Raw genomic sequence first — 50,101 nt, 5'->3', positions numbered from 1 at the left:
CCGGACAACGTCGTCCGGGGGTTCCGGCGCCATGATCGTTACCGGGGTCGCTAGGTTCGGCCCATGCGTGCGGTGACCGTGAGCGAGCCCGGTGGCCCGGAGGTGCTCACCTGGGCGGAGGTTCCCGATCCGGTGTGCGGCCCGGGCGAGGTCGTCGTCGACATCGCGGCGACCGCCGTCAACCGGGCCGACCTGCTGCAGCGCCAGGGCCTCTACCCGCCGCCGAAGGGGGCCAGCGAGATCCTCGGCCTCGAGTGCAGCGGCGTGATCAGCGAGGTGGGTTCGGGCGTTCCCGGCTGGTCGGTCGGCGACGAGGTGTGCGCGCTGCTGGCCGGCGGCGGTTACGCCGAGCGGGTCGCCGTCCCCGCCGGGCAGCTGCTCCCGCGGCCGGCCGGCGTCGAGCTGGCCACCGCGGCCGCGCTGCCCGAGGTCACGTGCACCGTCTGGTCCAACGTCTTCCAGCTCGCCGGGCTGAAGCGCGGCGAGAGCTTCCTCGTGCACGGCGGGTCCAGCGGCATCGGCACGATGGCCATCCAGCTCGCCGCCCGCGCGGGCGCCCGGGTGTTCACCACCGCCGGGACGGCGGCCAAGCTCGACGTCTGCCGGGAGCTCGGCGCCGAGGTGGGCATCAACTACCGCGACGAGGACTTCGTCGCGCGGGTGAAGGAGGCCACCGGGGGTCGCGGGGTCGACGTGGTCCTCGACAACATGGGCGCCGCGTACCTGGGCCGCAACGTCGACGCGCTGGCCGTCGGCGGTCGGCTGGTGATCATCGGCATGCAGGGCGGCACGAGGGGCGAGCTCGACATCGCCAAGCTGCTGGGCAAGCGAGCGTCGGTGCACGCCACCGCGCTGCGCTCCCGGCCGGCGACCGGCCCGGGCGGCAAGGCCGACATCGTGGCCGCCGTGCGGCACGACGTCTGGCCCGACGTGGAGCGGGGCGTCGTCCGGCCGATCGTGGACCGTCGGCTGCCGATGTCGCGGGCCGCCGAGGCGCACGCCGTGGTGGAGGCCAGCGAGCACATCGGCAAGGTCCTGCTGCTGCCCCAGGACTGACCGGCGGCGGGGTCAGACGTCGACGCGCACCAGCGGCCGGCCGTCGTCCCCGAGCAGCAGGATCTCCGACAGGGACGACGGCGCCACCTCGGTCCACCCCCGCCACGACGCCTCCCCCGGCCGCGACGCGGTCCACTCCCCCGCCGGGTGCCGGTCGCCCTCGCGGTCCACCACCACGAGGGCGCAGACCTGGCCGACCGCCAGCCCGGCGACCGTGATGTCGAGCGCGCTGCCCTTCCCCGCCGCGCTCGCGGTCACCGTGAGCTGGAACCGCCCGGACGACGCCGTCCACGTCCGGTCCTCGTCGCGCAGCGCCCACACCGCGCCGCCGGCGCCCGCCCCGAGGACGACGGCCACCGCGGCCGCGGCCAGCCACACGCGCGTCCTGGTCGTACGGCGCTCGGGGCGACGCCGCACGGCCGCGGCCACCCGGTCGAAGAGCTCGGGCGAGGGCGTGACCCGGACCGACGCCAGGTCCTCCGGGTGCACGCGGTCGAGCAGCGGGGGCAGCGGCCGCAGCTCGGCCAGCTCGGTGGCGCACGTCCGGCACCCGGCGACGTGCTGCTCGACCCGCCGCCGCTCGTCAGGGGACAGGGCGCCGAGGACGTAGCCGCCGAGTTCCGGCGTCCGGGAGCACGTCACGTCGTCACCCCCCGCTCGGCGAGGGCGAGCTTGAGGGCACGCAGGGCGTAGTAGCAGCGCGACTTCACCGTGCCGGGCGGGACGCCGAGGACCTGCGCGGCCTCGGCGACGCTGCGCCCGCGGTAGTAGGTCTCGACGATCACGGCACGGTGCTCCCGCGAGAGCGCGTCGAGGGCATCGGTGACGACGATCCGGTCCAGCGTCGCGTCCAGCTCGTCGAGTGCCGGGACGGTGGCCAGCGCCGCGTCGCCGGCCTCCGGCGGCCGCGCGCGCCGGGCCCGGTGGGCGTCGATGGCCAGCCGCTGCGCCACCGTGAACAGCCACGGCCGGACCGGGCCGGCGTTCTCGTCCAGCCGGTCCAGGTGCTGCCAGGCGCGCACGAGGGTCTCCTGCACGATGTCCTCGGCCCGGGCCCGGTCGCCACCGGTGAGACGCAGGGCGTAGGCCAGCAGCACCGCGGCGTGCCCGTCGAAGAGCGCGCGCAGGCCGTCCTCGGGGGAGCTGTCCGCGCGCCCGCCCACCCGGCGCGTCCTCGCCGGACGGGCGTCGGGCGGACCCATGCTGCGACCTCCCTGGCGGCGGGTCAGTAGCCCGGCGCCGGCGCGCTGCCGCTCTCCGCGCCCGGGGTACCGGTGATCCTGGCGCCGTCCGGGCCGACGACCCACCACACACCCTGCACCCCCTGGCCGGTGGTGTCACCGGGCTCCGCGTCGCCGGCGAACAGGTACAGCGGCCACCCGTCGAGGGTCACCTGCAGCGTGCCGTCGTCCCGCTCGATCGTGCCGACGTCGCCGGTGACGCCGTCGACGGCCGGCGCCGCCTCCTCCGACGTGACCGGGGGCCAGTTGTCCAGGCAGGCGCCGGTGCAGGCGCTGGACCCGGCGCCGGCGGTGTCGCGGTCGAAGACGTAGACGGTGCGGCCCTGACCGTCGACCACGATCTCGCCCAGGTCGCTGTCAGCGGTGGCGAGCACGGCGTCCGGGGCGCTCGCCGATGTCTCGTCGCGCGGTTCCCCCGTGGAACCGCCCGAGCCGCCGTCGTCCGAACCACAGCCGGTCGCCAGCAGGACACCGAGGACCACCGCGGTGGTCCGGAGCGAGATGGTGCGCACGGCGGAGCCCCTTCCTGCGCGGGGGACCGGCGGGCCGGCCGGCCCCGTCCCTCCCGTTCACGTGCCGGGACGCCCCCCGGTTCAACCCACGCCGCAGCCGACGTCGGCCGGGAGGCAGGATGGGGGCATGACTGCACCGGAACACGGCAGCGAACGCCCCCAGCAGGTCGTCGTGGTCGGCCCCGACGGGCGGCCGGTCGGCACGATGCCCATGCCGCACGGCGCGGCGCAGGACGACGACGGGAGCGACGGCCCGCTCAGCGTCGGCGAGATGGTCGAGCAGCCCGCGAAGGTCATGCGGATCGGCACGATGATCAAGCAGCTGCTGGAGGAGGTCCGGGCCGCGCCGCTGGACGACGCCAGCCGCAACCGGCTCCGCGACGTCCACGCCGCGTCGATCCGGGAGCTGGAGGAGGGGCTGGCGCCGGAGCTGCGCGAGGAGCTCCAGCGCATCACCCTGCCCTTCAGCGAGGGGGAGACACCGTCGGACGCCGAGCTGCGCATCGCGCAGGCCCAGCTGGTGGGCTGGCTGGAGGGCGTCTTCCACGGCATCCAGACGGCGCTGTTCGCGCAGCAGATGGCCGCCCGTGCGCAGCTCGAGGAGATCCGCCGCAGGGCGCTGCCCGGCGGCCACACGGCGGCTCAGCAGCCGGACTTCCGTCCCGGCGGCGGCCAGTACCTCTGACTCCCGCCGGGCTCGGGCGGGGCAGGGTCACAGGGCGGCGAGGAAGGCGGCGACGCCGTCGTCGTCGTTCGTGCCGGTGACGTCGGTGGCGACGGCCATGAGGTCGGGATGGGCGTGCGCCATCGCCACGGCCCGGCCGCCGGCCGCCCGCACCCACTCGAAGGCGGCGATGTCGTTGGGCATGTCCCCGAAGACGACGACGTCCTCCGGGCCGACGCCGTACCGGGCGGCCACCGTCGCCAGGCCGGAGGCCTTGGTGACCCCGGGCGCCGAGATCTCGGCGAGGGCGTCGGTCGAGGAGTGGGTGACTGTGGCGCGGTCGCCGACGACGTCCTCCACGAGCGCGACGAACTCGTCCCGCGGCAGCGTCTCGTGGCGGGCCAGCAGCTTGGCGACCGGCTGGGCCACCAGCTCGTCGAGCGACGCCTCCGCCACCCCGGGGGCGTCGACGTCCCACCGCGGTCGGTAGATGGGCTCGTGCCGGAACTCCAGCCCGTACTCGACCGCGAACCAGGTGTCGGGGCGGCGCCGGCGCAGCTCGGTCGTGACCGACTCGAGGACGTCGGGCTGCAGCGGCTCCTCCGCGATGATCTCGAACCGCTCCAGGTCGAGGAGGACCGCGCCGTTGCAGCAGACCGCCGTCCCGTGACCCAGCACCTCACGGATCCGTCGCATCCAGCGCGGTGGCCGGCCGGTGGCCAGGACGACGGGGACGCCGTCCGCGCGCCAGCGTTCCAGCTCGGCCACCGTGGCGTCGCTGACCGTGTCGTCCCAGCGCAGGAGGGTGCCGTCCATGTCGCTGGCGATCAGCCGGGGCCTCCAGTCAGACATCGCGCTGCCGGTCACACATCGGCGAGGACCGCCTCGAGATAGCGGGCGACGCCGTCGGCGTCGTGGCCGCTGGTGACCCCGGTCGTCGCCGCACGGACGGCGGGGTGGGCGTTGGCGACGGCGATCGCGCGCCCGCCGGCCTGGGTGACCGCGGCGATCATCGGCAGGTCGTTCGGCATGTCGCCGAAGGTGAGGACGTCGCCGAAGCCGACCCCGTAGCGCTCCAGCGCGACGGCCAGCCCGGTGGCCTTCGTGATGCCCGGTGGGAGCACCTCGATGAAGCCGAGCCCGGCGTGGGTGACCTCGGCGTCGGCCGGGTCGACGACGCTCTTCGCCCGGGCCAGCAGCTCGTCCTGCCCCAGCGTGGCCGAGCGCAGGAAGACCTTCAGGACGGCCCCGGTGGGCAGGACCTCGTGCCTCGGGAGCAGGTGGGCCGGCTCGGGGTAGGGCCAGTCGAACCCGTGCTGCACCCGGAGCGGCCCGAAGACCTCGCTCTGCTCGGCCGCGTCCTCCACGGCGACGATCAGTTCCCCGGCCACGGCCTCGATCCGCTCGATGACCGCCTGTGCCCGCTCCCGCGGCAGCCCCACCGTGCGGAGCACCTCGTTCCGCTCCAGGTCGACGACGAACCCGCCCTGGGCGAGGACGGCGATGCCGCGGTCGTCGAGCGCTACGCGGACGCTGTCGAGCAGGCGGGGGCCGCGGCCGGTCACGCCGACGACGGGGATGCCGGCGTCCCAGCAGGCCTCCAGCGCGGCGCGGGTGCGCGGACTCACCTCGCCGGCGGAGTCGAGCAGGGTGCCGTCGAGGTCGGTGGCGATCAGCTTGGGCCGCCACGAGCCCAGCACGGAGTCGCCCAGGTCGATCACACGGTCGGCATCGGGCAGGGCGCCGTAGGACTTGAGGACCTTCGGCCGGCCTCCGCTCATGCGGCGGGCGGCGGGACGGGCGCGGTCAGCGTCATCCCGGGGGTGAGGGCCTCGACTCCGCCGAGCCAGGGACGCAGCGCCACGGGCACGTGGACGGAGCCGTCGGCGCGCTGGTGCACCTCGAGCAGGCAGGCGATCGTCCGGGCGATGGCGCAGAGCGTGCCGTTGAGCGTCGCCGCCGTCTGTGGCTTCCCGTCGGCGTCGCGGTACCGGATGCCGAGGCGCCGGGCCTGGAACGTGGTGCAGTCCGACGTCGAGGTGAGCTCGCGGTAGGTGCCCTGGCTGGGGAACCACGCCTCGATGTCGTACTTGCGGGTCGCGCTGGTGCCCAGGTCGCCGGCGGCGATGTCGACCACCCGGTAGGGCAGCTCGAGCGCCTGGAGGAACTCCTCCTCCCACGCCAGCAGCCGCAGGTGCTCGGCCTGGGTCTCCTCCGGCCGGCAGAAGCTGAACATCTCCACCTTGTCGAACCAGTGCACCCGGATGATCCCGCGGGTGTCCTTGCCGTAGGAGCCGGCCTCCCGGCGGAAGCAGGACGACCAGCCGGCGTAGCGGCGGGGGCCCGCCGACAGGTCGAGCACCTCCCTGGCGTGCATGCCGGCCAGCGCCACCTCGGAGGTGCCCACGAGGTACAGGTCGTCGCGCTCGACGCGGTAGACCTCCTCGTCGTGCTCGCCGAGGAAGCCGGTGCCCTCCATCGCCTCCGGCTTGACCAGCGCGGGAGCGATGACGGGGGTGAAGCCGGCGGCGACGGCCAGGCTGATGGCTGCCTGGGCCAGCGCGAACTCCAGGAGGGCCCCCGGGCCGGTGAGGAAGTAGAACCGGGCGCCGGAGACCTTCGCGCCCCGCTCCATGTCGATGGCGCCGAGCGTCTCGCCGATCTCGATGTGGTCGCGGACGGGGAAGTCGTAGGCGGGCACCTCGCCGACGGTGCGCATCGTCACCGCGTCGTCCTCACCCCCGGGCGGGACCTCGTCGGCGACCACGTTCGGGATCTTGAGGTGGACCTCGCGCAGGGCGGCGTCGGCGGCGCGCTGCGCGTCCTCGGCCTCCTTGACCTCGGCGGCCAGGGCCTTGGCCCGGTCGAGCACGGCGGGCCGCTCCTCCGGCGTCGCCTTCTTCACCGCCTGGGAGGCGCTCTTCTGCTCCGCGCGCAGGTCATCGGCCCGCTTGACCGCCTCGCGGCGGGCGGCGTCGGCCTTCAGCAGTTCGTCGACGAGGGACTCGTCGGCGCCCCGTGCCCGCTGGCTGGCACGGACGACGTCGGGGTTCTCGCGCACGAGTCGGAGGTCGATCACCCCCTGATCGTAGGTGGGGCGCCGCGGGAGCCGCCTCGCCCGAGCTCCTCGCGGGACGCCGAGCAGTGCCGCGACGGCCGCTACGACCCGGCCGGCCTCCCCGGCAGGGCGGACGGCGGCGCGGCCACCTCGGGGACGCGACCACCCAGGGAACGCGAGCACCTCGCGGACGCGACCTCCGTGCTGGCCGCTGCCGCGGCCTTTCCCGGTGCGACCTGGGGGAGGTGCGCCGCACGCTCTGCCTCTGCCCACCACGGTGGGCAGAGGCAGAGCTCCCACGGAAGACTCTCCGAGCCGTCCGGGGGGCGGGACCGTGCGGATCCACCGGTGCCGGAAGTCTTTGCGGGACAATGCGGTCATGCGTTTCCTCGGGGATGTCCGCCCCGCCCACGACCTCACCTACGCCGACGTCTTCATGGTCCCGAACCGGTCGGCCGTCGGTTCCCGGCTCGAGGTGGACCTGACCACGCCGGACCGGGTGGGGACGACCATCCCGGTCGTCGTGGCCAACATGACCGCGATCTCCGGACGGCGGATGGCCGAGACGGTGGCTCGCCGCGGCGGCCTGGCGGTCCTGCCGCAGGACATCCCGGTGGACGTCGTCAGCGAGGTCGTGTCGTGGATCAAGGCGCGGCACCCCGTCTACGACACCGCCATCACGCTCGCCCCCACGTCCACGGTCGGTGAGGCACTGGCCCTGCTCACCAAGCGGGCGCACGGCATCGTGGTCGTGGTCGAGGACGGTTCCCCCGCCGGCGTCGTCACCGACGGGCAGTGCCAGGGCGTGGACCGCTTCACCCAGCTCTCGCAGGTCATGACGGCCGAGCCCCTCACCATCCCGGCCGGCACGGACCTGCCGAAGATCTTCGACGTGCTCTCCGGCGAGCGGGTGAGCGCCGCCCCGGTCGTCGAGGGCGACCGCCTCGTCGGCGTGATCACCCGCAAGGGCGCCCTCCGGTCGGCGCTCTACACCCCCGCGGTCAACGCCGAGGGCCACCTGCTCACCTCCGCCGCGGTCGGCATCAACGGCGACGTGGTCGGCAAGGCGGCCGCGCTGCTCGCGGCCGGGGTCGACGTCCTCGTCGTGGACACCGCGCACGGGCACCAGGAGAAGGCCGTCGAGGCCGTGCGGGCCGTGCGCTCGGTGGCCGGGGTGACCCCCGTCGTCGCCGGCAACGTGGTGACCGCCGACGGGACCCGCGACCTGGTCGAGGCCGGCGCCGACGTCGTCAAGGTGGGCGTCGGCCCCGGGGCCATGTGCACCACGCGGATGATGACCGGCGTCGGCCGGCCGCAGTTCTCCGCCGTGGAGGAGTGCGCGGCGGCCGCCCGGGAGCTGGGCAAGCACGTGTGGGCCGACGGCGGCGTCCGCCACCCCCGCGACATCGCGCTCGCGCTGGCCGCCGGCGCGGCCAACGTGATGGTCGGTTCCTGGTTCGCCGGCACCTACGAGTCCGCCGGCGACATCCACGACGACGGGTCCGGCCGGCTCTACAAGGAGTCGTTCGGCATGGCCTCGGCCCGGGCCGTGAAGGCCCGGACGTCGTCCCAGTCGGGGTTCGACCGCGCCCGCGCCGGGCTGTTCGAGGAGGGCATCTCGTCGTCCCGGATGTACCTGGACCCGGCCCGGCCCGGCGTCGAGGACCTCGTCGACCAGATCGTCGCCGGGGTGCGCTCCTCGTGCACGTACGCGGGCGCGCGGACGATCGACGAGCTCCACGAGCGCGCCGTGCTGGGGGTGCAGAGCTCGGCCGGCTACGAGGAGGGCCGGCCGCTGCCGACCTCCTGGTGAAGGCCACCCAGTTGCAGGCACTGCCGCGGGAGCGGTTCGAGGAGCTGGTCGCCGACGCCCTGGACGAGGTGCCGCCCGACCTGATGCGGCTGATGAACAACGTCGTCGTCCTCGTCGAGGACCGCAATCCCGACGAGCCCGATCTGCTGGGCCTCTACGAGGGATTCGCGCTGACCGAGCGCGGCTGGCAGTACGGCGGCGAGCTGCCCGACCGGATCATGATCTACCGCGAGGCCATCTGCGACATCTGTGAGACCGAGGACGACGTCGTCGAGGAGGTCACGATCACCGTCGTCCACGAGATCGCGCACCACTTCGGCATCGACGACGACCGCCTCCACGACCTCGGCTGGGCCTGAATCGCAGCTTCCGGTACGGAAAGCGGGCGGTCCCCGCTCAGCTTCCGGTACGGAAAGCCGGAAAGGCCGGGCGGGTAGCGTTGGACGACGTGCCCGACGACATCGCGTCAGCGACCGGCAAGCTGCCGATCAAGATGCTGCACGACCGCATCCTGGTCGCGCTGCGCAAGGAGGACGGCGACCGACGCTCCAGCGGCGGCATCCTGATCCCCGCGACCGCGCAGGTGGCCAAGCGCCTGGTCTGGGGCGAGGCCCGCGGGGTCGGCGCCTCGGTGCGGCAGGTGAAGGTCGGCGACCAGGTCCTCTTCTCCCCCGAGGACCAGCACGAGGTCGAGGTGCACGGCGAGGACCTGATCATCCTGCGCGAGCGCGACGTGCACGCCGTCGCCGCCGAGCGCATCGAGGAGTCCACCGGCCTCTACCTCTGAGGCCGCCACCACCGTGCGCCGACCGTGGTGATGGGCGGCCACGAGCACGATCAGCGCACATCCACCCGGGCAGCCGGAGCCGCGGGTGCCTGCGTCAGGTCTCGCATCCACCAGGCGTCCGCGAGCTGAAGGACCTCCGGACGATCGGTCGGGTTCCACCCCTTGCGACACACTGACGTCTCGACCGACGAGCTGATCGACGACGGAGGACCACCCCATGCCGCGCGCCCGCTCGACAGCCCGGTGGGTCCTGCCGGCGCTCGTCCTGCTCGTCTGGCTCGGGAGCGCGGGACCCCTGTCGGCCCTCGGCGCGCAGCTGACCGACCTGCAGGAGAACGACATCGCCGCGTTCCTGCCCGACAGCGCCGAGTCGACCCGCGTGCAGGAACTGCAGGGCGGGTTCCAGCCCGTCGAGTCCATCCCCGCCGTGCTGCTGTGGGAGGACACCGACGGCCTCGACGAGGCCGGCCTCACCGCCATCGGCGAGCGGCTGCGCGCCGCCACGGAGGTCGCGGAGGCGGCCGGCGCGCTCGCCGCGCCCCCGACCCCCCTGATCCCCGCCGAGGACGGCGAGGCGGTCCAGGCCTTCCTCCCCCTCGAACCGGACCTGAGCAACGACCTGCTCCCGGTCGTGGAGGATCTCCGCGCGGCGATCGAGCTCGACGGCACGGATTCGTTCGTCACGGGGCCGGCCGGCATCTTCGCCGACTTCTCCGCCGTCTTCGAGGGCATCGACGGGTTGCTGCTGCTCGCCGCCTTCGGCGTCGTCCTCATCATTCTGCTGGTCGTCTACCGCAGCCCGCTGCTGCCGCTGCTGGTCATCGGGACCGCCGGTCTCGCCCTGACCGCCGCCAACGCGCTCGCCTACCTGCTGGCCGACGCCGGCGTCATCACCGTGAACGGGCAGAGCCAGGGCATCGCCGCGATCCTCGTCGTCGGCGCCGCCACGGACTACGGGCTCCTGCTGGTGGCGCGCTTCCGCGAGGAGCTGCGGCGCGAGGAGTCGAAGTACGCCGCCATGCGCACGGCACTGCGCCGGTCGTGGGAGCCGATCGTCGCCTCGGGGGCCACCGTCGTCCTCGGCGTGCTCTGCCTGCTGCTGTCCGACCTCGGGTCCAACCGTGGCCTCGGCCCGATCTCGGCGGTCAGCGTCGTCCTCGCCGTCCTCGCCGCCCTGAGCTTCCTGCCGGCGGCCCTGCTCCTGCTCGGCCGCGCCGCCTTCTGGCCGTTCCGCCCGAACTACGGCAGCGAGCCGCGGCGCGGCGGCGGCTGGCAGGCGGTGGCCCGGCTGGTGGGCCGCCGTCCTCGCCGGGTGCTGGGCGCAAGCCTCGCCGCCCTGATCGCCGCCGCGGTCTTCGCCCCCACCTACGAGGCCGAGGGCATCGCGATCTCCGACGTCATCCAGGGCGAGTCCAACGGGGTCGACGGGCAGGAGGCGCTGGCCCGGCACTTCGAGGCGGGCACCGCGAGCCCGACGATCATCGTCACGCCCGAGGAGACGTGGCCCGAGGTGGCCGAGGTGGCCGCGGCGACCGACGGCGTCGCCTCGGTGGTCCCGTACGTCGGCCCGCAGCCGGTGCCCTTCGCGCCGCCGGTCGTCGTCGACGGCCTCGTGCGGCTCGACGCCACGCTGGACGTGCCGCCGGACAGCACCGAGGCCAACGAAGCGGTGCAGGAGCTGCGGACGGCGCTCGACGACGCCGACCCCGAGGCGATCGTCGGCGGGGAGACCGCCGCCAACCTCGACGCCCGCGAGAGCGCGGCCCGCGACCTCGGGGTGATCATCCCAAGCGTCCTGGCGGTCATCCTCGTCGTGCTCGGGCTGCTGCTGCGCTCGCTCGTGGCGCCCGTCCTCCTGGTCGCGACGGTGGTGCTCAGCGTCGGGGCGACGGTCGGCGTGGCCGCGCTGCTGTTCGAGAGCGTGTTCGGCTTCCCGGGCAGCGACCCGACGATCCTGCTGATCGCCTTCGTGTTCCTCGTCGCGCTCGGGATCGACTACAACATCTTCCTGATGACCAGGGCCCGGGAGGAGTCCGCCCGCCACGGCACCCGCGACGGGGTGCTGCGCGCGCTGGCGGTGACCGGTGGTGTCATCACCTCCGCCGGGCTGGTGCTGGCGGCGACCTTCGGCGCGCTCGCCGTCCTGCCGGTGCTGTTCCTCGCGCAGGTGGCGTTCCTGGTCGGCTTCGGCGTGCTGCTGGACACCTTCGTCGTCCGGTCGCTGGTCGTGCCGGCCGCCGTGGCGATCATCGGCGACCGCGTCTGGTGGCCCAGCCGGCTGGCGAAGGGACCGGCGGGCGCCCGGCCGGAGCGGGAGCTCGAGCGGGTCTGAGCCCGGTCGATCATCGGCGCGTGGCCGGCCGCTCCCGCGTGTCGACCAGCTGGAGGCCGATGATCAACCGGGTGAGGCCCCGGCGCGGATCCCGGCCAGCCATGCCTCGGCCTCGGCGAACGCCGCATCGGCGGCCGTCCCGGGCACCGGCTTGTTCTCCCGGCCGTCGGCCCGGGCGTAGGAGCCGAGGAAGCGGACGTCGTCGCAGACCCGGTGCAGCGCGGCCAGCGCCTCCCCCACCCGCCGGTCGGCGACGTGCCCCTCGCAGTCGAGGGAGAAGGAGTAGACGCCCAGGCGCTCCCGGGTGGGCCGCGACTCGATGCGGGTCAGCGAGATCCCCCGCACGGCGAACTCGCTCAGCAGGTCCAGCAGCGCGCCGGTGCGGTCCCCCACCACGGCCACCAGCGAGGTCTTGTCGTTGCCCGTGGGCGCCGGGAGGGCACCGGAGGGCTCGACCAGGACGAACCGGGTGACGGCTCCCGGGCGGTCGGCGACGTCCTCGACCAGCGCCGCCAGCCCGTAGCGCTCGGCGGCGATCGGTGCGCAGACGGCGGCGTCGTACTGCCCGGCCGCGACCGCCTCGGCGGCCCCCGCGGTGGACGACGTGGGCAGCGGGACGACGCCCGGCAGCAGCTCCGCGAGCCGGCCGGCCGTCTGCGCGAGGGCGTGCGGATGGCTGGCCAGCGAGCGCACGTCGGCCAGCTCCGTGCCGGGCCGGACGGCGAGCACGAACGACACGTCGAGGAAGACCTCGCGGGTGATCACCAGCGGCCGGCCGTCGGCCAGCCCGTCCATCGTCGCCGGGACCGAGCCCTCGACGGAGTTCTCCATCGGCACCAGCGCGGCGTCCGCGTCCCCCGAACGGACGGCGGCCAGAGCCGCAGGGACACTCGGCTGGGGGTACCTCGCTCCCTCCGAGGAGGCAACGGCGGTCCGGAGCGCCGCCTCGGCGAAGGTACCCTCGGGCCCGAGATAGGCGAACCGCGTCGGAGACGTACTGGAGAGCTTCCCGGGCATCCGACGAGGGTAGTGCGGGCGGGTCGGAGCAGGTGTCCGGCCCGGGGGAACTGCCTCGTCACCGGCAGCCCCGGCCGCGCGACGGCTGGCCGACCCGTCCATGGAGGGAGCACGTGAGTCCCAGCCCGGCCCGTGTCGCCCCGGACGACCTCTCGACCGTGCTGTGGCGCCTGCTGGACGCCAGCTCCCGGGACGACTCCACCACCTTCGTCACGGTGCTCGACGACGTCGGGGACGCCTTCGCGGGCTCCACCGACGCGCGGTGGACGGCGTGGGGGCGTGCGCTCGCCGCCCGCCGGGCCCTGATCGAGAGCGATCCGGAGGCGGCGGTCGAGGCGGTCTCCGCCGCGCGCGAGGCCCTCGACAAGTGCCCGCCGTCGGCGGAGTCCGCGCTGGCCCTCGCCTACCTGGCCCACGTCGAGGTCACGGCCGACCACTTCGACGCCGCGATGCTGCTCGCCGTCGACGCCAGCCTCCTCACCGAGGGCTCGACCGCGGGCGAGCCCTCCCGCGCCCTGCACCAGGCTCACCGGTGGCTGTCGCTGACCCTGTCGGGCCTGGACCTCGAGGAACTGGCCGTCTCCCACGCCGTCCGGGGCCACCGGATCGCCGCCGTGCTCCCCGACCTGGCCGACCAGTGGCAGCTGCTGCAGCTGTCGGCCCAGCAGCACGCCGAGCTGGCCCAGACCCTGCGCCGCCGGGGCGACACCGACCGCGCCCGCGCCCTGGCGACCGTCGCCATCGCCCAGGCCACCGAGGCGCGGGAGATGGCGTGGGAGCCCGACCCGGCCGACGCCGACCTGCTCGACGTCGTCCAGGCGTGGGCCCTGACCTGCACCGACGACCTCGACAGCGCGCTGGGTCCGCTGCGGCGGGTCCGCCGGCGGGTGCAGGAGCGCGGCGGCCTGTGGCTGCGCGGGTACACCGACCTGGTGCTCGCCCGGCTGCTGGTGCGGATCGCCCAGCGCGACGACGACGAGGAATTCGCCGAGGAGGCCACCGGGCTGCTCGTCGACGCGGCCGGTGCCTTCGTCGCGTCGGGCGACCGGCGCCGCTACCGGCAGTGCCTGCTGGAGCTGGGCCAGAACTCCGCCGACCTGGGCCGGCCGGCCGAGGCGCTGCACTGGCTGGAGGCCTACCGCGCCGACACCAGCCGGGCGCACTCCCGGGGCCGGGAGATGTGGGCGGAGATGTTCGTCCGCCGCAGCCGGCTCCGCGAGGCCGCGCGGCAGGCGGCCGTGCTGCGCCGGCACGCGCTCGAGGACCCGCTCACCGGGCTCGGCAACCGCCGCAGTGCCGAGCGGCGGCTGGGTGCGCTGCGGCTGGGCGAGGAACCGCTGTCGCTGGCGGTCGTCGACGTCGACCGGTTCAAGGAGGTCAACGACGACACCTCCCACACCCACGGCGACGCCGTCCTGCGCCGGGTGGCCGACCTGCTGCGCGAGCACAGCCGCACCGGTGACGAGGTGTACCGGTGGGCCGGTGACGAGTTCCTCGTCGTCCTGCCCGGCGCGACCGAGGCGCAGGCGGTCCTGGTGATGGAGCGGCTGCGGTCGGCGGTCGCCACGGCGGACTGGACCGATCTCCTCCCGGTGCCGGTGACCGTCAGCATTGGCGTGGCGACCGCGCCCACCGTCGAGGAGGGCGAGCCGGCGACCGTCGTGGGGTGGCGGGCGCTGTTCGACACCGCCGACCTGAACCTGTTTTCGGCCAAGCGCAGCGGCCGCAACCGGGTCCGGGCGCCCTCCGGGACACCCGGCGAGGAGCCGTCCACCGACGGCGGGGCGCCGGCGTGACGCGGTCCGCCTGGGGCGGGTGGGACGTGGTGGACGCGGGACGGCGCGTTCCCGAACATGTGCTCGACACCGGGACCGACTCCGTGCACAGTGCGCTCGTGCCGCCCGGAGCCCTGCATCATCGGGTGACCACCGCCCTGGCCAACTGGCAGCTCGACGACGCCGAGGAACTGCTCGCCGGTGTCGAGCGGGAACCGTCGCCCTACGTCGCCGCCGAGCCGGCCGACGGCGCCGCCGAGGCGACCCGCCCCTCGCTGGGCAAGGCTTGGGCCGACACCCTGCGGGCCGAGCTGCTCGTGCGCCGCCTCCGCGTCGCCGGCTTCACCCTCGTCGGCGACCCGGTGACCGCCGACTCGTCGTCGGAGGAGGCCCTCGACCTGCACGCCGGGGTGGCCGACCTCATCGAGGGCACCGGTGGGTCCGCTCCCGGGGAGGGCACCGACCCGCGCTCGGAGTCCGCCGCTCGGGCCGCGCTGGCCATCGCGCTGGTCCGGTCGGCGAAGGCGGCGTTCGACGCCTCCGACGACGACCTGCAGCGCGCCGCGGGCCTCGCCCGGCACGCACGGATCGAGCTGCTCTCCCGGCGCATCGACGCGGCCATGGACGAGGCGGTCGAGGCCGCCAGCCTGCTCGACCCCGTCCTGCCGCCGAGCGCCCTGCTGGTCGACACCCTCGGCACCCTCGCCGGCGTGCTCGCCGACCTCGAGCTGATGCCGCTGGCGCTGGACTACCAGCGGCGCGCGCACGAGGCGGCGAGAACCGCCGCCGCCGACCCCGGCGCGCTGGGCCCGGAGGCCGGTGATCCGGACGTGCTGGTCGCCACCACGGCGACCACGCTCGGCGAGCTGTGCGCGGAACTCGGCGAGGGTCTGCTGGACGACGGCGTGCCGGAGTCGGCCGAGCCGCACTTCGCCGAGGCCCGCACCCTCGCCGAGAAGGCCCTCGAGCTCTTCCCGCCGGACAGCCCCGGGATCGTGACCGCGCAGGTGGTGCACGGCTGGGCGCTCGTCGGGCTGGGCGAGCACGCCGCCGCCGTCGGCCCCCTGCGCGCCGCCGTCCGCATCACGTCGGCGACCGCCGACCGCGCGCAACTGGCCTCGGCGCAGCTCGCGCTGGGCCGCGCGTTGCGCCGGCAGGGCGACGTGGGTGAGGCCGACGAGCACCTGGTCTCGGCCCTCAACCTGGCCACCGAGCACGGCCTGCCCCGGCTGCGCCGGGCCGCCCTCCGCGAGCTGTGCACGCTGCACGCCGAGCTGGACGACGCCGGCCGGGCGCTGCCCTACCTGCAGGCCTACCTCGCCGACGAGCTGGACCGGGTGGACGAGCGGCGGACCCGCTGGGTGGAGCTGTTCGGCCGGCGCAAGAGCCTGCTGGAGACCGAGCGCGCCGCCGGCCAGCTCCGCCGGCAGGCCTACGAGGACCCGCTCACGCACCTGCCCAACCGGCGCTACGCCGAGGCCCGGCTGGACGGGCTGCTGTCCAGTGGCGCGGCTCCGGCGCTCGCCGTGGTCGACGTGGACCGGTTCAAGTCCATCAACGACGCCATCGGCCATCCGGGCGGCGACGCGGTTCTGCGCACCGTGGCGGAGCTGCTGATCGCCGGCGTCCGCGACACCGACGAGGTATGCCGGTGGGCCGGCGACGAGTACGTGATCCTGCTGCCCGACACCACGGCCGAGCAGGCCGAGCGGGCACTGGAGCGCACGCGCCGCAAGGTCGCGACCTACGACTGGGCGGAGCTGGGCCTCGACGTGCCGGTCACGATCAGCGTGGGGATCGCCTCCGCGGCCCGCGGCGACGACCGGCGGACGCTGTTCGCCGCCGCCGACGGCGTGCTCTACGACGCCAAGCGCAGCGGCCGTGACCGCGTCGTCCGGCTGTCCGGGGTGACCCAGACCCGGGCGCCGGGGTCCAGCCCGCTGGACGAGCTGTTCGGGCGCCCCCCGGCCAGCGCGCGCCCCGCGGAGGGGAACGCCACGGGCACCGGCGACGCGCTGGAGGCCGTCCCCGCGGAGGTCGCGGTCCCCGCCGCGGCGCCTGCCCCGCCCTCCGCCCGTCCGGAGCCCGAGGACGCGGCCGGGTTCGCACCGCTCCTCGTGGAGCGGCGCCCGGCCGACCCGCCGCTGGGCACGGGCAGCGCCACGGAGCCGCTGCTCGGTCCGCTACCGGCCCGGCCCGCGCCGGCCCCTGTCGCGGAGCCCGCCCCCGCCCGCCGCTCCGTGCCCGTGGTCGAGCCGGAGGTCGTCTGGGCCACCGGCCGCACCACCGAGCAGGTCCTCGCCCTGGTCCGGGAGGCCCGCCGGGAGCACCCCGACCGCCCGGTCCTCGTGCTGCGCGCCGCGGCCGAGACGCTGGTGGCGGTGGCCGGCGAGCACGACGCCTACACGACGATGGACGCGGCCGCGATGGCCGCGGCGGTCGGCCCCGTGCCCGAGCCGGTGGGCCGCGTGCGCGTGCTCTGCGCCGGGGGTGCCGACACGCCGGTAGCGGCCGAGGCGGCGTTCGTCGCGCGGGTGGCCGGCACCGAGGCCGTGCGGGTCGACGACCTCGCCGGGAGCCGGATCCGCGCCGTGCTGGCGGACGGCGCCCCGTTCGCCGACGCCGACTGCCTCGTCGTCGTCGCCGGCATGGACGCGTCGCTGGCCGCCGTGGTGGGTGCCGTGTCCGACGTCCCGGTGGTGGCGGTGCCGACGTCGGCCGGGGCCCCGAACGCCCTCGCGGGTCTGGGCGCGCTCGTGACGATGCTGAACTCGGCCGCGCCCGGCGTTGCGGTGAGCACCATCGACAACGGGTACCCGGCCGGGGTCTTCGCCGCGCGGGTGGCCCGCAGAGCGCACCGCTGAGGTTCCCTCCGTGGTCGATCGTCCAGTCGTGGCACCGACACGGTGCGACACGCCGGAGCAGGGCGGCACGAGCACGATGGTCGCCCGCGAGGGGCTCGATCGACGTGGGCTCAGGACGGGGCGGCCCTGAACCGCAGCGTCTGCCCGGGCCGGAGCTGTCCGCACCGGTCGACGTCGCTGCGGATCGGCTCGTCGGCCACGTAGCCGATCACGGGATAGCCGCCGGTGACGGGATGGTCGGCCAGGAACAGCACGGGCAGGCCCGACGGCGGCACCTGCAGCGCCCCCCGCACCATGCCCTCGCTCGGCAGCTCACCGCCGCGCACGCGCTCCAGCGGCGTCCCGTCCAGGCGCAGGCCGACGCGGTTGCTCTCGTCGGTCACCGTCCACGTCTGCCCGGTGAGCGCCGCCCAGCCCGCCTCTCCGAACCAGTCCGCCCGCGGGCCGGGCAGGACGGCGACGGTCACCTCCCCGCCGGGGATCTCCGGGACCGGCGCGAGGTCGACGCCAGGCAGCGGCCGGATCGGTGCACCGACCGGCAGCACGTCGCCGTCCGCGACCACCGCCGGGCCCAGCCCCGACAGGACGTCGGTCGCCCGGGAGCCGAGGACCGGGGGCACGTCGATGCCGCCCCGCACCGCCAGGTAGGTGCGCAGTCCGGTGCCGGGCGGTCCCAGCCGCAGCTCGGCGCCGCGCCGCAGCGGAGTCGGGGAGGCATGGGGGAAGGGCCCCGCGCACCGGGCGCCGGTCGTGACCACCAGCAGGTCGGCCTCCACCCGCACCGCCAGCCCGCCGAAGGTCACCTCCAGCGCCGCGGTGTCCTCCGGATTGCCGGCGAGCCGGTTGGCCTGCCGGAACACCGCCCGGTCGCAGGCGCCGGAGCGGCCGATGCCCAGTGCTCCCTGCCCGGGCCGGCCGGCGTCCTGCACCGTCGTCAGGGGCCCGGCTGCCAGGACCCTGAGGGCACGGGTCATCTTCCGGCCTCGACGAAGCGCACCCTGACGGCGGGGCGCAGCAGCGCCGGGGGGTCCCGGTCGAGGTCGAAGACGGCGACGTCGGTGCGGCCGATCAGCTGCCATCCACCGGGTGACTCGCGGGGGTACACGCCGCTGAACTCCCCGGCCAGGGCGACGGAGCCCGGTGGCACGCGGGTGCGCGGTGTCGACCTGCGGGGTACGTCCCACTGCCCGCCCGGCTGCGTGAGATATCCGAAGCCGGGGGCGAAGCCGCAGAAGGCGACGGTCCACTCACGGCCGGTGTGCCGGTGCACCAGCTCCTCGCTGGTGACGGCCAGCAGCCGGGCGACCTCCGCGAGGTCCTCCCCGTCGTAGTGCACCGGGAGCTCGACCACCTCGTCGCCGCTCCGGGCACCCTCGCGCGGCGTCGTTCGGCGGACCGCGTCGGCCACCGCGGCCAGGGAGGTCCGTGCCGGATCGGTGATCAGCAGCACGGTGCGGGCGGCCGGCACGACGTCGACCACGCCCTCGGGCGGCTCCTCGGCGAGGGCGGCGTACAGCCCCAGGACGGCGTCCAGGTCCGCCAGCTCCACCAGCAGCGCGGTGCTGCCGCTGGGCAGGATCCGCATCAGGGTGCGAAGGGGGTCAGGGCCACCCCGGCCGCGGTCAGCGCCTCGCGCACCGTGCGGGCGATGCCCACCGCGCCGGGGGTGTCGCCGTGGACGCAGATGGACTCCGGGCGGAGGGTCAGGCTCCCGCCCTCGACGTCCTGGATCGGTTCGCCCGCGGCCATCGCGACGCAGCGCCGGGCGATCTCGTCCGGGTCGTGGAGCACCGCCCCCGGCAGCCGGCGGGAGACCAGCGTGCCCTCGGGCGTGTACGCCCGGTCGGCGAAGGCCTCGTGCACCACGCGGAGGCCGGCGTCCCCCGCGAGGCGCAGCCACGCCGATCCCGGCAGGCCCAGGACCGGCAGCGTCCGGTCGTAGGCGACGACCGCGGCGACCACGGCCGCCGCCTGCTCCTCGTGGTGGACGATCGCGTTGTAGAGGGCGCCGTGCGGCTTGACGTAGCGGACCCGGGAGCCGGCCACGCGGGCGAAGGCCTCCAGGGCGCCGATCTGGTAGAGCACGTCCGCGGTGAGCGCGTCCGGCTCGATGTCGATGAAGCGCCGACCGAACCCGGGCAGGTCGCGGTAGCCGACCTGGGCACCGATCGCGACGCCGGACCCGACGGCCCGCGCGCACACGCGCCGCATGATCGAGGGGTCGCTCGCGTGGAAACCGCAGGCGACGTTGGCACTGGTCACCACGTCGAGCAGCGCGTCGTCGTCACCGAGGGTCCACTGCCCGAACCCCTCGCCGAGGTCGGAGTTCAGGTCCACCGGCCGCGCTCCTCCCTCACGAGAACAGCTCGATCACCGGGCGGACGGAGTTGACCGCCAGGTAGATGGTCAGCAGCCAGGCGGTCCACCCCACGGCCAGCAGCCACCGCGGGTACCGGTAGCCGTGGAAGAGGTCGGCCCGCCGGGTGGCCACCCACAGCAGCACGGCGATGCCGATGGGCAGCAGCAGCCCGTTGAACGCGCCGGCGAACACCAGCAGGGTCGTGGGTGCGGCGCCGGCCAGAACGAAGGCGAGCGTCGTGACCGCGATGAAGGCGCAGACCAGGATGGTGCGGGTGCGGTCGCTGGTCCGCGTCCGTGAGGTCACGAAGGAGACCGAGGTGTAGGAGGCACCGATCACGCTGGTGATCGAGGCCGCCCACAGGACGACGCCGAAGACGCGCAGGCCGATCTCGCCGGCCGCCTGCTGGAACGCGTTCGCAGCCTGGTTCTCCTGGCCGAGGTCGGCGCCGCCCGTCACCACGCCGAGGATGGCCAGGAAGAGGATCACCCGCATGATCCCGGTGATCACGATGCCGGTGATGGAACCGCGGGTGATCCCGCGGATGTGCGCCGGCCCCGTGACACCCGAGTCGAGCAGCCGGTGGGCGCCCGCGTAGACGATGTATCCGCCGATCGTGCCGCCCACCAGGGTCGTGATCGCCAGGAAGGAGATCTCCTCGGGCAGGACGACGTTCTTCAGGGCCTCCCCGACCGGTGGCCCGGAGGTGATCGCGATGTACGCGGTCAGGCCGATCATCAGCAGCCCGAGGAAGACCACGATCCGGTCGACGGCCACCCCGGCCCGCCTGCTGAGGAAGATGCCGATCGCGATGAGCGCCGACACCGCGCCCCCGATCTTCGGGTCGAGCCCGAACATCGCATCGGTGCCCAGCCCCGCGCCGCTCACGTTGCCGACGTTGAACACCAGGCCGCCGACGAGCAGGAAACCGGCCATCACCCAGCCGAGCCCCGGGAGGACGAGGTTGCCGAGCTCCTGGGCGCGTCGGCCGGTGACGCCGATGACCCGCCACGCGTTCAGCTGCAGCGCGATGTCGATGACGATCGAGACGGCGATCGCGAAGGCGAACGCGGCGCCCAGCTGCACGGTGAAGGCCGTCGTCTGGGTGATGAAACCGGGGCCGATGGCCGAGGTCGCCATGAGGAACATCGCGCCGAGCAGGGTCGAGCGCGTGCTCGACGCGAGCCGCCCCGACGGCGCCGTGGCGACGGGCTGGTCCGGACGGTCCGACATGCGCACTCCTGGAGCCCGCGGGGGCTCGGCCGGTGGATCGGGACGTACCGCGGATCGGTCTCGGGGGCAGGCGGCGGTGGTCTTCCGCCCGGTGGTCGCCGACCGTAGGTTCGAGTCGTTGGCCCGGCAATACGAGCCGTCCCGAGGAGCCTCCCGTGACCGCCTCCGCCGCCGTCTCCGCCGCGGGTTCTCCGGCCCTGGCCGCCGGCCGGACACCGGCCGACGCCCGGGCCCGCTACCGCGCGGGCCTCGCGGTCCCCACCTCCGGGGAGGCACCGGGCTTCACGCAGGCCAACCTCGTCGTGGTGCCCCGGGACTGGGCGTACGACATGCTGCTGTTCGGGCAGCGCAACCCCCGGCCGGTGCCGCTGCTGGACGTGACCGACCCCGGCTCGTTCCGCACCGTGCTCGCCCCGGACGCCGATCTCCGCACCGACCTGCCCAGGTACCGGGTGTGGCGGGACGGCGAGCTGGCCGACGAGCCCACGGACGTGACCTCCCTGTGGACCGACGACCTGGTCGCGTTCCTCATCGGCTGCAGCTTCAGCTTCGAGACCGCCCTGCTGGACGCCGGCGTACCGGTCCGCAACATCGAGCAGGGCCGCAACGTGTCGATGTACCGCACGAACCGCGCCTGCCGGCCGGCCGGACGGCTGTCCGGGCCCCTCGTGGTGTCGATGCGCCCGGTACCGGCCGAGCTCGTCGCCACCGCGGTGCAGGTGACCGCACGCATGCCGCAGGTGCACGGCGCGCCCGTGCACGTCGGCGCACCGTCGTCCCTGGGCATCGCCGACCTGGGGCGGCCCGACTTCGGCGACCCGGTGGACGTCGCCGACGGCGACGTCCCGGTGTTCTGGGCCTGCGGCGTCACCCCGCAGGCGGCGCTGATGGCGTCGCGCCCGCCGTTCGCCCTCACCCACGCGCCGGGGCACATGTTCGTCACCGACGTCCCGGACGCGGCCTACCGGGAGTGACTCGCCGCCTCCGGCGGTCGATCATCGTCGGACGGCTGCCGCCCGCGGCGTGTCGGGCAGCCACCTGCCGATGATCAACGGGGAGCGGCGCCTGAGAGGATCGGCCGGTGACCATCGGCTGGCTCGACCTGTCCGCAGGTGCCTCCGGCGACATGCTGCTGGGCGCGCTCGTCGACGCCGGGGTGCCGCTCGACGTGCCGGCCGCCGCGGTGGCTGCGCTGCCGGTCGAGCCGATCCGCCTGGTGGCGGAGCGGACGACCCGGCACGGCCTCGGCGCCACCCGGGTGCACGTCCACGCGCCTGCGTCGCCGGAGCACCGGACCTGGGCCGACGTCCGCCGCCTGCTGGTGGGGGCCGCCCTCCCCGAGCCGGTCCGGGACGGCGCGCTCGCGGTGTTCGAGCGGCTGGCGGTCGCCGAAGGCCGCGTGCACCGCGTCCCCCCCGAGGACGTGCACTTCCACGAGGTCGGCGCGCTGGACGCCCTGGCCGACGTCGTGGGCGTGGTGGCCGGCTTCGAGCACCTGCGGCTGGACCGGCTGACGGCGTCGCCGGTGGCCCTGGGCAGCGGCTCGGCCCGCGGCGCGCACGGTGTCGTCCCCGTCCCGGGGCCGGCCGTGCTCGAGCTGCTGGCCGGGGTGCCGGTGACGGCCGGCGCCGTGCCCGCCGAGATGTGCACCCCCACCGGCGCCGCGCTGGTGGCGGCCCGGGTGACCGAGTGGACGACGCTGCCGCCGATGCGGGTGGAGCGGGTGGGGACGGGCGCCGGCGGGCGCGACCCGGCCGAGCTGCCCAACGTCGTCCGGCTGGTCCTGGGCGTGCCGTCGGAGCTCCAGCCGGCGGGCCCGGTGGTCCTGGAGACGAACATCGACGACCTGGACCCGCGGCTGTGGCCCGCCGTCCTCGACGCCCTGTTCGCCGCCGGCGCGTCCGACGCCTGGCTGACCCCGATCCTGATGAAGAAGGGCCGGCCCGCGCACACCCTGTCGGTCCTGTGCCCCGTCGACGCCCTGGCGTCGGTGCAGGCGGCGGTGTTCGCGACGACGTCGACCATCGGCATGCGTGTCGTGCCCGTCGGCAAGGTGGCCCTCGAGCGGATCCAGACCTCGGTGGCGGTGCTCGGTGGCCGGGTCGGCGTGAAGGTCGCGGTCTCCGACGGCCGGGTGGTCAACGTGAGCGTCGAGTACGAGGACGTCGCCGCGCTGGCCGGGTCCCGCCAGTTGCCGGTCAAGGAGGTCCTGCGGGCCGCCACCGCGGCCGCCGAGGCGGCGTACCCCGCCGGTCGCGGCACGGACGACCGGGGTGCCGGCGGGTAGGTCCACCGGTGGGCCGGCCGTCGGCGGAGACGGCACCTGGGCCACTTTCCCGGAGTGGCCCGCATGCATCGGGCGACCGGCTGCCGCAGGGTAGGGGGGTGCCCCGCTTCTTCCGGACCCGGTCCCGCCCGCGGAGCGGCCGGCGCCTGCCCCGCCGCGTGGTCCAGCTCTGCGCCGGACTGGCCCTCTACGGGCTCTCGATGGCGATGCTGGTGCGGTCCGAACTCGGCGTGATCCCGTGGGACGTGCTCCACCAGGGGCTCGCCCGCCAGCTGGAGTGGTCGCTCGGCACCGTGGTCGTCGTCGTCGGGGCACTCGTGCTGCTGGCCTGGATCCCGCTCCGGGAACGACCGGGCGTGGGAACGGTGAGCAACGTCGTGGGCGTCGGGCTCGCTCTCGACGCGGCACTGGCCGTGCTGCCGTCCTCGCTGCCGCTCGGCGTCCGGATCGCGTTCGTCCCGGCGGCCATCGTCCTCAACGCCGTGGCGACCGCCGCGTACATCGGCGTGCACCTGGGACCCGGCCCCCGCGACGGGCTCATGACCGGCCTGGTGCGCCGGACCGGTCGATCCCTGCGTCTGGTCCGGACGTCGCTGGAGGTTGTCGTGGTGGCACTCGGCTGGCTGCTGGGGGGCACCCTGGGGATGGCCACGGTGCTCTACGCCGTGACCATCGGTCCGCTGGTGCACGTGCTGCTCCCCCGGCTGTCGGTCGACCTCACCGCGCCGGCAGGTCGAGAGCCGGTGCCGCAGGCGCCCTGACCCGCAGTCCGCGGGCGACCACCGGGACGACGGCGAGCACGAGGAGCGCGACGGCGACGGCGCCGCCCAGCGCCCATGCGGCGAACACGAGCAGCGACGCCACCTCGATCCCCAGGCCGGCGACCGACGTGATCGTCGCCCGGTGCGGCCCGGTGATCCGCGCCTGCAGCCGCGCCTCGGCCACCACGAGCACCGCCAGGTAGAGGCCGTAGAAGACCGCCGCCACGGCCAGGGCCGCCGGCCGGGCCCAGACCGCCGCCACCGCCAGGCAGACACCGGCCACGCCGAGCAGGGCCAGCAGCGCCCGGGTGGGCAGCCGGTCGGCCCGGCCGCCGAGCGCGGCACCGGCGGCCCCGGCCAGGGCGATACCGAGCACGGCGACCGGGACGGCGGAGACGGGGACGCCCCAGTCCGCCGCCAGCACGGGGAAGTACTCCTCCACCCCGTCCAGGCCCCCGACCAGCGCGGCAGCGAGCACGGCCCAGCGCAGCGCCGGACAACGCAGTGCCTCGCCGACGCCCTGCCACAGCGGGACGTCGTCCCCGTCCCCGGCCGTCCGGGGCGCCTCGGGGAACCGGAGGGCGAGGGCCGCGGCGGCCAGGCAGACGCCGGCACTGACCCAGCCGACCAGCGCGTAGCCGCCGACGGCGAACAGCACGCTGGCCGCGACGGCGGTCGGCACCTGCACCAGGAGCTCGGCCGACGTCATCCAGCCGTTGACGCGGGCGTAGGACCCGGCGGCGCCGACGGCGGCCAGCCCGTCGTACACCAGGGCCTCGGACGCACCCGAGACCAGCGCACCGGAGAGGCCCCAGAGGACGAAGCCCACGGCGAAGGCGCCCGGTCCCGGCGCCCCCGTCCACACCGCGAACGCGACGGCCTGCAGAACCCCCGCCAGGACGACGACACCGCGGCGGGACCACCGGTCGGCCAGCGCTCCGGCCGGCACCTCGGTGACGAGGGAGGTGACCGACCACAGGGCGAACAGGCCCGAGACCTGCGCGCCGGAGAGGCCGTGGTCGAAGAAGAGCAGCGCGTAGAGCGGATAGAGCGGCACCAGCTCGGACAGCGCGGTCCAGCTCACCGCCAGGCGCGCCAGGGGCCGGGCGGCGGGAGGAAGTGCGTTCGGGGACGGGCGTCAACGGAACGGCATGTGCGGAGGCTAACGCTGACGACCAGCGGCCGCAGCCGATTTCGGGCCGGCGCTCGATTACCGTGACGGCGACGAACCGAGCTGTCCGAGCACCGCCCGGCAGTGCCGAGCGGAGGAGAGTTCTCGTGGTCCTGTCGGTCATCGCGACCGCCTTCATCCTGGTCCTGCCGGTGGAGCTGCCGGACAAGACGCTGTTCGCGAGCCTGGTCCTGGCCACCCGCTTCGCTCCGCTGCCCGTGTTCGTCGGCGTCGGCACCGCGTTCGGGGTGCAGGTGGCGATCGCGGTCACGGCGGGCTCGCTGCTGTCGCTGCTGCCCGAGGGGCTGGTCAGCGGCGTGGTGGCGGTGCTGTTCCTGGTCGGGGCCGTCCTGCTGTGGCGCAGCGCCACGGAGGGGCCGGAGGACGCCGGGGAGGCCGCCGACGCCCGGGAGCGCACGTCGTTCCTCCGCGCCGCGGCCATCTCCTTCGGCGTCCTCTTCGCCGCGGAGTGGGGCGACCTCTCGCAGCTGGCCACCGCCGGCCTCGCCGCCCGGCTCCAGGAGCCCGTCTCGGTGTTCGTCGGTGCGTGGGCCGCGCTGCTCGTCGTCTCGGGACTCGCCGTGTTCCTCGGCAAGAAGCTCGCCGACCGCCTGCCGATCGCCCTCATCCGCCGGGTGGCCGCCGGGCTGTTCCTGGTCTTCGCCGTCGTGGCGATCGTCGAGACGGTCCGCACCCTGGCCTGAGCGGCGGGTTCACGCCTCCGTGATCAGCGCCAGGCGGGTCACCGCCGCGCGCAGCTGCGGTTCGAGCTCGGGCCAGGGCAGCTGCGGTGCCGCCGAGCGCAGGGTGACCACCCCGTGCAGGGCGGTCCAGACCAGGCCGGCGTCGCCGCGTGGGTCCGTGCTCCCTGACCGGCCGGCCGCCACGCACACCTCGACGGCGCGGACGAGGACGTCGAAGGCCGCGGCCGCGCTGGGCAGCCGGCGGGTGCCGAACATGCCGCGGTACCGCGCCGGCGCGGCCAGCCCCTCCTCCACGTAGGCGCGGCAGCCGGCGAGCAGGCGGTCGACGGGGTCGCCGTGCGCGGCCGCGGCCGCTCGTGTGGCGGCCCTGAGGGCGACGAAGCCGGCGTCGAGGACGGCGTCCATCAACGCGTCGAGATCGGCGAAGTGCCCGTAGACGGCGGGTGCGGTGACCCCCGCCTCGCGGGCCACGGCGCGCAGCGTGACCGCGTCGACCGAGCCCACGCGCTCGAGAACGGTCTCCCCGGCCTGGAGCAGGCGGAGCCGCAGGCCGCCGTCCCGGCGCGGTGCTGCCACACCCGCCACTTTACAGGTGTTAAGTACCGTCGTAATGTTTACAGCTGTAAAGAAGGGAGGCAGCCATGCCGGTGATACCCGACCTGCCGTGGACCGCCCGGGAGATCGCCGACGGCCCCGGCGTCGTCTACGTCACCCACCTGCACCTGCGCCGGCTGCGTGACGTGCCGGCGTTCTTCCGCGCCAGCCTGGCGATCCGGCGGCAGACCATGCGCAGTCCGGGCGCCCGCTCGCTGCTCCTCCGGGCCCAGCCGCTGGCCCGCCGTTTCACCACCGTCTCGTGGTGGGACGACGAGGCCGCCGTCCGCGCGTTCGTGCGGGCGGATCCGCACCGCAGCGCCATGCGGCGCTGGGGACCGGAGATGGTCTCGTTCAGCAACCGGAGCTTCCCCGGGGAGCCCGGGACCGTGCCCACGGTCGATGGCGCGGTGGCTCGCGCCGCCTAGCGAACACGGCGCGGCGACTACGGTGCCCAGGATGGAGTTCCGGACGACGGTGGTTCTCGGCGGCAGGACGGCGACCGGCCTGCAGGTGCCCGACGAGGTCGTGGCCCGGCTGGGCGGCGGCAAGCGCCCGCCGGTCGTCGTCACCGTCGAGGGCTACACCTACCGGACGACGGTGGCCCCCATGGGCGGAGCCTTCTGGATCCCGCTCGCCGCCGAGCACCGGGAGGCCGCGGGGGTGCGGGCCGAGCAGGAGGTCGAGGTCTCGATCGAGCTCGACACCGCACCCCGCGAGGTCGCCGTCCCCGACGACCTGGCCGCGGCCTTCGGCGACGACGTCCGGACCGCCTTCGAGGGCCTCGCCTTCTCGCACCGCAAGGAATGGGTGCGCTGGGTGGAGGAGGCGAAGAAGCCGGAGACCCGGGCGGCGCGCATCGCGAAGACCGTCGAGTCGGTGCGCGCCGGCCGGAAGACGCGCTGAGCCTCGCTCAGCTCGCCAGTGCGGACGCCGGTGCCAGCTCCCGCTCGAAGAAGGGCACGAGCCGCGCGAGAGCCGCGTCCAGATGGGGCGGCGAGTCGTAGAGCTCGATGTGGTTGGTCGTCTCGATCCACTCGAGCGCCTTGGGTCCGGTCGCCCGGTCGAACACGGCCTGGGCGCCCGCGGGTGAGCAGTAGTCGTCGCGGGTGCCGTGCACGACGAGCAGCGGGGTGCGCGCCAGCAGGTCCGCGGCGGACAGCGTGTCCAGCGTCATCAGCTCGTACAGCGAGGCGACCGTCACCTCGTTGACCCAGTGCGGGCTGGCCGAGCGCTCGGTGCCGTAGTACTCCCACGGCTCGCGCCCACCCATCGCCGCCGGCCCGTCGGGGGACACGGCGGCCATGCGCGCGTCGGGATCGGCCTCCAGGAAGCCGGCCAGGGCCTTCCGGTAGGCGTCGGCGCCCATGCCCGCGGCGAACGCCGCCGGGCTGTTGTACGCACCGGCCACTCCGGCGACCGCCTGCACCCGCGGATCGAAGGCCGCCGCGCGCACCGCGTACCCGCCGCCCAGGCAGATCCCGAGCAGACCCAGGCGTGCGGCGTCCACCGCCGGATGGGCGGCCAGCAGACGCACCGCCGCCCGCAGGTCCGACAGCTTGCCGGCCGCGTCCTCGTGCTGGCGGCGACCCGCGCTCTCACCGAAGCCGCGGTGGTCGAAGGCCAGGGCGGCGAACCCCGCCTCGGCCAGCCTCCGGGCGTAGGTGCCCACCACCTGCTCCTTGACCCCGGTGAACGGCCCGGTGAGCACGATCCCCGGCAGCGTCCCATGGGGGTCTCCGTCGGGGCGGTGCAGCTCCCCGACCAGGGTCAGGCCGTCGGCCTCGAAGGGAACGCGTTCGATGACCATCGCGGGCACTCCCGTCGCTCGGCGTCGCGCCCATCCAACCGCTCCGCGGCGCGGGCGTCTGCTCCTCCGCGCGCGGTCAGGACCGCGGCAGGGTCGGTATCCACCCGGCGAGGGCCCGGCCGATCTCGTCCGGGGAGTCCTCCAGGACGAAGTGGCTGCCGGGGACCGTGACCTCGGTCAGGGCCGGCCAGCTCCGCACGACCTCGCGCTGCCGGCCCACGAGGATCGAGCCCGGGTCCGCGTCGATGAACAGCTTGGGGACGTAGCTGGTGGCCAGCCAGGCCCCGTACCGCTCCACGACCTCGACCACCGCCGCCGGCTCCCCCTCGATCGGCAGCTGGCGGGGCCACTCGAGGGTGGGCCAGCGGGAGTCGCGCTCCAGGAACGGCGTCCGGTAGCGGTCGTGCGCCTCGGAGCTCAGGCCACGGGCGACCGAGGCGGGGAGGATCCGCTCGACGAAGACGTTCTTGTCCAGCACCGCCGCCTCCCCGTCCGGACCGCGCATGAGCTGGAAGACCTTCCGGGCACCGACCGGCCAGTCCTCCCACGTCAGCGGGGTGACGATCGCCTCCGTGAAGGCGATCCCGCGCACCCGGTCGCGGTGCCGCTCCGCCCAGTTGAAGCCGAGACCGGAACCCCAGTCGTGCAGGACCAGCGTGACCGGACCGCTGACCCCCACCCGGTCGAGGAACTGCTCGAGGTAGGCCGCGTGGGTGGCGAAGGAGTACGTGCCGGGCCCCGGGTCGGGGAGCTTGTCCGACTCACCCATGCCGATCAGGTCCGGTGCGATGCACCTGCCCAGGTGCCGGACGTGCGGGAGGACGTTGCGCCACAGGTAGGACGAGGTCGGGTTGCCGTGCAGGAAGACGATCGGGGCACCCTCGCCGACGTCGACGTAGGCCATGTCGACGTCCCCGACCCGGAGCCACGCGCGGGGGAACGGGTCGTCGGCGGGGATCTGGTCGGCCACGCCACGATCCTCACATCCGCCGTCGCGCTGCGCCGTCCGGGAAAGTGCTTGACCCTGACGTTGCGTCAGGCTGCAGGCTCCTGCTCGTTCCGAAGGGAGGGACCCATGAACGTGGGCGAGGTGGCGGCACTGGCCGGCGTCACGGTGCGCACGCTGCACCACTACGACCGGATCGGGCTCCTGTCGCCGTCCGGGCGGACGGCGGCCGGCTACCGCTCGTACTCGGCCACCGACCTGGACCGGCTGCACCAGGTGCTGCTGTACCGGGAGCTCGGGTTCCCCCTGGACGAGGTCGCGACCCTGCTCGACGACCCGTCCGCCGACCCCGCGGTGCACCTGCGCCGGCAGCACCGGCTGCTGCGGGACCGGCTGAAACGGACGGCGGCGATGGTCGCGGCCGTCGAGAAGGAGATGGAGGCACGGCAGATGGGGATCTCCCTGACCCCCGAGGAGAGGTTCGAGCTGTTCGGGGACGGGTTCTCCGAGGAGTACGAGCGCGAGGCGGAGGAACGCTGGGGCGACACCGAGGCGTGGGCGCAGTCGCAGCGCCGGACCGCGGCGTACACCAAGCAGGACTGGGTCCGGACCAAGGAGGAGGGCGAGGCGGTCGAGCGGCGCTTCGCCGAGGCGATGCGCTCGGGCGTCCCGGCCGACTCCGAGCAGGCGATGGATGTCGCGGAGGAGCACCGGCAGCAGATCAGACGGAACTTCTACGACTGCCCGCCGGAGATGCACGCCGGCCTCGGCCGGATGTACGTCGAGGACGAGCGGTTCACCGCCCACTACGAGCGGGTCGCGCCCGGCCTGGCGCAGTACGTGAGCACCGCCGTCCAGGCCAACGCCGCCCGCCGGGGCGCATGACTCGGGGCATCACTGTGCGCTGATGCGCAGTTCCACGGCCGGCGGGGAGCTGCGCATCAGCGCACACCGTTCGGCTGCGCGACGGGAGGCGGTGCGAAGTCGAGCCTGATCACCGAGGTTCCCAGAGCCGGTCCCAGCTCGGCGAGCTCAGCCGCCGTAGGCCGATGGCCCGGGACGGTCCGGATGCCCATCCGCTGGGCCGATCCACCCGTATCCAGGGACTTGCGGACGGCTGCGCCCATGGCCTCCGGGCTCATCGGGACGAGGAGGCCCCGCGTCTCGTACACGCGACCGCGGTACGTGACCTTGACCGGCGCGCCCCCGTCGAAATTGAAGCGCCACGGTGCGTCCGTGAATGCCATCGGGATGCCGTCGACCAGGTGGAAGTTCACCGGGACCTTGATCGTCCGCCCACTGCGCCGGCCGGTGAACTCGAGCAACATGACACCGTTGATGCGGCGGCCGAGAGGAGACGCCAGCAACGGCCGCATGACGACGTTCATGGCCTTGAGAACCGCAGGTGGAGGGGGTGGAGTCAGCCACACGTCGCCCTGTGTCCTCGGCATCGGCCACGCCTCGTCTCGCGAAGGTGACGGCGAAGGTACTGCGCTCAGGAACCCGGCACCAGAGGCCGACGGAAGCGATGCGCTGACGCCGGAGGCGAGCGCTGACTCCGGAGCCGACGCTGCAGGACCTCTGCTGCAGGCCCTCGGGAGCGGGAACGGATCCCGTGATGCGGTCGCAGTTCAGACGCGGATCAGCAGCTCGCCGTGCAGCATGCCGAACCAGCCGTCGTCGGCCGCGGCCCACCGCAGCCAGGCGGCGGCGACCTCCTCGAGCTCGGCCGTCGTCGCCAGGCCGTAGCGGAGGGCCTGCTCGGCGAAGGCGGAGGACGTCGCCCGCCCGGCCCACGACCGGCCCCACCACTCCCGCTCCGCGGGGGACGCGAAGCAGTAGGTGCTCGCGCTCGCCGCGGTGTCCCGCAGACCGGCCGCGTGCGCCCAGGAGAGCAATCGGCGACCGGCGTCTGGTTCGGCGTCGTTGCGCCGGGCGACCCGGTGGTAGAGATCCAGCCACCGGTCCAGCCCGGGATCAGCCGGGAACCACGTGGTCGCGGCGTAGTCGACGTCCCGCACCGCGATCAGCCCGCCGGGGCGGCACACCCGCGCCATCTCCCGGAGCGCGGCGACCGGATCGGTGAGGTGCTGGAGCACCTGGTGCGCGTGGACCACGTCGAACGAGTCGTCGGCCGCGGAGAGCGCGTACACGTCGCCGACCTCGAAGGTCACCGCGACCCCGGCCCGGTCGGCCGAGACCCGGGCCTCCGCCAGCGGGTCGGCGGAGACGTCGAGACCCACCACGCGGCCCGGTGTGACGCGCGAGGCGAGGTCGACGGTGATCGTTCCGGGACCGCACCCGACGTCGAGCAGATCCAGTCCCGGCCGCAGCGACGGCAACAGGTAGGCAGCGGAGTTCTCCGCCGTCCGCCAGCGGTGCGACTGCAGCACCGGTTCGGCATGCCCGTGGGTGTAGGTGTCCACCTCGGTAGTTCTAGCCGACCATCCCACCTGGCGGGAGCCGCGTCTCATATGCCGAGACGGCCGAAGTGGCCACGATGGCCGGTCGGGAGGGTCAGAGCTCCTCGGCCAGGACCTGCTCGGCCACCGGCACGGCACGCGCGCGATCGGCGGGGACCAGACCGATCCGCATCCGGCGGTCTAGCAGGTCGGCCACCGTGCGGGCGCCCTCGTACCGGACGGCGAAGCGCAGCTCCCCCATCGTCTCCGGCCGCCCCGCCACCACGGCGTCGGGCCCGAGCGCCTCCACCAGCGGGGCCTCGGTGCCGTACCGCGCCACCAGCCGGGCCGGCGCCGGCACCCGCTCCAGCGCGGGCCGTGGCGCGGCTCCGACCAGGGGCAGCCGCCCGGTCAGCGCACGCCGGGCGCCACGACCGAGCCGGGCGATCACGGCGTCCACGGTCTGCTCGGCCATCGCCCGGTAGGTGGTCAGCTTGCCGCCCACCACCGAGAGGACCGGTCCGTCCCACCGGAGCAGGTGCCTGCGGGAGAGGTCCGCCGTCGCGCCCCCGGGGCCGGTGCCGGCCGTCTCGGGCAGGACCAGGGGGCGCAGCCCGGCATAGGAACCGACCACGTCGTCCCGGGTCAGCGGCCGGGCCAGGACCTGGTTCACCGTCTCCAGCAGCTGGCCGACCTCCGCGTCGCTCGCGACGGGATCGTCGTCGGGCACGGGCCCCTCGACCGGCTCGTCGGTGAGGCCGAGGTACACCAGCCCGTCGGCCTGCGGCAGCGCGAAGACGTACCGCGAGCGCGACCCGGGCAGCGGCACGGTCAGCGCGGCCGACGGCGACCCGAGCACCGGCCCCGGGACGACCAGGTGCGAGCCCCGCGAGGGCACCAGCCGGACCGACGGCGCCAGCCGCTGCGCCCACACCCCGGCGGCGTTGACGACCACCCCCGCGCGCAGCGACAGGTCCGGGCCGTCGTCCGGTCGCACGTGCACCTCGGTGCCGTCCACCCCGGTCACGGCCGCGCCGGTCAGCACGCGCGCGCCGTGGACCGCGGCCGTCCGGGCCAGGGCCACCACCAGCCGGGCGTCGTCGACCAGCTGCCCGTCCCAGAAGACGACGCCGCCGCCTCCCGGGCGCACGCCCGGGACCAGCCGCGACACCTCGTCGGCCGCGACCCGCCGGGTCGGCGGGAGGGACCCCCACCCACCCCGCACCGACAGCCGGACGGCGTCCCCGAGCCGGCCGCCGGCGGCCGCCAGGGCGCTCACGTCCCGGCCCGCGACGTCGGGGACCAGGAACGGCAGCCGACGCACCAGGTGCGGAGCGGTCGTCGCCATGAGGACGGCGCGCTCGCGGGCGCTCTCCCGCGCCAGGCCGAGCTCGCCGTGCGCCAGGTACCGCAGCCCGCCGTGCACCAGCTTCGAGGACCACCGGCTGGTACCGGCGGCGAGGTCGGTGCGCTCCAGCAGCACCACCGACAGCCCGCGGCTCGCCGCGTCCAGCGCCACCCCGGCGCCGGTCACCCCGCCCCCCACCACGACCACGTCGACGGCGGCCCCGGCCAGCTCGTGCAGGTTCCGCGCCCGGCGGCCCGCGGACAGCGTCCCGGGCAGCGCGGCGGTCACCATGATCGCTCCGGCAGCAGCACCGGCAGACTGTAGCGGTGGCAACGCAGCCGGAACTGACGATCCAGGGCTGGGGACCGACCTCGCCCGCGCACGCCGACGCCGACCTGAGCAGCTCGCTGCCCAAGGCCGCCCGCCGCCACCTCGCCAGGGAACTGGGCTGGTCGCCGCGCGCCACGCCACCGGTCCCGGTCGCCGACATCCGGGTGGCCCCCTCCCGGTTGTCCGAGCAGGCCCGCGTGCGTCTGCAGGTCCTGCTGGGCGAGCAGAACGTGCGCACCGACCGGGAGTCGCGGCTGCGCCGGGCCGGGGGCAAGAGCTACCTGGACCTGCTGCGCCGGCGCGAGGGCGACGCCTCCGACGCCCCCGACGCGGTCGTCCTCCCGGGCAGCACCGAGGAGACGGCCGCGCTGCTGGCTGCGTGCACCGAGCTCGGCGTCGTCGTCGTCCCGTTCGGCGGCGGCACGAGCGTCGTGGGCGGCCTGGCCGGCGTGGACCCCGACGACCGCCCCTCGGTGGCCGTCGACCTGTCGCGGATGTCGTCGGTGCGGTCGCTCGACGTGCCGTCGTCGCTGGTCACCGTCGGCCCGGGCATGCGGGGCCCGGCGCTCGAGCAGGCGCTCGCGCGGGAGGGCCTGACCTTCGGGCACCTGCCGCAGAGCTGGGAGTTCGCCACGCTGGGCGGCTACGCGGCCACCCGGTCGGCCGGCCAGAACTCCACGGGCGTGGGCCGCTTCGACGACCTCGTCGCCGGGCTGACCCTGGCCACGCCGTCCGGTGTCCTGGAACTGGGCCATCCGCCGGCGAGCGCGGCCGGCCCCGACCTGCTGGGGCTGGCCCTCGGGTCGGAGGGCACGCTCGGCATCATCACCGAGCTCACCCTGCGGGTACGGCCGAAGCCGGCGGCCGACGCGTACGAGGGCTGGTCGTTCCGGTCGTGGGCGGCCGGCCTCGCCGCGCTGCAGCAGCTCGCGCGGCACGACCTGCTGCCCGACGTCGTCCGGCTCTCCGACGCCGACGAGACCCGCGCCAACCTGCTCATGGCCGCCGGCGGCGGCGCACGGGCGCTCCGGGGCAGTCTCCGCGCCCGTGGTCACGCGGACGGCTGCCTGGTGGTGCTCGGCTGGGAGGGCCTGCCCGGGCTGCTCCGCGCCCGGCGGAAGGCCGCCGCCTCCCTGCTCCGGGACGGCGGTGCCATCCGGCTGGGCCGCCGGGTCGGCGAGTCGTGGAAGAACCACCGGTTCCAGGCGCCCTACCTGCGCGACCGGCTGATGGACGCCGGACTGCTGGTGGAGACGCTGGAGACCGCGGCCACGTGGTCGGCGCTGCCCACGGTCTACGACGCCGTCCGCCGGGCGCTGCGGCAGTCGCTGACCCGCGGAGGGCGACGTCCCCTGGTCATGAGCCACGTCTCCCACGGCTACCCGACGGGCGCCTCGCTGTACGTGACGGTGCTGGCCGACCGCGACGACGCCCTGCCCATCCAGCAGTGGCTCACCGCCAAGCGGGCGGCGACCGATGCCCTGCTCGCCGCCGGCGGCACGCTCACCCACCACCACGCCGTGGGCGCCGACCACCGCCCCTGGATGGAGCGGGAGGTCGGGCCGCTGGGCGTCGAGGTGCTGCGCGCGGTCAAGAGCCGCCTGGACCCCGAGGGCATCTGCAACCCCGGCGTCCTGCTCCCCGAGTGAGCGGATCCCCCTGCCCCCGGGTCAGGCCCCTCTGCAGGGGCGCGCGGCGAGCCTGCGAGCCGTGGGGGGCAGAGGGGTCCTCTTTCAGATGGCGTGGCCGAAGGTGAAGACGCCCGCCGGGTCGACGGCCCGCTTGACCTCCCGCAGCCGTTCGCGCGTCGCCGGCGGGTAGGCCGCGGCGACCTCCTCCGGTCCGGAGACGTCACCGAGGAAGTTGACCATCTTCTCCGGCGCGGCCCACGGCTCGAGCGCGGCGAGGACGCCCCTGCCGACCGCCGGCACGATCTGCGCCAGCTCCGGGATGCCGGGGCCCAGGAGGAACACCCCGTAGGCACCGCTGCGTCCGGGCACGGCATTGGGCACGGCGGCCGGCCGGCCCAGCGCCCCGCCCATCAGACGGAGTTCAGCCATGATCAGTGGGACCTCCACCTGCGGGCCGGCGGCGGCCAGCAGGGCCTCCACCGTCTCCCCGGCGAGCTCCCGCAGCAGCATGCCCTTCTCCCACGCCGGAACCGGGTCGACCGGGTCCATGTGGATGGCGTCCATCTCGTCGGTGCGCATGGGGCCGACGTGGCCGAGCAGGATCGTGCCGGCGATCTTCATCGGCGAGAGCAGCCGCTCTGCCTCCGCGTGGTCGGCGCCGGCGTAGGCGTACCGCAGGTGGACGACGGTCTGCCCGCGGAGCGGGGGCGGCAGCTCCTCCATCGGGGGCATGCGCAGGATCGCGATGGAGGTGCTGACCTCCTCGGGAAGGGTCGGCGTCCACTCGCGGAACCGGTGCAGCAGGGCCGGGGCGTCGTCGCCGGCGAAGAAGATGCCGCCGCCGAACAGCGAGGGCACCGGGACCAGCCCGAACTCTAGGGCGGTGACGATGCCGAGGTTGCCCTTGCCGCCCCGTACCGCCCAGAACAGCTCGGGCTCGGAGTCGACGCTCACGCGGCGCAGCCGGCCGTCCGCGGTGACGATCTCCACCGCCTGCACGTGGTCGGCGGCGAAGCCGTGCTTGCGGCCGAGCGAGCCCATGCCGCCACCGAGGGTGTAGCCGACGACGCCGACGTCCGACGACGACCCGCACAACCCGGCCAGCCCGAACTCCGCGGCCGCCTCCTGGACGCGCATCCACTTGACCCCGGCCTCGACCCGGGCCATCCGCCGTTCGGGATCGATGCTCAGGCCCTGCATGCGGCGGGTGGTGATCATCAGAGCGCCGGCGGCGTTGCGGACCGGCCCGTGCCCGGTGGCCTGGACGGCGACGCGCAGGTCGTGCGCGACGGCCCACGCCACGGCGGCCTCGACGTCGGCCGCGCAGGTGGCGCCGACGGCGACGGCCGGGGTGTGCTGGACCGCCACGTTCCAGGTGGCCACCTCGGCGGCCAAACCGTCGTCGCCCGCGGCCAGAACCGGTCCGCGCACTCGGCTGCGCAGCTCGTCGAGGGCGCCGGGCGGGAAGGACGGTACGAGGGTGTCCAGTACTGCGTCGCCGAAGACGGCAGCGGGCAGCTCGGGGTTCTCGGTCAGGCTCATCGATTCGGCTGTTCCTCTTCGCGGTCGCGGCCGTGGCCGCGGATCGGTGGCCGGCGGTGGGACCGCGCAGGCCGTCGGACGCGAGGAAGAGTCGCGATGGGTACTTGGCGGATACTTGAGGTCGAGTTGCGGCGACGGACGGACGCCGCTCGCCGTCGCAGCCCGGAGGCCCTCCGTCCCGGCCTTCCGGGGTCCCGGGAGGGCGATGCCGGCGGTCCGACGGAGGGCAACCCGTCAGCGGGTGGTGGCGATCCCGCCGTCGACGGGGATGACCGCACCGGTGACGTAGGAACCGGCGCGGCTGCTCAGGTAGACGGCGACGCCGGCCATGTCCTCGGGGCGGCCGATGCGGCCCAGCGGCGAGCGGGCGGCGATCTCCTTGCCGAACGCCTCGAGGGTGGCGGCCATCATCTTGGACTCGAACGGGCCGGGAGCGACCGCGTTCACCGTGATCCCGCGTGGGCCGAGCTCCTTGGCCAGCACGCGGGTCAGGTGGTGCAGCGCAGCCTTGCTCGACGAGTACGAGTAGGTGTGCATCGGCGGGACGTGCAGCCCGTCGATGCTGCCCACGTTGATCACCCGCGCCGGGTCGCCCTCCTCGCCGGCCTTCTCCAGCAGCGGCAGGAAGGCCCGGGTGAGGAAGAACGGTGACTTCAGGTTCAGGTCGACGACCTTGTCCCAGGCGTGCGACGGGAACTCCTCGAGCGACGGGGCCCCCCACGTGGCCCCGGCGTTGTTGACCAGGATGTGCACCTCGTCCTCGCGCTCACCCACCGCGGCGGCCAGGCGGACGCACTCCTCCTCACGGGAGAGGTCGGCGGGGATCGAGCGCACCGTGCCGGCCGACGAGAGCTCGGCGACGGCGGCGTCCCCCGCCTCGGCCTTACGGGAGCTGATGTAGACGCGTGCCCCGGCCTGGAGCAGACCGCGGGCCATCATCAGGCCGATGCCGCGGGTGCCACCGGTGACGACGGCCACCTTGCCGGTCAGGTCGAACAGGTTCACGCGGTACCTCCGGTCGCTCCGGCCCGCCTCGCTGCCGGCCGCGGTCGCACACTATCCAGGCCGGTCACCGGCCGTTGAGGGGGCGGCGGTGGCCGCCCCTGTGTCAGCCTCTGGGCATGATCGCCTCCCCGTACCTCGCGCCCGCCATGGGCGCCACCAGCGAGGTCGGCCGGCTGCGCACCGTGCTGCTGCACCGCCCCGGCCAGGAGCTGCGGCGGCTGACCCCCCGCAACAACGACCAGCTGCTCTTCGACGGCGTGCCGTGGGTGGACCGCGCGCAGGAGGAGCACGACGCCTTCGCGCAGGCGCTGGCCGACCGCGGGGTCGAGGTGCTGCACCTGGACCGGCTGCTCGCCGAGGTGCTCTCGTTGCCCTCCGCCCGCGCCGAGCTCATCGCCGCGGCGGTCGACGACCCGCGCCTGGGCGCGACGCTCCAGCGGGCGACCACGACGCACCTGTCCGGACTCGACCCCGAGGAGCTGGCCTCGGCGCTCATCGCCGGCCTGGCCCACGACGAGCTGCGGGGCGGCAGGGGGCTGGCCTACGAGATCATGGACCGCGGCGACTTCGTCGTCCCGCCGCTGCCCAACCTGCTGTTCACCCGTGACTCCTCCGTCTGGATCGGCGACGAGGTCGCGGTGACGTCGCTGGCCATGCCGGCCCGGCACCGCGAAAGCACGATCACCGCCGCCGTGTACGCCCACCACCCGCGCTTCGCCGGGGTGGAGCAGCTCTACGGGGCCTCCCTGGAGCACCTCGAGGGCGGCGACGTCCTGCTGCTGTCCGAGGGCGTCGTGGCGGCCGGGGTCGGCGAGCGGACGACGCCCGGCGGGGCCGAGCGGCTGGCCCGGCGGCTGTTCGCGCGCCGGCTGGCGCACACGGTGCTCGTCGTCCCCATCGCGCAGCAGCGGGCGACCATGCACCTGGACACCATCGCGACGATGGTCGACGTCGACGCCATGGTCATGTACCCCGCGGTCGCCGATGCCCTGGTCGCCTGGACGGTCACCGCACCCGAGGGCGTGGCGGACGACGACACCACCGATCTCGCGGTGCGCGGTCCGGCGCCGTTCCTCGACGCGGCCGCCGCGGCCATGGGCATCGACCGGCTGCGGGTCATCGACACCGGCCTCGACCCGGTCACCGCCGAGCGGGAGCAGTGGGACGACGGCAACAACACCCTCGCCCTCGCGCCGCGGCTGGCCGTGGCCTACGAACGCAACACGGTGACCAACGCCGCGCTGGAGGCGGCGGGCATCGAGGTCGTGCGGATCGCCGGGTCGGAACTCGGCAGCGGCCGGGGCGGTCCCCGGTGCATGTCCTGCCCCGTGGCCCGCGATCCCCTCTAGGTGCCGGCATCCCATCCTGACCGCGTCGCGAGGAGCCGGAACCGAGATCCCGGCCGCGCTGATCAGGGCCCCCGGTGGCGGCGACGATCCCTACGCTTTCCGGGAACCACGGGGTGGGACGTGCGGAGGGAGCGGGGACGGCGTGAGGCGCGCACTCCTGGCGGCGGCCTGCGGTGCCGCCGTCTCCACGGCTGCCCGTCGGGTCGCCCGCTTCCGGCCACCGGAGCTCGTCCCGGATCCGCCCGAGCTGGAGGGGCTGGACGCCGAGGCCGCGGCCGGACGCCTCGCCGAACTGGTCCGCATCCCGACGATCTCCTCCCGCGAGCCCGCCGACATCGACGAGGCGGCCTTCGCCCGTTTCCGGGAGCGGCTGACCGGGTTGTACCCGCAGACCCACCGCGTCCTGGAGCGGGAGGTGCTGGGGAACGGCGCGCTGCTCTACCGGTGGGCCGGCGGCACGGACGCGCCGCCCATGGTGCTGATGGCCCACTACGACGTCGTCCCGGTGGCCGGGCAGAACTGGTCGCGCGACCCGTTCTCCGGTTCGATCGAGGACGGCGTCGTGCACGGGCGGGGCGCGATCGACGACAAGGGCGCCCTGGTCGCGATCCTCGAGGCGGTGGAGTCGCTGGTCGCGGCCGGGTTCACCCCCGCCCGGGACGTCTACCTCTCGTTCGGCAACGACGAGGAGGTCGCCGGCGTAGGGGCGCCGCTGGCGGTCGGGGCGCTCACCGGGCGAGGTGCCCGGCCCTGGGCGGTGCTGGACGAGGGCGGCGCCGTGGTGAGCGGCGTCTTCCCCGGGGTCTCCCGGCCGGCGGCGGTCGTCGGGCTGGCCGAGAAGGGCCTGCTGGACATCGAGCTGATCACCACGGATCCGGGCGGCCACGCCTCCGCTCCCGTCCGCGGCGGCGCGCCCGCCCGCCTGGCGCGCGCCATCCTGCGGATCGACGAGCACCCCTTCCCCGCCCGGCTGCACGACGTCGTCCTCGGCATGGTGGACGCACTCGGCCGGTACGCACCGGCCGGCTACCGGGCGGTGTTCGCCCACGCGGGGTACCTGCGGCCGGTGCTGGCGGCGGTGCTGTCACGGGCCAGCCGGGAGGCCAACGCGCTGGTCCGGACGACGGTCGCCATCACCCGGCTCGAGGGCAGCCCGGCCGCCAACGTGCTGGCCACCCGGGCGAGCGCCCACGCCAACATCCGGATCGCGCTGGGCGAGACCGTCGAGTCGACCGTCGAGCGCCTGCGCCGCGTGATCGACGACCCGGGCGTCGAGCTCCGCGTGGTGTCGGGCAACGACCCCTCCCCGGTGTCCCGGGCCGACAACGAGGCGTTCGCGCTGTTGAGCGCGGCGGTGCGGTCGGTCTATCCGGACGCCGCCGTCGCGCCGTACGTGATGGTCCAGGCCAGCGACGCCCGGCACTTCAGCCAGGTGTGCGACAGCGTCTACCGGTTCATGCCCTTCGACCTCACCCGGGAGGAGCTGGCCACGCTCCACGCGGCCGACGAGCGCATCTCGGTGGCCGCCCTGCACCGCGGCGCGGGCTTCTACCGGTACCTGATCCGGCACCTCTGACGGCGGCGGGCCCAGCTTTCGGTACAGAAAGCTGCGCCCGCCCGTTCAGCTTTCTGTACCGAAAGCTGGAGACGGCGTCAGAGGCGCTGGGCGAGGCGGTGGTAGGCGGCGCTCCAGCGGAGCTCCTTGGCCAGCGACCGGCGGGTGGTGCCGGCGTCGATGAGCACCAGCTCCGTCGCGAACACCTCCGCCAGGTCGGTCAGCTCGTCGGCGCCCAGCTGGGTCGTCAGCACGGTGTGGTGCGGCCCGCCCGCGGTCAGCCAGCCCTCGGTGGCCGTCGGGAAGTCCGGCCGCGGCTGCCACACGGCGCGGGCGACCGGCAGGTTGGGCAGCGGCTCGTCGGGCTCGACGACGTCGATCTCGTTGGCCACCCAGCGGAACCGGTCGCCGAGGTCGGACCAGCCGATCACCACACCGGGTCCGGACGCCGCCGTGAACACCAGGCGCGCCGGATCCTCCCGGCCGCCGATGCCCAGCGGGTGCACCTCGAGGCGAGGCTTCTCGCCGGCGATCGTGGGGCAGACCTCGAGCATGTGCGCGCCGAGGATCTTCTCGCTGCCCGGCTGCAGGTCGTAGGTGTAGTCCTCCATGAACGACGTCCCGCCCGGGAGCCCCGCGCCGGCCACCTTGAGCACGCGCAGCAGCGCCGAGGTCTTCCAGTCGCCCTCCCCGCCGAAGCCGTAGCCGTCGGCCATCAGCCGCTGGACGGCGAGACCCGGGAGCTGGCGCAGGCCGCCGAGGTCCTCGAAGTTGGTGGTGAAGGCACCGAAGCCGCCGTCGACGAGGAACGACCGCAGCGCCGCCTCGATCCGGGCCTGGTACCGGACCGCCTCGTGCTGCTCGCCGCCGGGCGCCACGGCGGGAGCCATCGCGTAGAGCTCGGCGTACTCCTCGACGAGCGCGTCGACCTCCTTGTCGGGGACCGCGTCGACCACCGCGACCAGGTCGTTCACGCCCCAGGTGTTCACCGACATGCCGAAGCGGATCTCCGCCTCGACCTTGTCGCCCTCGGTCACCGCGACGTTGCGCATGTTGTCGCCGAACCGCGCCAACCTGAGGTCCCGCGCTGCGGCGGCACCGGCGGCGGCGCGGGCCCACGAGCCGACCCGGGAGCGCACGCGCGGGTTGGAGACGTGGCCCGAGACCGTCGTCCGCGGCACCCGGAGGCGGGTCAACATGAACCCGTACTCCCGGTCGCCGTGGGCGGCCTGGTTGAGGTTCATGAAATCCATGTCGATCGACGCCCACGGGAGGGCGGCGTCGGCCTGGGTGTGCAGGTGCAGCAGCGGCTTGCGCAGGGCGTCGAGGCCCGAGATCCACATCTTGGCCGGCGAGAAGGTGTGCATCCAGGTGATGACGCCCAGGCAGGCGGAGTCCTCGTTGGCCTGCCCCATCGCCCGCCGGATCGCCCCGGCGTCCTTGAGCACCGGCTTCCAGACGACCCGCACCGGCACCTCGGTCGCCTCGTCCAGCGCGTCGGCGACCCGCCGCGACTGGTCGTCGACCTGCCGCAGGGTCTCCTCGCCGTACAGGTCCTGGCTGCCGGTCAGGAACCAGATCTCGCGGCCTTCGAACGGGGCAGCCACAGGGAAGTCCTCTCTCATCCGCCGGCCCTTCATCGCTGGCCGTAGACGTTCTGGTAGCGGGCGTACAGCGAATCGACGTCCGCCTGGTCGATCGGCAGCGGTCGGCCCAGCTGCCGGGAGAGGTGCACCGTCCGGGCGACGTCCTCGGTCATGACGGCGGCCTTCACCGCCGCCTTCCCCGACGGGCCGATGGTGAAGACGCCGTGGTTCTGCATGAGCACCGCCGGCGACCGGGATCCGGTGAGCGTCTCGACGATGCCGCGGCCGATGGAGTCGTCGCCGATGAGGGCGAACGGCCCGACAGGGATCGGCCCGCCGAACTCGTCGGCCATCGCCGTGAGCACGCAGGGGATCTCCTCGGCGCGCGCGGCCCAGGCGGTGGCGTACGGGCTGTGCGTGTGCACCTGGCCGTTGACCTCGGGCATGTGCCGGTAGACGTAGGCGTGCGCGTCCGTGTCGGAGGAGGGCGCCTTGACCCCGTCGACGGCGTTCCCGTCGAGGTCGCAGACGGTGACGCCCTCCCAGGTCAGGTCGTCGTACTCGACACCGCTGCCCTTGATGACGAACAGGTCCTCGCCGGGCACGCGCTCGGAGACGTTGCCGGACGTCCACGTCACCAGCTCGTAGCGGGTCAGATAGGAGTGCAGGCGCGCCACGTGCTCGCGCTGCTCGCGGTGGGTGCCGCGCTCGGTCAGGGTGGGCAGGCTCATGCCGGCTGCTCCTCGGTCAGGACGGCGGAGGTTGTCTCGGGATCGGCGGTCTGCCGCCGGCCGACGGTCACGTGGTCCACGGCGGCCCGCTCGACCGGGAGCGCGGCGACGTACCGCTGCATGAACGCGTCGAAGCCCGCGACGTCGACCGGGTCGGGTTCGGCGGTCTGCACGCTGGCGCCGGGAAAGACCGTCGTCTCCAGGTAGTCCGCCAGGCTCTGTTCCCGCGAGCGACCGGTGACGAAGGCGGCCAGGACGGCGATGCCCCAGGCGCCCCCCTCGCCGGCGACGTCACCCACGGAGACGGGGGTGTCGATCGCCGCGGCCAGGAAGCGTTGCCCGACACCCGAGGTCTTGAACAGGCCGCCGTGCGCGAACATCCGGTCGAGCCGCACGCCCTCGGTCTTCTGCAGGACGTCCATGCCGATCCTGAGCGTGGCCAGGGAGGCGAACAGGTGCGTCCGCATGAAGGTGCCGAGGTCGAGCCTGCTGTCCGGGGCCCGCAGGAAGAGCGGCCGGCCCTCCTCGAGGCCGGTGATCGGCTCACCGGACACGTAGTTGTAGGCGAGCATCCCGCCGCAGTCGCTCGCACCGCCCAGTGCGGCGGCGAACAGCGTCTCGAACACCGTCGACGGGTCGACGTCGGCACCCAGCCCCCGGGCGAACTCGGCGAACAGCCCGACCCAGGCGTCCAGCTCGCTGGCGCCGTTGTTGCAGTGGACCATCGCCACCGGGTCCCCGGCCGGGGTGGTGACCAGGTCGAGCTCGCGGTGCACCCGGCCGAGCTCCTGCTCGAGCACGACCATGGCGAAGATGCTCGTCCCGGCGGAGACGTTGCCGGTGCGCGGGGCGACCGAGTTGGTGGCGACCATCCCCGTGCCCGCGTCGCCCTCCGGAGGGCAGAGCGGGGCCCCGGGACGCAGCCGCCCGGTGGGGTCGAGCAGCGCGGCGCCCGCTCCGGTGAGCGTCCCGGCCGGCTGCCCTGCGAGTGCGATGGCGGGCAGCAGCTCGGCCAGGGTGAGCTCGACCCCGGCCTCGGCGGCCAGCTGGTCGAACCGGGCCAGCATCGCGGTGTCGTACCCGCGGGTCACGTCATCGATCGGGAGCATGCCACTGGCGTCACCGATGCCGAGGACCTTCTCGCCGGTGAGCTGCCAGTGCACGTAGCCGGCCAGGGTCGTCAGGTGGTCCACCCGGCCGACGTGCTCCTCGCCGTCCAGGATCGCCTGGTAGAGGTGCGCGACGCTCCACCGGTGCGGGATGTTGCAGCCGAACTCCCCGCTGAGCCGCTCGGCCGCCCGCCCCGTGTTCGTGTTGCGCCAGGTGCGGAACGGCGTGAGCAGCGCACCGTCGGCGTCGAACGCGAGGTAACCGTGCATCATCGCCGACACCCCCAGGGCACCGACCGTGGTGAGCTCGACCCCGTGGCGTCGCCGCACGTCGTCGGCCAGGGTCGCAAAGCTCTCCTGGACCCCCGTCCAGACGGCCTCCAGCGAGTACGTCCACAGCCGGTCCACGAGCTGGTTCTCCCAGTCGGAGCTGCCGACGGCCAGCGGAGCGGAATCCGGACCGATCAGCACCGCCTTGATCCGGGTCGACCCGAGCTCGATGCCCAGGGCCGTGCGACCGCCGGCGATCGCCTCGCCGGGATCCATGCCGGCATCCGTCGTCATCTCAGCAGCCCGGTGCGCCGGCCCACGACCGCCCGTCCGGACGGGGCGGGGCGGTCGACCCTGCTGACGACGGCGTCCGGGTTGTCCGGCATCGCTCCTCCTTCGTGGGCGGGTGGACGTCGGCGTCCGGCGCCCGTCCCGCAGGGATTGTTAGCGTTAACATCCGCCCGGGTCAACCCTGCACGGACCCGGCGCGGACCGGGGCCGGACCCGTGCTGGAGCGCACGAGCAGCGGCGCGGGGACGGCGTCGGGGTGCAGCTCCTCACCGCGCAGGCGGGCCAGCACCAGTGCCACGCCGCGACGGCCCAGTTCGGCGAAGTCCTGGCGGACCGTGGTCAGCGGGGGTGTGAAGTACGGCGACTCGGGCAGGTCGTCGAAGCCGACGACGCTGACGTCCGCCGGGACCTCGATCCCCTCCTGGTGCAGCGCGGAGAGCAGGCCCAGGGCCATCTGGTCGTTGGCCAGGAAGACCGCCGTCACGTCCTGCCCGGCGCGGCGCCGGGCGGCGAGCTCGCGCCCGGCCGCGTACCCCGACGACGGCGTCCAGTCCCCTCGGAGCGGTTCGGGGACCGGGGCGCCCGCGGCCTCGAGCTCCGAGCGCCAGCCCTCGATGCGCACCCGGGCCTCCTTGGAGTCCGCCGGGCCGGCCACGTGGTGGACGGTGGCGTGCCCCAGCTCCAGCAGGTGGCGGGTCGCCAGCCGGGCACCGGTCTCCTGGTCCACGCCCACCGCGGGGCGCACCTCGTCACCGCCGACCTGCACCGCCACGAGCGGCACCGGCGGATCGAGGGCGCTGAGCGACTGGGCGGCGTCGTCGTACGTGCTCAGGGCGACGATGGCGTCCACCCGCTGGGCGACGAAGGTGTCCACCGCCTCCCGCATGGCGCGCGCGGTCGCGTGATCCAGGATCGAGACGCTCACGGAGTACCCGGCCGCGCGGGCGGCCTCCTCCAGGCCGAGCATCGTCTGGGCCGGCCCGTACTGGTTGATCTTCACCGTGACCAGCCCGATCGTCCGGGTCGACCCGGTGACCAGGGCGCGGGCGGCGACGTTGGGCCGGTAGCCCAGCTGCGCGATCGCGGCCTCCACCCGTTCCCGCGTCTGCGGCGCGACGTTGGGGTGCCCGTTGATCACGCGGGACACCGTCTGGTGCGACACCCCGGCGAGGGCGGCCACGTCCGACATCACCAGGGCACGCACGGCCCCCGGCGACTCCCCGTTCGCGACCTTGTCCGTCATCACCGGTCCCCCTGCCGGTCCCCCTTCCGGTCCCCCTTCCGGTCCCCCTGCCGGTCGCAGCCCCTGCGGGCCGCCGACCCCGTCGCCGCGACGCCGGGCCGCGGCGACCGGGTCGCGCCTCAGCGGGAGGCCCCGGCGCGCCGCTTGTTGTAGACGTCGAAGGCGACGGCCAGCAGCAGCACCAGGCCCTTGACCACCGACTGGACCGACTGGTCCACGCCCATGAGCTGCATGCCGTTGCTCATCACGGCCATGATCAGACCGCCGACCATGGCGCCGACGACCGTGCCGACACCGCCGGTGACGGCGGCGCCGCCGATGAAAGCCGCGGCGATCGCGTCGAGCTCGAACATGTTGCCCGCGGCGGGCTGGGCGCCGTTGGAGCGCGAGGAGTAGATGATCCCCGCCACCGCGGACAGGAATCCCATGTTCACGAAGATCCAGAAGTTGACGACCTTCACCTTGACGCCGGACAGCTGCGCCGCGGCCAGGTTGCCGCCGATGGCGTAGATCTGGCGGCCGAACACCGTCCGCTTCGAGATCAGGCTGTAGGCGAGGATCAGCACGGCCAGGATGATCAGCACGATCGGCAGGCCGCGGGCGTGGGCCAGCTGCCAGGCGAAGTACATGACGACCGCACCGACGAGCACGACGCGGGCGACGAACAGCGGGAAGGACTCGACCGGCTGCGAGTACTTGATCCGGGCCAGGCGGGTGCGGAACCCGCTGACCGCGTACCCGGCGACGGCGAAGGCGCCGATCAGCAGCGTGAACGCGTCGTAGCCCTGGCCGCCTATCAGTCCGTTGAGGAAGCCGCTGGCGACCCGGCCGTACTCCTGCGGGAAGGGGGAGAGCGAGATGTTGTCCAGTACCTGCAGCGTCAGGCCCCGGAACAGCAGCATGCCGGCGAGGGTCACGATGAAGGCCGGGATGCCGACGTAGGCGACCCAGAAGCCCTGCCAGGCACCGACGGCGAGACCCACCGCGAGCGCGGCCAGGACCCCGACCCACCACGGGTTGCCGTTCTTGATGACGAGGACGGCGGAGATGGCACCGGTGAGCGCGACCACCGAGCCGACCGAGAGGTCGATGTGCCCGGCGATGATCACCAGGACCATGCCGATCGCCAGCACCAGGATGTAGGAGTACTGGAGGACGATGTTGGTGATGTTGCCGGGACTCAGGGACACCCCGTCGGTGAGGACGGCGAACAGCGCCACGATCGCGACGAACGCGACGTAGATGCCGCTGGTCCGCAGGTTGCGGGTGATCAGCGTCCGCAGATCACTCGTCCCCGTGTGGAGCGCGACGGCGGGCGCCGGCTCCTTGGGGGTGGGGTCGGCTTCCGGGGGCGCGGTCCTGGTCATCCGACGGACTCCCTCTCCTTGGTCATGAGCTCCATGAGGCGCTCCTGGGTGGCCTCACGGACCGGCAGCTGACCGGTGATCCGGCCGGCCGACAACGTGTAGATGCGGTCGCAGATGCCGAGCAGCTCGGGCAGCTCGGAGGAGATGACGACGACGGCCTTCCCGGAGGCGACCAGCCGGTTGATGATCGTGTAGATCTCGTACTTGGCGCCCACGTCGATGCCGCGGGTGGGCTCGTCGAGGATGAGGACGTCGGGGTCGGCGAACAACCACTTGGACAGGACGACCTTCTGCTGGTTGCCGCCGGAGAGCTTGCCGACGATCGACATCACGCTCGGCGCCTTGATGTTCATGCTGCGCCGGCTGTCCTCGGCGACCTTGATCTCCTCGTTGCCGTTGACCCAGCCGCGCCGGGACAGCTTGCCGAGCGCGGCGGCGGAGACGTTGCGCCGGATGTCCTCGATGAGGTTCAGCCCGAACCGCTTGCGGTCCTCCGTCGCGTAGGCGATCCCGTGCTGGATGGCCTCGGCGACGGTGCGGATCCTGACCTCCTTGCCGCGGATGTAGACGCGGCCGGAGATGTCGCGGCCGTACGAGCGGCCGAAGATGCTCATCGCCAGCTCCGTGCGCCCGGCGCCCATCAGGCCCGCGATGCCGACGACCTCACCGGCCCGCACGTCGAAACTCGCGTTGTCCACGACCTTGCGGTCCTGCGTGGGGTGCCAGACGGTCCAGTCCTCGACCCGCATCACCTCCTCGCCGATGGAGGGGACCCGGTCGGGGTAGAAGCTCTCCAGGTCGCGACCGACCATGCCGCGGATGATCCGCTCCTGGGTGACCTCGCCGGCCTCCAGGGAGAGCGTCTCGACGGTCCGGCCGTCACGGATGACCGTCACGCGGTCGGCGATGGCGGTGATCTCGTTCAGCTTGTGCGAGATCATGATCGAGGTGATCCCGCGCTCCTTGAGCCGGCGGAGCAGGTCGAGCAGGTGCGCGGAGTCGCTGTCGTTGAGGGCCGCGGTCGGCTCGTCGAGGATCAGCAGCCGCACGTCCTTGGACAGCGCCTTGGCGATCTCGACCAGCTGCTGCTTGCCGACGCCCAGCTGGCCGACCGGCGTCACCGGGTTCTCGTCCAGCCCCACCGACTGCAGCAGCTCGGCCGCCTCGGCGTTGGCCAGGTTCCAGTCGATGAGGCCGCTGCGGCCCTTCCGCTCGTTGCCCAGGAAGATGTTCTCGGCGATCGACAGGTACGGCACCAGGGCGAGCTCCTGGTGGATGATCACGATGCCGACGTGCTCGCTGTCGCGGATGCCGTTGAAGTGCACCGGCTGGCCGTCGTAGACGATCTCGCCGTCGTAGGTGCCGGCGGGGTACACGCCGGAGAGCACCTTCATGAGCGTGGACTTGCCCGCGCCGTTCTCACCGCAGATCGCGTGGATCTCGCCCCGGCGGACGTCGAGGTTGACGTTCTCGAGCGCCTTGACGCCGGGAAAGGTCTTGGTGATGGAGCGCATCTCCAGGATGTTCTCGGCCATGGATCCCGTCGTCCTCGTCGTCGAGTGCGGTGTGCGGTCTGCGGTGTTCGAAGTGTGGGCCCTCGGTCCCCGTCGTGGGGGCCCGAGGGGAGCTCCACCGCAGCGGGCCGGGCGTCGGACCCGCCGGGGACCGTGCGGTCGTGCCGGGTGGTGCGGCCGGGCCCGGCGGCGATGGTCGCCGCCGGGCCCGGCCGGCGTGAGTGACCGGCCTCAGTCGGCCTGGCCGGACTCGACCTCTTCGGCGGTCCAGTAGCCCGAGTCGATCAGGACCGACTGGATGTCCTCCTTGAAGACGGTCTCGACCGGCAGGAGGTAGGAGGGAACGACCTTGACCCCGTTGTCGTAGGTCTCGGTGTCGTTGGCCTCCGGCTCCTCACCCTCGAGGAACGCCTGCGCGGCGACGACGGCCTGCTCGGCCAGGAGTCGGGTGTCCTTGAAGATTGTGGAGCTCTGGACACCGTCGTTGATCAGCTTGACCGAGGCGATCTCGGCGTCCTGACCCGTGACGACCGGCATGGGGTTGGGACTGTCGAGCGTCGGGCCGTAGCCGGCGTTCTGCAGCGCGGTGATGATGCCGCGGGACAGACCGTCGTAGGGCGAGAGGACGCCGTCGACGCGGCTGCCGTCGTTGTAGCTGGAGGTCAGGAGGTCCTCCATGCGCTTCTGCGCCGTCTCCTGCTGCCAGCGCAGCGTCGCGGCCTGCTCGATGTCGGTCTGGCCGGACTTGACGACGAGCGTGCCGTCCTGGATCAGCGGCTCGAGGATCGACATCGCGCCGTTGAAGAAGAAGAAGGCGTTGTTGTCGTCGAGCGAACCGGCGAACAGCTCGATGTTGAACGGCCCGGTCGCCGTGCCCTCGCCCCCGTCGGCGGTCTGCAGACCGAGACCGGTCAGCAGGGCGTTGGCCTGGGCGACGCCGACCTCGAAGTTGTCGAACGTGACGTAGAAGTCGACGTTCTCGCTGTCGCGGATGAGCCGGTCGTAGGAGATGACCGGGATGTCGGCGTCCGCCGCGGCCTGCAGCTGGCTGGCCAGGGCAGTGCCGTCGATGGCGGCGATGATCAGGGCGTCGACGCCCTGGGTGATCATCTGGTCGACCTGCTGCGACTGGGTCGGGATGTCGTCGCCCGCGTACTGCAGGTCGACCTCGTAGCCCTGCTCCTCGAGCTGCTCCTTGACGGAGTTGCCGTCGGCGATCCAGCGCTCGGAGGTCTGGGTCGGCATCGAGACGCCGATCGACAGCTCCTCGTCGCCGCCACCGCCGCCCGAGCCGCTGCCAGCGCCCTCGCCACCACAGGCCGCCAGCGTCAGCGCCAGAACGGCGCCGGCGGCGGTGAAGCCCAGCTTCCTGCTCACGTATGGATCTCCTCTTCGAGACATCTGCCGCCACTCGTCCCGGCGCAGGCCCGCGCGCCGCGAGCGGGCTAAATGTGAGCGCTAACAAGAGCGGCGTCAACCCCTGATAGCCCGTTCGTTGTCACGGTCGCGTAACGCCACCGTCATCTTCGTGCGGAGGCCGTCGCGCAGCGTCAGGACCCCCCGATGACCTGGCCCGTCGGGGTGAGATGCGGCTCCCGGCGGTACCGCTCCACGGCCAGCGGCGGGCAGTCCCCGCCGCCCCCCACGGGGTGCGGCCGGGCCGCGCGCGGCCAGGTGCGCCGGCCCGGCAGCGCCCGGGGCGGCACCGGATCAGCGCAGCGTGATCTGCCGCGAGATGAGCCCCGCGCGGGCGCGGCGCTCGTCGGAGGACAGGGGCTCGGTCACCGTCAGGGCCTCCTCCAGCCGCGACTGGAACTCCGTCGCCGGGCCGACCCAGTCCTCGG

The 50,101-nt window shown here is 74.2% G+C and carries 46 protein-coding genes; 18 read left to right on the top strand and 28 right to left on the bottom strand.

Features of this window, described 5'->3' with window-relative positions; genetic code table 11:
• Positions 1–63 precede the first annotated feature (63 nt).
• Positions 64–1,056, top strand: coding sequence for an NAD(P)H-quinone oxidoreductase (locus ACFSHS_RS14135; RefSeq protein WP_376877146.1), 993 nt, complete (start codon positions 64–66; stop codon positions 1,054–1,056).
• Between the two features lie 12 nt (positions 1,057–1,068).
• Here the strand turns inward: ACFSHS_RS14135 and ACFSHS_RS14130 are convergent, their stop codons facing one another.
• Genes ACFSHS_RS14130 through ACFSHS_RS14120 form a run of 3 tightly spaced genes read right to left on the bottom strand, consistent with a single transcriptional unit; the run spans position 1,069 to position 2,809 of the window.
• Positions 1,069–1,698, bottom strand: a complete 630-nt coding sequence (locus ACFSHS_RS14130; protein ID WP_376877143.1) for a zf-HC2 domain-containing protein — start codon at positions 1,696–1,698, stop codon at positions 1,069–1,071.
• Positions 1,695–2,258, bottom strand: a complete 564-nt coding sequence (locus ACFSHS_RS14125; RefSeq protein ID WP_376877140.1) for a sigma-70 family RNA polymerase sigma factor — start codon at positions 2,256–2,258, stop codon at positions 1,695–1,697. Before ACFSHS_RS14125 ends, ACFSHS_RS14130 begins: the two co-directional genes overlap by 4 nt.
• Before the next feature lie 23 nt (positions 2,259–2,281).
• Positions 2,282–2,809 carry a COG4315 family predicted lipoprotein gene (locus tag ACFSHS_RS14120; RefSeq protein ID WP_376877137.1) on the bottom strand — a complete coding sequence of 176 codons (528 nt, stop codon included), beginning with the start codon at positions 2,807–2,809 and terminating at the stop codon, positions 2,282–2,284.
• A 127-nt stretch (positions 2,810–2,936) separates the two neighbouring features.
• On the opposite strand from ACFSHS_RS14120, the gene ACFSHS_RS14115 reads away from it, so the two are divergent.
• Positions 2,937–3,494 carry a bacterial proteasome activator family protein gene (locus tag ACFSHS_RS14115; RefSeq protein WP_376877134.1) on the top strand — a complete coding sequence of 186 codons (558 nt, stop codon included), beginning with the start codon at positions 2,937–2,939 and terminating at the stop codon, positions 3,492–3,494.
• A gap of 27 nt (positions 3,495–3,521) precedes the next feature.
• Here ACFSHS_RS14115 and ACFSHS_RS14110 read toward each other — a convergent pair whose 3' ends face one another.
• The 3 genes from ACFSHS_RS14110 to serS are packed head-to-tail and all read right to left on the bottom strand — an operon-like array spanning position 3,522 to position 6,552.
• Positions 3,522–4,325 carry an HAD family hydrolase gene (locus ACFSHS_RS14110; protein ID WP_376877131.1) on the bottom strand — a complete coding sequence of 268 codons (804 nt, stop codon included), beginning with the start codon at positions 4,323–4,325 and terminating at the stop codon, positions 3,522–3,524.
• Positions 4,326–4,336: 11 nt separating this feature from the next.
• The gene (locus ACFSHS_RS14105) at positions 4,337–5,254 is read right to left on the bottom strand and encodes an HAD family hydrolase (protein ID WP_376877128.1); all 918 of its coding nucleotides are present in this window, start codon (positions 5,252–5,254) and stop codon (positions 4,337–4,339) included.
• Positions 5,251–6,552, bottom strand: a complete 1,302-nt coding sequence (serS, locus tag ACFSHS_RS14100; RefSeq protein ID WP_376877125.1) for a serine--tRNA ligase — start codon at positions 6,550–6,552, stop codon at positions 5,251–5,253. Before serS ends, ACFSHS_RS14105 begins: the two co-directional genes overlap by 4 nt.
• Before the next feature lie 358 nt (positions 6,553–6,910).
• On the opposite strand from serS, the gene ACFSHS_RS14095 reads away from it, so the two are divergent.
• The 4 genes from ACFSHS_RS14095 (at position 6,911) to ACFSHS_RS14080 (ending at position 11,463) form a co-directional block, all read left to right on the top strand.
• The gene (locus ACFSHS_RS14095; RefSeq protein ID WP_376877122.1) at positions 6,911–8,344 is read left to right on the top strand and encodes a GuaB1 family IMP dehydrogenase-related protein; all 1,434 of its coding nucleotides are present in this window, start codon (positions 6,911–6,913) and stop codon (positions 8,342–8,344) included.
• On the top strand, positions 8,341–8,703 hold the full coding sequence (locus ACFSHS_RS14090; RefSeq protein ID WP_376877119.1) for a metallopeptidase family protein: 363 nt from the start codon (positions 8,341–8,343) through the stop codon (positions 8,701–8,703). Before ACFSHS_RS14095 ends, ACFSHS_RS14090 begins: the two co-directional genes overlap by 4 nt.
• An 89-nt stretch (positions 8,704–8,792) precedes the next feature.
• Entirely contained in the window at positions 8,793–9,131 is a 339-nt protein-coding gene (locus tag ACFSHS_RS14085; protein ID WP_376877116.1) for a GroES family chaperonin, read from the top strand.
• A gap of 217 nt (positions 9,132–9,348) precedes the next feature.
• A complete protein-coding gene (locus tag ACFSHS_RS14080; RefSeq protein WP_376877113.1) occupies positions 9,349–11,463 on the top strand; it encodes an MMPL family transporter in 2,115 nt (704 codons plus the stop codon).
• A gap of 63 nt (positions 11,464–11,526) precedes the next feature.
• Here the strand turns inward: ACFSHS_RS14080 and pheA are convergent, their stop codons facing one another.
• Entirely contained in the window at positions 11,527–12,480 is a 954-nt protein-coding gene (pheA, locus tag ACFSHS_RS14075) for a prephenate dehydratase (RefSeq protein ID WP_376877110.1), read from the bottom strand.
• Between the two features lie 113 nt (positions 12,481–12,593).
• On the opposite strand from pheA, the gene ACFSHS_RS14070 reads away from it, so the two are divergent.
• Positions 12,594–14,276: a GGDEF domain-containing protein gene (locus tag ACFSHS_RS14070; RefSeq protein WP_376877107.1), complete on the top strand. Its 1,683-nt coding sequence runs from the start codon at positions 12,594–12,596 to the stop codon at positions 14,274–14,276.
• Between the two features lie 125 nt (positions 14,277–14,401).
• A complete protein-coding gene (locus ACFSHS_RS14065; protein ID WP_376877104.1) occupies positions 14,402–17,119 on the top strand; it encodes a diguanylate cyclase domain-containing protein in 2,718 nt (905 codons plus the stop codon).
• A gap of 110 nt (positions 17,120–17,229) precedes the next feature.
• Here the strand turns inward: ACFSHS_RS14065 and ACFSHS_RS14060 are convergent, their stop codons facing one another.
• From ACFSHS_RS14060 to ACFSHS_RS14045, 4 genes are read right to left on the bottom strand one after another with little or no spacing between them, the layout of a single operon-like run.
• Positions 17,230–18,093 carry a 5-oxoprolinase subunit C family protein gene (locus ACFSHS_RS14060; RefSeq protein WP_376877101.1) on the bottom strand — a complete coding sequence of 288 codons (864 nt, stop codon included), beginning with the start codon at positions 18,091–18,093 and terminating at the stop codon, positions 17,230–17,232.
• Positions 18,090–18,704: a 5-oxoprolinase subunit B family protein gene (locus tag ACFSHS_RS14055; RefSeq protein ID WP_376877098.1), complete on the bottom strand. Its 615-nt coding sequence runs from the start codon at positions 18,702–18,704 to the stop codon at positions 18,090–18,092. The genes ACFSHS_RS14060 and ACFSHS_RS14055 overlap by 4 nt, the downstream gene beginning before the upstream one ends.
• A complete protein-coding gene (locus tag ACFSHS_RS14050) occupies positions 18,704–19,456 on the bottom strand; it encodes a LamB/YcsF family protein (protein WP_376877095.1) in 753 nt (250 codons plus the stop codon). The genes ACFSHS_RS14055 and ACFSHS_RS14050 overlap by 1 nt, the downstream gene beginning before the upstream one ends.
• A 16-nt stretch (positions 19,457–19,472) precedes the next feature.
• Positions 19,473–20,711 (bottom strand): NRAMP family divalent metal transporter, encoded by a 1,239-nt coding sequence (locus ACFSHS_RS14045; RefSeq protein ID WP_376877092.1) that lies wholly within the window; start codon positions 20,709–20,711, stop codon positions 19,473–19,475.
• 155 nt (positions 20,712–20,866) lie between these two features.
• Between ACFSHS_RS14045 and ACFSHS_RS14040 the strand changes: the two genes are divergently transcribed.
• The 3 genes from ACFSHS_RS14040 (at position 20,867) to yczE (ending at position 23,759) form a co-directional block, all read left to right on the top strand.
• Positions 20,867–21,685, top strand: coding sequence for a putative hydro-lyase (locus ACFSHS_RS14040; RefSeq protein WP_376877089.1), 819 nt, complete (start codon positions 20,867–20,869; stop codon positions 21,683–21,685).
• A 107-nt stretch (positions 21,686–21,792) separates the two neighbouring features.
• Positions 21,793–22,998: a nickel pincer cofactor biosynthesis protein LarC gene (gene larC / locus ACFSHS_RS14035; RefSeq protein ID WP_376877086.1), complete on the top strand. Its 1,206-nt coding sequence runs from the start codon at positions 21,793–21,795 to the stop codon at positions 22,996–22,998.
• 98 nt (positions 22,999–23,096) lie between these two features.
• Positions 23,097–23,759 (top strand): membrane protein YczE, encoded by a 663-nt coding sequence (gene yczE / locus ACFSHS_RS14030; protein WP_376877083.1) that lies wholly within the window; start codon positions 23,097–23,099, stop codon positions 23,757–23,759.
• On the opposite strand, the gene ACFSHS_RS14025 is transcribed toward yczE, so the two are convergent.
• Positions 23,716–24,843 carry an MFS transporter gene (locus tag ACFSHS_RS14025; RefSeq protein WP_376877080.1) on the bottom strand — a complete coding sequence of 376 codons (1,128 nt, stop codon included), beginning with the start codon at positions 24,841–24,843 and terminating at the stop codon, positions 23,716–23,718. The genes yczE and ACFSHS_RS14025 overlap by 44 nt on opposite strands.
• Before the next feature lie 194 nt (positions 24,844–25,037).
• Between ACFSHS_RS14025 and ACFSHS_RS14020 the strand changes: the two genes are divergently transcribed.
• Entirely contained in the window at positions 25,038–25,634 is a 597-nt protein-coding gene (locus tag ACFSHS_RS14020) for a TMEM165/GDT1 family protein (RefSeq protein ID WP_376877077.1), read from the top strand.
• A 9-nt stretch (positions 25,635–25,643) separates the two neighbouring features.
• Here ACFSHS_RS14020 and ACFSHS_RS14015 read toward each other — a convergent pair whose 3' ends face one another.
• A complete protein-coding gene (locus ACFSHS_RS14015; protein WP_376877074.1) occupies positions 25,644–26,210 on the bottom strand; it encodes a TetR/AcrR family transcriptional regulator in 567 nt (188 codons plus the stop codon).
• Between the two features lie 65 nt (positions 26,211–26,275).
• Here ACFSHS_RS14015 and ACFSHS_RS14010 point away from each other — a divergent pair, with 65 nt between their 5' ends.
• Positions 26,276–26,656: a hypothetical protein gene (locus ACFSHS_RS14010; protein WP_376877071.1), complete on the top strand. Its 381-nt coding sequence runs from the start codon at positions 26,276–26,278 to the stop codon at positions 26,654–26,656.
• A gap of 31 nt (positions 26,657–26,687) precedes the next feature.
• Positions 26,688–27,134 (top strand): YdeI/OmpD-associated family protein, encoded by a 447-nt coding sequence (locus ACFSHS_RS14005; protein WP_376877068.1) that lies wholly within the window; start codon positions 26,688–26,690, stop codon positions 27,132–27,134.
• Positions 27,135–27,141: 7 nt separating this feature from the next.
• Here the strand turns inward: ACFSHS_RS14005 and ACFSHS_RS14000 are convergent, their stop codons facing one another.
• Together ACFSHS_RS14000 and ACFSHS_RS13995 are read right to left on the bottom strand one after the other, a co-directional pair.
• Entirely contained in the window at positions 27,142–28,038 is an 897-nt protein-coding gene (locus ACFSHS_RS14000) for an alpha/beta hydrolase (RefSeq protein ID WP_376877065.1), read from the bottom strand.
• Positions 28,039–28,114: 76 nt separating this feature from the next.
• The gene (locus ACFSHS_RS13995) at positions 28,115–29,008 is read right to left on the bottom strand and encodes a haloalkane dehalogenase (protein WP_376877062.1); all 894 of its coding nucleotides are present in this window, start codon (positions 29,006–29,008) and stop codon (positions 28,115–28,117) included.
• A 105-nt stretch (positions 29,009–29,113) separates the two neighbouring features.
• Here ACFSHS_RS13995 and ACFSHS_RS13990 point away from each other — a divergent pair, with 105 nt between their 5' ends.
• A complete protein-coding gene (locus tag ACFSHS_RS13990) occupies positions 29,114–29,869 on the top strand; it encodes a MerR family transcriptional regulator (protein ID WP_376877059.1) in 756 nt (251 codons plus the stop codon).
• A gap of 56 nt (positions 29,870–29,925) precedes the next feature.
• On the opposite strand, the gene ACFSHS_RS13985 is transcribed toward ACFSHS_RS13990, so the two are convergent.
• The 3 genes from ACFSHS_RS13985 to ACFSHS_RS13975 form a co-directional block, all read right to left on the bottom strand.
• Entirely contained in the window at positions 29,926–30,372 is a 447-nt protein-coding gene (locus tag ACFSHS_RS13985) for a hypothetical protein (protein ID WP_376877056.1), read from the bottom strand.
• A 243-nt stretch (positions 30,373–30,615) separates the two neighbouring features.
• A complete protein-coding gene (locus ACFSHS_RS13980) occupies positions 30,616–31,410 on the bottom strand; it encodes a methyltransferase domain-containing protein (RefSeq protein ID WP_376877053.1) in 795 nt (264 codons plus the stop codon).
• Positions 31,411–31,501: 91 nt separating this feature from the next.
• Entirely contained in the window at positions 31,502–33,025 is a 1,524-nt protein-coding gene (locus tag ACFSHS_RS13975) for a glycerol-3-phosphate dehydrogenase/oxidase (protein ID WP_376877050.1), read from the bottom strand.
• Positions 33,026–33,060: 35 nt separating this feature from the next.
• Here ACFSHS_RS13975 and ACFSHS_RS13970 point away from each other — a divergent pair, with 35 nt between their 5' ends.
• Positions 33,061–34,713 carry an FAD-binding oxidoreductase gene (locus ACFSHS_RS13970; protein ID WP_376877047.1) on the top strand — a complete coding sequence of 551 codons (1,653 nt, stop codon included), beginning with the start codon at positions 33,061–33,063 and terminating at the stop codon, positions 34,711–34,713.
• An 84-nt stretch (positions 34,714–34,797) separates the two neighbouring features.
• Here the strand turns inward: ACFSHS_RS13970 and ACFSHS_RS13965 are convergent, their stop codons facing one another.
• Both ACFSHS_RS13965 and ACFSHS_RS13960 read right to left on the bottom strand, forming a co-directional pair.
• Positions 34,798–36,237 (bottom strand): FAD-binding oxidoreductase, encoded by a 1,440-nt coding sequence (locus tag ACFSHS_RS13965; RefSeq protein WP_376877044.1) that lies wholly within the window; start codon positions 36,235–36,237, stop codon positions 34,798–34,800.
• 234 nt (positions 36,238–36,471) lie between these two features.
• Complete coding sequence (locus ACFSHS_RS13960) at positions 36,472–37,242, bottom strand: SDR family oxidoreductase (RefSeq protein ID WP_376877041.1); 771 nt, start codon at positions 37,240–37,242, stop codon at positions 36,472–36,474.
• 116 nt (positions 37,243–37,358) lie between these two features.
• On the opposite strand from ACFSHS_RS13960, the gene ACFSHS_RS13955 reads away from it, so the two are divergent.
• Both ACFSHS_RS13955 and ACFSHS_RS13950 read left to right on the top strand, forming a co-directional pair.
• Positions 37,359–38,591, top strand: coding sequence for an arginine deiminase (locus tag ACFSHS_RS13955; protein WP_376877038.1), 1,233 nt, complete (start codon positions 37,359–37,361; stop codon positions 38,589–38,591).
• A gap of 142 nt (positions 38,592–38,733) precedes the next feature.
• On the top strand, positions 38,734–40,167 hold the full coding sequence (locus ACFSHS_RS13950) for a M20/M25/M40 family metallo-hydrolase (protein WP_376877035.1): 1,434 nt from the start codon (positions 38,734–38,736) through the stop codon (positions 40,165–40,167).
• 77 nt (positions 40,168–40,244) lie between these two features.
• Here the strand turns inward: ACFSHS_RS13950 and araA are convergent, their stop codons facing one another.
• From araA to ACFSHS_RS13910, 8 genes are all read right to left on the bottom strand, one after another.
• Positions 40,245–41,753: an L-arabinose isomerase gene (araA, locus tag ACFSHS_RS13945; protein WP_376877032.1), complete on the bottom strand. Its 1,509-nt coding sequence runs from the start codon at positions 41,751–41,753 to the stop codon at positions 40,245–40,247.
• A 29-nt stretch (positions 41,754–41,782) separates the two neighbouring features.
• Positions 41,783–42,463 carry an L-ribulose-5-phosphate 4-epimerase gene (locus ACFSHS_RS13940; RefSeq protein ID WP_376877029.1) on the bottom strand — a complete coding sequence of 227 codons (681 nt, stop codon included), beginning with the start codon at positions 42,461–42,463 and terminating at the stop codon, positions 41,783–41,785.
• Positions 42,460–44,118, bottom strand: a complete 1,659-nt coding sequence (locus ACFSHS_RS13935; protein WP_376877026.1) for a xylulokinase — start codon at positions 44,116–44,118, stop codon at positions 42,460–42,462. The genes ACFSHS_RS13940 and ACFSHS_RS13935 overlap by 4 nt, the downstream gene beginning before the upstream one ends.
• Positions 44,119–44,308: 190 nt before the next feature.
• A complete protein-coding gene (locus tag ACFSHS_RS13930) occupies positions 44,309–45,376 on the bottom strand; it encodes a LacI family DNA-binding transcriptional regulator (RefSeq protein WP_376877023.1) in 1,068 nt (355 codons plus the stop codon).
• Positions 45,377–45,495: 119 nt separating this feature from the next.
• Positions 45,496–46,743 carry a multiple monosaccharide ABC transporter permease gene (gene mmsB, locus ACFSHS_RS13925; RefSeq protein WP_376877020.1) on the bottom strand — a complete coding sequence of 416 codons (1,248 nt, stop codon included), beginning with the start codon at positions 46,741–46,743 and terminating at the stop codon, positions 45,496–45,498.
• Positions 46,740–48,278, bottom strand: coding sequence for a multiple monosaccharide ABC transporter ATP-binding protein (gene mmsA, locus ACFSHS_RS13920; protein ID WP_376877017.1), 1,539 nt, complete (start codon positions 48,276–48,278; stop codon positions 46,740–46,742). The genes mmsB and mmsA overlap by 4 nt, the downstream gene beginning before the upstream one ends.
• 210 nt (positions 48,279–48,488) lie before the next feature.
• Positions 48,489–49,634, bottom strand: coding sequence for a multiple monosaccharide ABC transporter substrate-binding protein (gene chvE, locus ACFSHS_RS13915; RefSeq protein WP_376877014.1), 1,146 nt, complete (start codon positions 49,632–49,634; stop codon positions 48,489–48,491).
• A gap of 333 nt (positions 49,635–49,967) precedes the next feature.
• A complete protein-coding gene (locus tag ACFSHS_RS13910) occupies positions 49,968–50,042 on the bottom strand; it encodes a hypothetical protein (RefSeq protein ID WP_376877456.1) in 75 nt (24 codons plus the stop codon).
• Positions 50,043–50,101 lie beyond the last annotated feature (59 nt).

Origin of the sequence: Blastococcus deserti, assembly GCF_042682525.1 — a bacterium.
In the GTDB taxonomy this organism is placed as follows: domain Bacteria; phylum Actinomycetota; class Actinomycetes; order Mycobacteriales; family Geodermatophilaceae; genus Blastococcus_B; species Blastococcus_B deserti.
The sequence above is the reverse complement of the archived record's forward strand: the minus strand, read 5'-3'. Positions and strand labels throughout refer to the sequence as shown.

Bases quoted from the DNA above. Each gene is read 5' to 3' on its own strand.
- ACFSHS_RS14010 (WP_376877071.1), top strand. From the start codon at position 26,276: ATGCCGGTGATACCCGACCTGCCGTGGACCGCCCGGGAGATCGCCGAC.
- ACFSHS_RS14095 (WP_376877122.1), top strand. From the start codon at position 6,911: ATGCGTTTCCTCGGGGATGTCCGCCCCGCCCACGACCTCACCTACGCC.
- ACFSHS_RS14135 (WP_376877146.1), top strand. From the start codon at position 64: ATGCGTGCGGTGACCGTGAGCGAGCCCGGTGGCCCGGAGGTGCTCACC.
- ACFSHS_RS14060 (WP_376877101.1), bottom strand. From the start codon at position 18,093: ATGACCCGTGCCCTCAGGGTCCTGGCAGCCGGGCCCCTGACGACGGTG.
- mmsA (WP_376877017.1), bottom strand. From the start codon at position 48,278: ATGGCCGAGAACATCCTGGAGATGCGCTCCATCACCAAGACCTTTCCC.
- ACFSHS_RS14005 (WP_376877068.1), top strand. From the start codon at position 26,688: ATGGAGTTCCGGACGACGGTGGTTCTCGGCGGCAGGACGGCGACCGGC.
- ACFSHS_RS13985 (WP_376877056.1), bottom strand. From the start codon at position 30,372: ATGAACGTCGTCATGCGGCCGTTGCTGGCGTCTCCTCTCGGCCGCCGC.
- ACFSHS_RS13990 (WP_376877059.1), top strand. From the start codon at position 29,114: ATGAACGTGGGCGAGGTGGCGGCACTGGCCGGCGTCACGGTGCGCACG.
- ACFSHS_RS13955 (WP_376877038.1), top strand. From the start codon at position 37,359: ATGATCGCCTCCCCGTACCTCGCGCCCGCCATGGGCGCCACCAGCGAG.
- pheA (WP_376877110.1), bottom strand. From the start codon at position 12,480: ATGCCCGGGAAGCTCTCCAGTACGTCTCCGACGCGGTTCGCCTATCTC.
- ACFSHS_RS14000 (WP_376877065.1), bottom strand. From the start codon at position 28,038: ATGGTCATCGAACGCGTTCCCTTCGAGGCCGACGGCCTGACCCTGGTC.
- ACFSHS_RS13965 (WP_376877044.1), bottom strand. From the start codon at position 36,237: ATGAGCCTGACCGAGAACCCCGAGCTGCCCGCTGCCGTCTTCGGCGAC.
- ACFSHS_RS13940 (WP_376877029.1), bottom strand. From the start codon at position 42,463: ATGAGCCTGCCCACCCTGACCGAGCGCGGCACCCACCGCGAGCAGCGC.
- ACFSHS_RS14080 (WP_376877113.1), top strand. From the start codon at position 9,349: ATGCCGCGCGCCCGCTCGACAGCCCGGTGGGTCCTGCCGGCGCTCGTC.
- ACFSHS_RS14110 (WP_376877131.1), bottom strand. From the start codon at position 4,325: ATGTCTGACTGGAGGCCCCGGCTGATCGCCAGCGACATGGACGGCACC.
- ACFSHS_RS14055 (WP_376877098.1), bottom strand. From the start codon at position 18,704: ATGCGGATCCTGCCCAGCGGCAGCACCGCGCTGCTGGTGGAGCTGGCG.
- ACFSHS_RS13935 (WP_376877026.1), bottom strand. From the start codon at position 44,118: ATGGATCCCGGCGAGGCGATCGCCGGCGGTCGCACGGCCCTGGGCATC.
- ACFSHS_RS14115 (WP_376877134.1), top strand. From the start codon at position 2,937: ATGACTGCACCGGAACACGGCAGCGAACGCCCCCAGCAGGTCGTCGTG.
- ACFSHS_RS14045 (WP_376877092.1), bottom strand. From the start codon at position 20,711: ATGTCGGACCGTCCGGACCAGCCCGTCGCCACGGCGCCGTCGGGGCGG.
- ACFSHS_RS13975 (WP_376877050.1), bottom strand. From the start codon at position 33,025: ATGGTGACCGCCGCGCTGCCCGGGACGCTGTCCGCGGGCCGCCGGGCG.
- ACFSHS_RS14125 (WP_376877140.1), bottom strand. From the start codon at position 2,258: ATGGGTCCGCCCGACGCCCGTCCGGCGAGGACGCGCCGGGTGGGCGGG.
- ACFSHS_RS13930 (WP_376877023.1), bottom strand. From the start codon at position 45,376: ATGACGGACAAGGTCGCGAACGGGGAGTCGCCGGGGGCCGTGCGTGCC.
- ACFSHS_RS14105 (WP_376877128.1), bottom strand. From the start codon at position 5,254: ATGAGCGGAGGCCGGCCGAAGGTCCTCAAGTCCTACGGCGCCCTGCCC.
- mmsB (WP_376877020.1), bottom strand. From the start codon at position 46,743: ATGACCAGGACCGCGCCCCCGGAAGCCGACCCCACCCCCAAGGAGCCG.